Below are 48,372 nucleotides of genomic sequence, written 5' to 3' on the forward strand. Positions count from 1 at the left end.
CGTGGCCGGGGCGCTGCGACTGCTCCTGCGGCAGGTGGGCCGGGGCGAGCAGCTTGCCGGAGAACTCGTCGGGCGAGCGGACGTCGACGAGGTTCTGCGCGCCGATCGCGGCGACGACGTCGTCACGGAAGGCACGGATCGAGGTGTCCTGCGGCTTGGCCTGGTAGGAGGTGGCCGGGCGGGCGGGGACCTCGTCGCCGGGGACCAGCTCGCGGGCGTCCAGCTCCCACTTCTTGCGGCCGCCGTCGAGGAGCTTCACGTTCTCGTGGCCGTACAGCTTGAAGTACCAGTAGGCGTAGGACGCGAACCAGTTGTTGTTGCCGCCGTACAGGATGACCAGGGTGTCGTTGCCGATGCCCTTCGCCGACAGGAGCTTCTCGAAGCCCTCCTGGTCGATGAAGTCGCGGCGGACCGGGTCCTGGAGGTCCTTGGTCCAGTCGATCCGGATCGCGTTGCGGATGTGGTTCTTCTCGTAGGCCGACGTGTCCTCGTCCACCTCGACGACGGCGATGTTCTCGTCGTCCAGGTGGTCCTGAAGCCAGTCGGCGCCGACCAGGACGTCGTTGCGGCTCATGCTTGTTCTCCTCCGGGGCAGTTACGGCGGGGTGTGCGAAGCGTGCAAGAGAGAGGTTCGCGCGCGACCGGGTGTCACCGGCGGCCGACGCACGGGAGCCCTCGGTAAAGGGCACGGGAGGGGCGGGAGGGCCGGGGGCCGCTTCCGCGTCAGACAGGTCGACAGAGCATGGCGGCGACGCGGCACAGGTCTACTGCCCGCCGCTTCGTGAGATCCGCCTGTCGCTGCATGGTGTCGATCGTAGGGACGGACAGGCGGACGTGTCACCGCCGTGTCGCATGATGAGACGCGATCGTCCGGATGGTGGAACGAGAAGAGCGTCCGGGCCGTTCCCGCACGGCCTCGGACGCTCTGCTGTGGTGATGCTTCTGCGGTACGGACGGAGGCGTCTCGCCTGTCGGACACCAGCCGTCCAGGACGCTCCCCGTACGCCGCCCTGGACGCCGACCTGTACGGCGACCCGTGCGCCGACCTGGACCGTCCGGGGCTCCCGCCCGGCCGTTCCTACCCGGCCAGGCGGACCGACGAACCCTTCACGCTGATCCGGACGCCGTCCGGGGCCGCCTCGACCTTGTCCAGCTTGATCCCGCCCGGCAGGTCCTCGATCCGCTGCTCGAAGTCGGTGATCGTGCGGACCTCGTCCTCGGGGGCGCGCAGCCCGCGGAAGGTGGGCAGCGTGTCGGCCCGCACCCGCACCTTGTCGCCCTCGACGGTCACGGTGCTCAGCACGGACAGCGGCTCGGGCAGCTTGGTGCCGAGGACGGTCGCCTCGACCGTCACCTTGATCTTGCCGTCGCCGCCGTCGGAGAGGCCCACGACCTTCGCGGTCACGCCGGGCATGACGTCGGCGGGCTCGCCCTGGGCCGTCTTCAGCAGCTCCGCGTAGGAGATGTCCGCGCTGCCGGTGGCGGTGGCGGCGGTGGCCGAGCTGTAGTCGCCGGAGAAGGCGACGCCCTTCATGTTCGCCTTGAGGTCGTCGATCCGGATCTTCTGGCCGTCGGTGCCGGTGGCCGCCTCGTACCCGGAGATGCCGACCTCGACGTCGTCCAGCTCGCCGCCGACGACCTGGGTGAGGAAGGGGAAGCCCTTGATGGACACGTCCGGCGTGGTCGCCAGGTTCTCCGAGGTGCGCAGCTTGTCGGCGACCTCGTCCTCGGCGAAGTTGAGGGCGAGCCGGTCCGCGATCGCGAACAGCGCGCCGAGCACCACGACGACGATCAGCAGTATTCGAAGCGCACGCATGCGGTTGATCCCCCACCCGGGTGGTCCGACGGTCAGTGAGCGTTCACGGTAACCCTCGGACGCCGGAGGTCAGCGAACTGTCGACCAGCTGTGACACACCCGGCCCGCCCGGTCACCCGACCCGTCGGGTGACCGGGCCGCGCGCTCAGACCAGCGCCCGGCCCAGCACGTGGACGACGGGCGCCGCCGCGGCGAGGGGCAGGGCCACACCCGCGGTGAAGTGGACGAAGCGGGACGGGTAGTCGTAGCTCGCCACCCGGTGGCCGATCAGGGCGCAGGCCGCCGCGCCCGCGCCGAGCGCCGCGCCCCCGGCGCCCACGCCGGTCATCCCGCCGACCGCGATGCCCGCGCCCGCCGCGGCGAGCAGGGCGACGACCACGGAGGCGGGCGTCGGCAGCGGCAGCGCGCGGGCCAGGACGGCGACCGCGACGGCGGCGGCGCCCACGGTCACCGCATCCGGGTCGGCGCCGAGGTAGCCGGTGGCCAGGATCGCCAGGGCCGCCGAGGTGACGGTCGCCATCAGGCCGTACATGCGCTCGTCGGGGTCGGCGTGCGAGCGGAGCTGGAGGACGAGGCAGAGCAGGACCCAGACGCCGAGGGTGCCGAGGATCGCGGCGGGGGCGTGCTCGCGGCCCGCGACGAGGAGGGCCGCGTCGGAGACCAGCGCGCCGAGGAAGGCCAGCGCGATGCCCTGCCGGGCGGGCCACATGCCGTTCAGCCGGAACCAGCCCGCCGCGGTGACGGCCTGGAGCGCGACGAGCGGCACGAGCAGCGCGTACGTGCCGACGGCCGCCGAGCCGGACAGCAGCAGGCCGAGCAGCGCGGTGAGCGCGGCGGGCTGCATGCCGGGCTCGATGACCGGCGAGCGCCCTTCGAGGCGGGCCCGCTGGGCGTCGGTGACACGGGCGTTCCCGGCGAGGGTGGCGGGGCCGTACCCGGCGGAGGGGTCGGCGGGGGCGGGCTCGGGGGCCGGGGCCGGGGCCAGCGCGGGTGCCGGGGCCGCGGCAGGGGGCGGGGTCGGGGTGGGGGCCGGGGGGACGCCCTGGCCGTAGCTCTGGGCGCCGTAGCCCTGATCCTGGCCGCCATAGCCCTGGTCCTGGCCGCCGTAGCTCTGGGCGCCGTAGCCCTGCTGCTGACCGCCGTAGGGCTGGTCCTGACCGCCGTAGCTCTGATCGCCGTAGGACCGGCCGCCGTAGCTCTCGGGGGCGTGACCGTACGACTGCGGGTGCGCTTGCGGCTGCTGGGGCGGGTACGGCTGCTGCTGCTGTTGCTGCTGCCAGTCCTGGTGGGCGGCGGTGGGCCGGGCCGGGTGGACTGGGGTCTCGCCGGTCTGCGGGGGCAGGTAGGCGGTCTCCGCCGCGTCCACGGCCGTCACCGGCTGGTGCAGGCCGGTCTCCCAGGTGGAGCCCTGCCACTGCTGGGTGTGCTGGAGAGGGTCCTGCGGGTCCTCGTACCCCGGCTGCGCGGGCTGCCGCTCGGGCCAGCCCTGCGGCTGCTGCCGCCGCTGCCGCGGGTCCTGCGGATACGGGTCGTAGCCCTGCTGCGGGTACGGGCCGTCGTACGGCTGGTCGGTCATCCTCATCCTCCTGCGAACGGCGGGAGGACCTCGACCGTCCCGCCGTCGGCCAGCCGTACCGTCTCATGCCCGCGGATGCCCACGGGGTCACCGTCGACCAGGAACGAGCATCGGCGCAGGACACGCGGGAGTTCCCCGGGGTGTCGCTCGCGCGCGGCCCGCAGGGCGTCGGCGAGGGTGGCCGCCTCGTGCGGCTCCTCGGCGACCCCGGCCGCGGCCTTGGCGGCCGCCCAGTAGCGCACCGTCACCTGTGCCATCTCGTCCCTCGGTCGGTGGTAGTCGGGGGTGGTCGGTCGTCGTGTGCCGTCGTCTGTTCTTCCGGCGTCGTTCGTCGTTCGCCGTGCTTCGTCGTGCGTCGTTCTCGGTCCGTCGTGCGTCGTTCCCGGATCAGGCTAGCCCGCCCGTGCGACGGCCCAGTCACCCATCCGGGCCAGCAGGCCCGCGTCGGCGGCGTGCTCGGCGTGGCCCATGCCCGGCTCCACCCAGAGTTCGCCGTGGTCACCGGCGGCCGCGGCCAGCATCCGGGGGTGGTCGAGGGGGAAGTAGCCGTCGCGGTCGCCGTGCACGATCAGCAGCGGCGTCGGCGCGATCGCCGGGACCGCCTCCACCGGGGAGAGCGGCACCGGGTCCCAGTCGCGGGAGTGGATACGGGTGCGGAAGCCGTAGCGGCCCACGAGGCGGCCCTCGGGGCGGGTGACCATCCAGTGCAGGCGGCGCATGGGCGCGGTGCCCCGGTAGTACCAGCGGGCGGGCGCGCTGACCGAGATCACCGCGTCGGCGGCGCCCGGGTGCAGGGCCGCGTGCCGCAGCACCACCGAGCCGCCCATCGAGAAGCCGACGGTCACCAGCCGGGTGTGGCCGAGGCCGCGCGCCCAGTCGACGGCGGCGGCCAGGTCGAGGACCTCGCGGTCGCCGACGGTGGAACGGCCCCCGGAGCGGCCGTGACCCCGGAAGGAGAAGGTGACGACGGCCCCGTGCCGGGCGAGCGCGGCGGCCACCCGGCGGATGTGCGGCCGGTCCACGTCACCCGTGAACCCGTGCGCGACGACGAACACCAGGTCACGGGAGGACGACCGGGAGACGTCATCCGTACGGCTGTTCACCGGGTCGTATACAACTGGTCCGGGATTGTATACGGAATCCACGGAAACCCCGTCGGACGTGGGCAGAAACGTCCGCAAAGGGGTGCCGATGCCCGTCTCAGGGTGCGGACGAACGGCGTATCCCGCCTCATGACCTGCCGGGCCGTTGCTCATGTGGGCTATTCTCCTCGGCAGAGGACTCGGGCAGTGAAGCCCCCGGGTCCTTTCGTGCTTTCGGAAGCGTTGTATACGACGCGGGCAACCGCGGGTGTACGGGCCCCGGGACGCGCAGGGCAGTGCCTGGGCACTGCCGCCGTGCCGCACAACGTCCTCGCAGGGACCGAGGAGGAACCAGACGTATGAGTTCGCTGCTGCTCCTGACCAACGCCCTCCAGCCGTCGACGGAGGTGCTCCCCGCGCTCGGCCTGCTGCTGCACAACGTGCGGGTCGCCCCGGCGGAGGGACCCGCCCTCGTCGACACCCCGGGTGCCGACGTCATCCTGATCGACGGCCGCCGTGACCTGCCGCAGGTCCGCAGCCTGTGCCAGCTGCTGCGCTCGACCGGGCCCGGCTGTCCGCTCGTCCTGGTCGTCACCGAGGGCGGGCTCGCCGCCGTCACCGCCGACTGGGGCATCGACGACGTACTGCTCGACACCGCCGGACCGGCGGAGGTCGAGGCACGGCTGCGGCTGGCCATGGGCCGCCAGCAGATCGTCAACGACGACTCCCCCATGGAGATCCGCAACGGCGACCTGTCGGTCGACGAGGCGACCTACTCCGCGAAGCTCAAGGGCCGGGTCCTCGACCTGACCTTCAAGGAGTTCGAGCTGCTGAAGTACCTGGCCCAGCACCCGGGCCGCGTCTTCACCCGCGCCCAGCTCCTCCAGGAGGTCTGGGGCTACGACTACTTCGGCGGCACCCGCACGGTCGACGTCCACGTACGGCGGCTGCGCGCCAAGCTCGGCCCCGAGCACGAGTCGCTGATCGGCACCGTCCGCAACGTCGGCTACCGCTTCGTGACCCCGGAGAAGCCGGAGCGCGGGGACCGCGAGCGGGCCGCCGAGGAGACCCGCGGCAAGGCCGACCGGGCCGGTGACCGGAGCCAGGACCGCACCGGCGGCGCGGCAAAGCAGGACGAGTCGGACAATGCGGTGAGCGTGGGCGCGGACGGGGTCACGGCGGAGGCATAGCCGCCGCTCAGGAGGGCGTCCCTCCCGCACAGGGAAGCCCTCCGACGCCCTGCCCGCGGCGGATCAATCCGCGTAGACTCCGCGCGTGGCCAAGGTAACCAGGGACGATGTGGCACGGCTGGCGGGCACGTCCACCGCCGTCGTCAGCTACGTCATCAACAACGGACCCCGGCCGGTCGCCCCGGCCACCCGCGAGCGCGTCCTCGCCGCCATCAAGGAGCTGGGGTACCGCCCGGACCGCGTCGCGCAGGCGATGGCGTCCCGGCGCACGGACCTCATAGGCCTGATCGTGCCCGACGCCCGCCAGCCCTTCTTCGGCGAGATGGCGCACGCGGTCGAACAGGCCGCCTCCGAGCGCGGCAAGATGGTCCTGGTCGGCAACTCCGACTACATCGGCGAGCGCGAGGTCCACTACCTGCGCGCCTTCCTCGGGATGCGGGTCTCCGGCCTGATCCTCGTCAGCCACGCCCTCAACGACAACGCCGCCGCCGAGATCGACGCGTGGGACGCCCGCGTCGTCCTGCTGCACGAGCGGCCCGAGGCCATCGACGACGTCGCCGTCGTCACCGACGACCTCGGCGGCGCCCAGCTCGCCGTCCGCCACCTGCTGGAGCACGGCTACGCCTACGTCGCCTGCCTCGGCGGCACCGCCGACACCCCGTCCGTCGGCGACCCCGTCTCCGACCACGTCGAGGGCTGGCGCCGGGCCATGGCCGAGGCGGGCGTCCCCACCGAGGGCCGCCTCTTCGAGGCCCCCTACAACCGCTACGACGCCTACAAGGTCGCCCTGGAACTGCTCGCGGGCCCTGACCGGCCGCCGGCCGTGTTCTGCTCCACCGACGACCAGGCGATCGGCCTGCTGCGGGCCGCGCGCGAACTCCGCATCGACGTGCCGGGCGAGCTGGGGGTGGCGGGCTTCGACGACATCAAGGAGGCCGCGCTCGCCGACCCGCCGCTGACCACGGTCGCCTCCGACCGCTCGGCGATGGCCCGCGAGGCCGTCGACCTGGTCCTCGACGACGGCCTGCGCGTGGCGGGCTCCCGCCGCGAACGCCACAAGGTCTTCCCGTCCCGCCTGGTCCCCCGGAGATCCTGCGGCTGCGGAGGGTGAGAGCGGGTACGCCTCCGGGGCGCGGGGTGGCTACGCCTCCGGGGTCCGGGGTGCCGGGGCGGCTTCGCCCGGCGGGGTCCGACCAGGCTCTATGAGACCTGGCTGAGAGGGCCGGCGCCGCCGCCGGGTGCGGCTTTATATCGGGCGTACGCGGTTCTGCCGGGCTTCTCAGGGAGCGCTCAGCAAGCTCTCATGGTCGCGCGGGAGGCTCAATGCCATGAGCGAGAGCATCCGCCGCAGCGGCGAGTACGAGAACCCCGAGAACCCGTACGAGAGCGGCACCGCGCAGCCCGCGCCCGCGCCGGTGAACCCGGAGTGGCCGCCCCCGCCGTCGTACGAGCCGATGGCCGGGCAGTCGACGGCCGGGCGGTCGACGGCCGAGCAGCCGATGGCCGGGCACCCGCAGCCCGAGGCGGCCTTCGCCGTCGGCGGGGCGGGCGGTGACGGCGGGACCGGCGGCGGGACCCCGCACGCCGCCCACGCGGCGGGCGGACGGCGCCGCCCCCGCGGCCCGGTCGCCCTGCTCGCCGCCGTGGCGATCGTCGCCGCGGCGATCGGCGGCGGCACCGCGTACGGCATCCAGGAGCTGACCGGCGGCAACCAGACCGTCGCCGCCGCCCCCACCTCCGTCGTCCCCGCCGCCAAGTCCGGCGACGTCGCCAGCATCGCGGCCGCCGTCAGCCCCAGCGTGGTCGAGATCAACGCCACCCTCGCGGGCGGCTCCTCCACCGGCTCCGGTGTGATCATCACCGGGGACGGCGAGATCCTCACCAACAACCACGTCATCGCGGGCGCCTCCTCGATCAAGGTGCGGACCAGCGACGGCAAGGAGTACACCGCCCAGGTCGTCGGCACCGACAGCGCGAAGGACCTGGCCCTGATCAAGCTGGACGGCGCCTCCGGCCTCAAGGCCGCCACCCTCGGCGACTCCAGCAACGTCAAGGTCGGCGACACCGTCGTGGCGATCGGCTCCCCCGAGGGCCTCACCGGCACCGTGACCAGCGGCATCGTCTCCGCCCTGGACCGGGACGTCACCGTCTCCACCGACGAGAGCCAGGGACAGCAGCAACAGCAGCAGGGCGGCGGCGGCTGGCCCTTCGAGTTCGGCGGCCAGCAGTTCAACGGCGACACCGGCTCCTCCACCACCACCTACAAGGCGATCCAGACCGACGCCTCCCTCAACCCCGGCAACTCCGGCGGCGCCCTGATCGACGCGAGCGGACACATCATCGGCATCAACTCGGCGATGTACTCCGCCGCGCAGGCCGCCTCGTCCTCCGACGCGGGCAGCGTCGGCCTCGGCTTCGCCATCCCCGTCAACACCGTCAAGGCCGACCTGCCGACCCTGCGCGCGGGCGGCGCCGACAGCAACTGACCCCGGACGACCGAGGCCCCCCTCGGCAGCCTCGCGGTATCCCACCCTCAGGGAGCACGACATGATCCAGCAGGAGATCCAGCAGGTCACCCACCGCCTCCCGGCGACCGGCACACCGGGCAGGCCCGGCCCGACCGGCCCCGGCGACGTCACCCTGGCCCTCGCCGTGGCGTCCGCGCTGCACGAGCCGGTGCGCCGTCCGGCCCTCCCCGCCGGTACCGTCGAGAACAGGGCACCGGAGGTGTCCGCCCCGCAGCTGATGGGCCTGCGCACCAGCGCCGCCCGCCCGCACCGACGCAAGGTGCCGCTGAACCGGCTCACTACGATGCGGGGCTGACGCGCTCCCGCGCCCGGCCCCCGCCGCCGTCCCCACCGCACCCGAGGAACCCACGCCCATGAGCCCCGCCGAAGGCGACCGTGACCCGCAGCGCATCCTCATCGTCGACGACGAGCCCGCCGTCCGCGAGGCCCTCCAGCGCAGCCTCGCCTTCGAGGGCTACGGCACCGAGGTCGCCGTCGACGGCGCGGACGCCCTGGAGAAGGCCGCCGCCTACCGGCCCGACCTGGTCGTCCTCGACATCCAGATGCCCCGCATGGACGGCCTCACCGCGGCCCGCCGCATCCGCGGCTCCGGCGACACCACCCCGATCCTCATGCTGACCGCCCGCGACACCGTCGGCGACCGCGTCACCGGCCTCGACGCGGGCGCCGACGACTACCTGGTCAAGCCGTTCGAGCTGGACGAGCTGTTCGCCCGCGTCCGCGCGCTGCTGCGGCGCAGCTCCTACCGGGTGGCGGCCGGCGCGGAGGACACCGCGGCCGACGAGGCCCTCGCCTTCGCCGACCTGCGCATGAACCTCGCGACCCGCGAGGTGACCCGCGGCACGCGCCACGTCGAGCTGACCCGCACCGAGTTCACCCTGCTGGAGATGTTCATGGCGCACCCGCGCCAGGTCCTCACCCGCGAACAGATCCTGAAGGCGGTCTGGGGCTTCGACTTCGAACCGTCGTCCAACTCCCTCGACGTGTACGTCATGTACCTGCGCCGCAAGACGGAAGCCGGCGGCGAGCCCCGCCTCGTGCACACGGTGCGGGGCGTGGGGTACGTGCTGCGGCAGGGCGGGGCGGAGTGAATCCCCTCCGCCGGCTCGTCCGCGGGTTCACGGCCCTGCCGATCCGGGCCCGGCTGTCGATCCTGGTCGCCGCCGCGGTCGCCTTCGCGGTGGCGGCGGTCTCGGTGACCTGCTGGTTCATCGTGCAGGGCAAGCTCTACGGCCAGCTCGACGCCGACCTCAAGGCCGGGATGCGGGCGTCGCCCGTCGAACTGCGGTCCGCGATCAACAACTGCATCGACACCCCCGAGGGCGTCCCCCAGTTCGGCAACAACTACATCCAGGTGTCGCTGGACGACGGCACCGCCTGTCTGCTGCGGGGCTCCATCGGCAAGATCAAGGTGGACCGGACCGACCGGGAGCGGATCGAGCACGCCGACACGAACGCGTTCTACTTCCGCGACGGCACCGACAGCGAGGGCAAAGCCGTACGGATCATGCTCGTCCCGCTCGGCGGCACCACCACGGGCGACGGGCAGCCCGGCCCCTACGTCGGTCTCCAGGTCGCGGTCTCCCTCAAGAGCACCCACAACACCCTCAACGACCTCGCCCTCATCCTCCTCCTCGTCTCCGGGGTCGGGGTCGTCGGGGCCGGGGCCGCGGGGCTCGCCGTGGCGCGGGCGGGGCTGCGGCCGGTGGACCGGCTGACCGAGGCCGTCGAGGAGGTGGCCCGTACCGACGATCTCGGCATCCGTATCCCCGTCGAGGACGACAGCGACGACGAGGTGGCCCGGCTGTCGCGGTCGTTCAACTCGATGACCGCGTCCCTCGCCAGCTCCCGCGAACTCCAGCAGCAGCTGATCGCGGACGCCGGGCACGAGCTGCGCACCCCGCTGACCTCGCTGCGCACCAACATCGAGCTGCTGACCCGCAGCGAGGAGACCGGCCGCCCGCTGCCGGAGGCCGACCGCAAGGCGCTGATGGCGTCGGTGAAGGCGCAGATGACGGAGCTGGCCGCGCTGATCGGGGACCTCCAGGAGCTGTCCCGCGCGCAGGGCCAGCGCGGGGAGCGGGTGCAGGTGGTGTCGCTGCGGGACACCGTGGAGGCGGCGCTGCGCCGGGCGCGGCTGCGCGGCCCCGAGCTGACCATCACGGACTCCCTCGACCCCTGGTACACGCGGGCGGAGCCCGCCGCGCTGGAGCGGGCGGTGGTCAACATCCTCGACAACGCGGTCAAGTTCAGCCCCGAGGGCGGCACGGTCGAGGTGCGGCTCGGCGAGGGCGTGCTGACCGTCCGCGACCACGGTCCGGGCATCCCCGAGGACGAACTGCCGTACGTCTTCGACCGGTTCTGGCGGTCGCCGAGCGCCCGCGCGCTGCCCGGCTCCGGGCTGGGCCTGTCGATCGTGGTCCGTACGGTGCAGGAGGCGGGCGGCGAGGTCACGCTGGCCCGCGCCCAGGACGGCGACGGCGGCACGGTGGCGACCGTACGGCTGCCGGGGGCACCGACCCCGCCGCCCGAACTGCCGTAGCCGAGGTTCCGGCTCCCGGAAAGCGGCGAGGCGGCCAGGTCCTGGACCCGGCCGCCTCGCTCCCGTGGGGGGAGTACCGGCTGTTACTGGACGATCGTGATCCGGTTGGGGACCGGGGGCGCGATCGGGGAGGCGGCCGAGGAGTTGGCCGTCAGGTACTGCTCCAGGGCGGCCAGGTCGTCGAGGCCGACCAGGTCGTTCGTGCCCTGACCGAGGGTGGTGAAGCCGTCGCCGCCGCCCGCGAGGAAGCTGTTGGTGGCGACACGGTAGGTGGCGGCCGGGTCGATCGGGGCGCCGTTCAGGCGGATGGTGTCGGTGACGACCCGGTCCGCGCCCGTCTTCGTCAGGTCCAGCGTGTACGTCAGGTTGGCGGACGGCTGGAGGATCTTCGTCGCGGTCGCGTTCGGGCCGCTGACCTGCTCCTTGAGCGCCTGGACGACCTGGGCGCCGGTGAAGTTCTGGAGGTTGACGGTGTTGGCGAACGGCTGGACGGTGAAGCCCTCCGCGTAGGTGACGACGCCGTCGCCCTCACCGGCCTTGGCCGCGTAGGTCAGACCGGCGCGCACGCCGCCCGGGTTCATCAGCGCGAGGTCGGTGTCGGCGTCGAGCTTCTTGCCGTACCAGAGCTGCGCGTCGGCGATCAGGTCGCCCATCGGGGACTCGGTGCCCGTGTTGGGGACGTCGCCGGAGATGTGGCCGATGGCGCGGTTGCCGATGGGCGCCGCGAGGGTGTTCCACTTGCTGATCAGGCTGGTCATGTCCGGCGCCTTGGGCACGGTGCGGGTGACCACGTGGTTCGCGGACTTGACCGCGGTGCGGGCGATGTCACCGGTGAAGCGGTCGTACGTCAGCGTGGTGTCCGTGTAGAGACGGCCGAAGGAGGCCGCCGAGGTCACCGTGCGGGGCTTGCCCGACGGGTCGTCGATCGTGCACGCGTACGCGGCGTGCGTGTGGCCGGTGACCAGCGCGTCCACGGACGGCGACACGTTCTTGGCGATGTCGACGATCGGGCCGGAGATGCCGTCCCCGCCGCCCGGCGAGTCGCAGTCGTAGTTGTAGGACTGCGAGGCGGGCAGGCCGCCCTCGTGGATCAGCGCGACGATCGACTTGACGCCCTTGCGCTGCAATTCGCGGGCGTACTTGTTGATCGTCTGGACCTCGTCCTTGAACGTGAGGCCCTTGACGCCCTCGGCGGAGACGACGCCCGGGGTGTCCTCCAGGGTCACCCCGATGAAGCCGATCTTGACGTCCTTCTTCTTCCAGATCCAGTACGGCTTCAGCAGCGGCTTGCCGGTCTTCTCCTTCAGCACGTTGGCCGCGAGGTAGGGGAAGTCGGCGCCCTTGAACTTCTTGTCCGTGTAGCAGCCGTCGGTGGGGTGGCAGCCGCCGTTCTGGAGGCGGCGCAGCTCCTTGGCGCCCTCGTCGAACTCGTGGTTGCCGACCGAGGTGACGTCCAGGTCCAGCTTGTTGAGCGCCTCGATGGTGGGCTCGTCGTGGAAGAGGCCCGAGATCAGCGGGGACGCGCCGACCATGTCGCCGCCCGCCGCGGTGATCGAGTACTTGTTGCCCTCGCGGGCCTGGCGCAGGTGCGTCGCCAGGTACTCGACGCCGCCCGCGTCGATCGTCTTGGTGGTGCCGTCGGCCTGGAGTTCGGTGACACGGCCGGAGGAACCGGCCGGGGGCTCCAGGTTGCCGTGCAGGTCGTTGAAGGAGAGCAGCTGCACGTCCTGGTAGCGGTTCGGCAGCGGCTTGCCGTGCCGGGAGTCGTGCGCGCCGGCGGGCAGCGCGGCGAGCATCGCGCCGACGGTGGCCAGTCCGGCGGCTGCGGCGAGCATCCCGTACGTACGGCGTCTGCGGCTCTGATTCGGCTGGGCAGTGGCTGGCATGCGCCCCCCTGTGGTGTCTGCTGTGGTGTCGACGTCCTCGATGCCGGGGCGGCCCGTGAGGCGTCCGGGGCTGTGGCCCCGCCGGGCCGCAGCCTAGAGTCAACGCGCGTAGCGCGACAGGGGGTTCATGGTTACATCCTGGTTTCCCTTTCCCCGTCCCCGGTGGACGGACGGGTGACGGACCTGCGCGTTTCGCCGTACCGCCGCATTGCCCGGCCGCTCCCGCGCGCCCGTAATACCCTCGTACGCATGACCAGCGACGACCCCGCACGGACCCACGGCGCCCGCTCCCTCGACACCCTCGCCGCGCTCTCCCCCGCACAGACCGAGGCCGTCCTCGGCCTGCTCTCGCAGGCGGCCGCCGCCGACGGGCAGCAGGCCGTGTCCGAGCAGGGCCGTCTGCAACTGCGCGGCGGCGCCCGCGACGGCGTCTCCCATCTTCTGCTGAGCGTGGACGGCGAACTCGTCGGCTACGCCCAGCTGGAGGACACCGACCCCGTCGAGGCCCCGGCCGCCGAACTGGTCGTGCACCCCGCCCACCGCGGGCACGGGCACGGCCGGGCGCTCGGCTCCGCCCTGCTCGCCGCGTCCGGGAAGCGGCTGCGGGTGTGGGCCCACGGCGGTCACGCGGCCGCCCGGCATCTCGCCCAGGTGCTGGGGCTGACCCTGTTCCGCGAACTGCGGCAGATGCGGCGGTCGTTGACCGACCTCGACCTGCCCGACCCGGTGCTGCCCGAGGGTGTCACCGTGCGGGCCTTCGAGCCGGGCCGGGACGAGGACGCCTGGCTGGCCGTCAACTCCGCCGCCTTCGCCCACCATCCCGAGCAGGGGTCGCTCACCCGCCGTGACCTCGACGACCGGGCGGGCGAGGCCTGGTTCGACCCGGCCGGGTTCTTCCTCGCCTTCCGCGGGGAGCGGCTGGTCGGCTTCCACTGGACCAAGGTCCACGCGGAGGAAGGGCTGGGCGAGGTGTACGTCCTCGGGGTCGCGCCCGGTGCGCAGGGGGGTGGGCTCGGGAAGTCCCTCACCACGATCGGGCTGCGGCATCTCGCGGGGCAGGGCCTGCCTACGGCGATGCTGTATGTCGATGCCGACAACACGGCGGCGGTGTCGGTGTATGAGCGGTTGGGGTTTGTCACGTATGAGACGGATCTGATGTATCGGACGGAGACGTAAGTCTCCGACGGTTGGGCGGGGGGGCTCGTGGTGGGTCGGGCTCGTGGGTGGGTGCGGGTGGGTGGGGGCTGGTTGCGCAGTTCCCCGCGGACCCTCTGGGGGGTCGGCAGGAGGCGGGTTCTCACGGCGCCGTGAGGACGGGTGCTGTGCGCGGTTCCCCGCGCCCCTGGAGGTTGGGGGTGGGCCCTCTTTGGAGGGTGAGGTGGGGTGTGTGCTGTGCGCGGTTCCCCGCGCCCCTAGGTGAGGGATGCGCTGCGTCTCTTCAGGAGAGGGGCCAGGGGTTCGGGGATGGACAGGGTGGTGGCGAGGGTGGCTGTGGCGAGGGTCAGGGACCAGTGGGTGTGGGTGGTGGTCCACCAGGGGTTCTGGGGGTCGGTCAGGAGGCCCCAGCGGGCGGGGAGGAGGAGGGCGGCGAGGGCGGCGACGCCCAGGTGGGTCGCCGCTCGTCTGCCCACCTCCGCGCGGTCGGTGAAGCGGACGGCCGTGGCGGCCAGGGCGAGGGCCGCGGCGGCCATGCCCAGTGCCTCCAGGGTGAGGGCGGGCCACGGTGGTCTGGTGGGGGCGGGGACGAGGAGCAGGGCCGCCGTCCACCACAGGGCCGCCATCGGGACCGCCGACGCCAGCCGCAGTCCGGCCCGCAGGGGGCGTCCCAGGGGGGAGGTCACGGTGGTGTGGCGGGCGGGGTCGTCCAGCAGGAAGGCCAAGCCGATCGCTCCGGAGAGGGCGGTCAGCCGCAGGACGAGGAGGCCGAGGTCCGCGTCGGGGCCATGGTCCGGGAGACGGGTGCTCGCGGCGAGCAGGAGTCCGAGGGCTCCCGCGGTGATCGGGGCGCGGCGGGGCAGGGATCGCCACAGGGGCGGAAGCAGCGCCCTGAGCAGGGACCTGGTCAGCGGGGGCGGGGTGCCGGGGCGGTGGCGCTGCCACCAGCCGGGGGTGCTGCTCGGGGTGGCTTCCGGCGTGCGGGGCTCTACTTCTCGCACGGTTCGACTCCCTTCGGCAGGGTGACGCCGAGGAGTGCGGCGGCCTCGGTGACCGGGGTCCGTGCCGAGGTCAGTGCGGACCAGTGGGCCTTGACCTGCCGGGTCGTCTCGGCGCGGGGGCGGTCCAGCAGGGCGCGGACGAGGGCGGTCTGTTCGGCGCTCAGGGACAGTCCGTCGGTGGGGGTGAGGACCAGGCCGGAGCCGGTGACGCTGTCGTCCAGGCGGACGGTGCCGAAGGTGTTCAGCGGGTCCCGGTCGGTGCTCAGCACCAGCCACATGATCGTCGCCGGGCGGACGTCGCACATCGTCATGGCCGCCTCGTCCTCCGTGCCCGCGACCAGGACGGTCGCGGCGCCGACGGCGAACTCCGGGACGCGGGTGCCGCCCCAGCGGGTGCCGACGGTGACGACTCCGGGGACGGTCGACGAGGGCAGTGCCGTGTCCGCCTCGACCCCGCCGGTGGCGTCGATGCGCTGGCGGACCGTCAGCGGGGCGTGCGCGGCGCTGCCGCCCGCGGCGGTGCGCAGCCGGTCGACGACCTCGGCCCACGCGTCGCGGGTGCCGTTCCACTCGGGGAACGAGCAGTACCGCGATCCGCGGAGGTCGGTGCACGTCTGGACTTTCTCCGGTGTCCTGGAGGCCGTGGTCCGGGCGGTCTCCAACGCGTCGGTGCCGTGCGGGAACTGGCCGACGGCGCCGGTCACGGTGACGGCCAGGGCGAGGGCGGTGGCCGCCTGCACCGAGCGGACCCGGGTGCCGCCCGCGCGCAGCAGGGCCGCGCAGGTGACGAGGGCGCAGAGGCCGAGCACGTAGAGGGCGTGCCAGCCGGCGGGGCGGCCGAGGAGGTCGGAGGGGACGGGGTCGCCGCCGCCGTCGGTGGAGAGGCGGATCGGGGAGAGCCAGCCCACGCGGTCGCTGTCCGCGTGGGTGGCCGAGGTGACGGCGAGGACGAGGACGTAGAAGCCGATCACGAACAGTATGGGCGCGAAGGGGGTGGGGACGAGGCGGGCCAGGAGGACGCCGGTGACCCCGGCCAGGAGGACGGTGAGCGGTCCGGTGGCGAGTTCGCCGAACGAGCCGTGTCCGATCGCGCCGGGCTTGACCGCCTCCCAGCCGTAGGCGACGCCGACGACGAGCGCGGTGAGCGCTCCGTACGGCACGGCGGAGAGGGCGTGGGCCAGGGTGCGGCGCCAGGGTTCCATCGCGAGGACGTCGAACTGCTGGAGCGTGTGGTGGCGGCGGGCGCGCAGGGCGGCCGCGTTGGTGCAGACGAGCAGGGCGATCGCGGGCAGGAACGCGGCGCCCTGGCCTTCGCGGTCGGTGGTGTGGAGGACGGGGAAGTCGTCCATGCCGTCGAGCGTCACGATCCGGACGACCGTGTAGGCGATCAGGACGAGGAAGAAGACCAGCACCGGGACCTGGAACAGCAGCTCGCGGGCTTCGAAGCGGGCCAGGGCGAGGACCGGTCCGGCCCGGTGGTGGCGGTGCGGGGGCTGCTCGGGGCGGTCGGCGGGGCCGGTGGGACCGGCCGGGCCGGTCGGGGTCAGGGTCGGGGTGCTCATGCCGTCACCGTCCGGCTGTCGCTGTCCAGGGCGAGCAGATAGCCGTCCTCCAGGGTGGGTTCGAGAAGGTCGGCGCCCTCGGGGGGATCTCCGACGTTGCGGAAGGTGCCGGTGCCGGTGCGCCAGCCCGCCAGCGCGGCCGGGTCCCGTCCGGCGCTGCTCCAGACGCGGCCGGCCGCGCGGGCGGTCAGTTCGGCGGGGGCGCCCGCGAACCGCACCCGGCCGCGGGCGAGGACCACGACGTGGTGGCAGAGCATCGCCACGTCCTCCGTCTGGTGGGTGGAGAGCACGACGGTGCGGTCCTCGCCCGCCTCGGCGATCAGCTCCCGGAACCGCATGCGCTGCTCGGGGTCGAGGCCGACGGTGGGTTCGTCCAGCACCAGCAGGCCGGGGTCGCCGACGAGCGCGGCGGCCAGGGCGACCCGCTGCCGCATCCCGCCGGAGAGCCGCTTGATCCGGGTGCCGCGCACGTCCGCGAGGTCGACGTCGGCCAGGACGCGCCGCACCTCGCGGTGGCGGGCGGCGCGGTCGGTGAGTTCCTTGAGGATCGCCACGTAGTCGACGAACTCGAAGGCCGTGAAGTCGGGGTGGAAGCCGGGGGTCTGCGGGAGGTAGCCGAGGGTGCGGCGCAGGGCGAGGCGGCCCGCGGCGGTGCCCGGGTCGTGGCCGAGGGCGGTGAAGTCGCCCCGGTCCGGCGGCAGGGCGGTGGCCAGCACCCGCAACAGGGTGGTCTTGCCCGCCCCGTTGGGCCCGAGCAGGCCGGTCACGCCCCGGCTCAGCCGCAGCGAGACACCGTCGAGGGCGGGGGTGCCGCCGTAGCGCAGGGAGAGGCCGGTGGCCGTGAGCGTGGTCGGCGGGGCGGGCGGGGTGGTCATGGGGGACTCCTGGGGGTCGGGGCGGCGGGCCGGGGCGGGCGGCGGGGTCACAGGGCACCCGTGTCCGGGAAGCCGCCGACGGGCCGGGCGTCGAAACGGTCGCGGCCGCGGTAGAGCAGCAGGGCGGAGAGGACCGCGACGCACGCCGTCACGGACTGTCCGGTGGCGCTGAACGGCGCGAGGCCGGTCGAGGGCTGGGTGTGCGCCACCAGGAGCACCGCCACCCAGGCGGCGCCCACCAGGACGGGCGCGAGGACCGGCCCGAGCCGGGGCGCCAGGGCCAGGCCGGTCGCGGTCAGGGCGAGCGCGGGCAGCAGCCAGGCCAGGGCCAGCAGTCCGTACCCCGGAAGGGCGAGGGTCGCCAGGCCGTTGAAGACCAGGCCCGCGGTGAGGACCGCGACCGTGCGGATCATCAGCAGCCGGAAGCCGTGCACCGGCGCCACCACGGCCATCTCGTACGACGGGTCGAGCGTCGGGCCGTACGACACGGCGACGCCCGCCAGGGGGAGCAGCGGGGCCAGGGCGAGGAACAGGGCGGGTCCGCTCACCAGATGCACCACCAGCACCGTCATGACCAGCACGGAGACCACCGCCAGCAGCCAGGAACGGCGCAGCACCGGGGTCGCCGTGAGGAGCCGCGCGGTGTGGTCGGCCACGCCGGTCCGGGTCAGCAGCCGCTCGACGGCGCCGGGCCGGGGCGCGTCCAGCTCGGCGTCGAGCCGCTCCCAGGCGAGGTCCAGCGCGACCGGGTCGACCGCGTCCGCGAGCCGGGACCGGCACGGGGCGCACGCGGTGAGATGCGTGTCCGCGGACCACAGCCGGGGCGGGTCCAGTTCGCCGCGCGCATAGGCGCGCAGGTCGTCCTCGGCCAGATGCCATGCCGTCATGCCAGCGCCTCCCGCAGCTGCTTGCGGGCCCGCTGGGCCCGTGTCTTGACCGTGCCCGGCGGGATGCCGAGCAGGGTGGCGGCCTCCCGTGTGGTGAGCCCGTCGACCACGGTGGCCTGGAGGACCGCCCGCAGCTCCGGCGAGAGCCGGGTCAGGGCTCCGGCGAGGTCCCCGTGCTCCACCCCCGCGAGCACGCGGTCCTCTGCGGACGACTCGTGCCGGTGGCGCAGCCGGGCCAGGGTCTGGCGCAGCCGCCCCCGGGCACCGTCGCCGCGCACCGCGTCGACCAGCCGTCGGGACCCGATCCGCCACAGCCAGCCCGCGGCGTCGGCGCCCGCGTCGGCGTCCTGCCGGAAGCGGGCCGTGCCCCGCCACACCGCGAGGAACGTCTCCTGCACGACGTCGTCGACTATCGCCGCGTCGGCGCAGCGGCCGCGCATCCGTGCGGTCAGCCAGGGCGCGTACCGGCGGTACAACTCCTCGAAGGCATGGCGGTCGCGGTCCGCCGCGATGGCCCGCAGCAGCTCCCCGTCGCTTCTCGTTTCGCTCACACCCCCTCATCGGACGAGCCCCGCCGATCGGTTCACGATCCGGCCCACGAATTTCCGGAACCCGCGTCCGACGCCGAACGCCCAGGTCACAGACGTCCGTCCGCGCAGGCCAGGAGCGACCGCACCGGGCCCCGCGGCGGGCCCCGCGCCGGCCTCCGCGGCGGGCCCCGAAGCCCCCCGAGTCTCCCCCGGCACTCCCGCCGCCCGGACACGCACCCCGAACTGACTTGACATGCACCCCACCCCTCCACCACCTTTTCACTACTCAATTAGTGAAAGGGTGGTGGAAGTGCTCGCCTACCGCATCGACCGGCACAGCGGCGTCGCCACCTACATGCAGATCGTCCAGCAGACCCGGCAGGCCCTGCGCCTCGGCCTGCTGCGCCCCGGCGACCAGCTGCCGACGGCCCGCGAGGTCGTCGAAGCGACGGCCATCAACCCCAACACCGTGCTGAAGGCCTACCGCGAACTGGAGCGCGAGGGCCTCGTCGAGGCCCGCCGCGGTCTGGGCACCTTCGTCCGCCGGGGACTCGGCGCCGCGCCCGCGGACTCGCCCCTGCGCACCGAGCTGGACGACTGGGCCGACCGGGCCCGCGCGGCGGGGCTCGACCGTGAGGACGTGGCCGCGCTCTTCACGGCCGTACTGGACCAGTACGGCGCGACGGCGACGGCGCGGACCGCCCCGCCGGACGCCACGGCTCCATCGAACGCCACGTCCCCGCCGACCGCGGCCACCACGCAGGCCGGGACGACCGACTCGGGCCGCACGGCCCACGACCACCACCGCCACTCCCAGGGGGACCCCTCATGACCGACATCGCCATAGCGGCGACCGGGCTCGGCAGACGCTTCGGCCGCCGTGGCGGCTGGGCGCTGCGCGACTGCGCGTTCCGGCTGCCCGCCGGGCGGGTCTGCGCCGTCGTAGGCCCCAACGGCGCGGGCAAGTCCACGCTCCTCGACCTCGTCGCGGGCCTGCTGCCGCCCACCGAGGGCTCCGTCACCGTCCTCGGCACGGACCCGGCGACGGCCCGCGCGCGCGTCGCGCACGTCGGCCAGGACAAGCCGCTGTACCCGCACCTGAGCATCGCCGAGACCCTGCGCGTGGGCGCCGCGCTCGCTCCGGACCGCTGGGACGCGGCGACCGCCGAGGGGATCGTCGCCGCGGGCGGGCTGGACCCGGCGTCCCGCGTCCGGACGCTCTCCGGCGGCCAGCGCACCCGCGTGGCCCTCGCGCTGGCGCTCGGCAGGCGGCCGGACCTGCTCCTGCTGGACGAGCCGACGGCCGACCTCGACCCGCTCGCCCGGCACGAACTGCTGGGCACCCTGATGGCGACGGCCGCGCGCGACGGCACCACCATCGTGATGTCCTCTCATGTGGTGGCCGAGCTGGAGAACTCCTGCGACCACCTGCTCCTCCTAGGCGGCGGCCGGATACGGCTGGCGGGCGAGCTGGACGAGCTGCTGGCGGCCCACGCGCGCGTGAGCACGTCCACGCAGGCCGCCAAGCTGCTCGGCGGCTCCGGGCACACGGTCGTCGACTCCGCCATCACGGGCCGCCAGCTCACCGCGCTGCTCCGCCCCGCCGAGCCGCTCCCCGACCACTGGCACGCCACTCCGCCGTCCCTGGAGGAACTGGTCCTGGCCTACCTGCGCAGCCCCCGCGCGGCGTCCCTCACACCCGACACGGCTCCCGCCCCGGTCGGCTCCCTTCACTCCCAGGAGGCTTCCGCATGACCACCGTGGCCTCTCTCCCGCCGTCGGGCGCCCCTTCCCGCGCGCGCCGCCCGCACCCGGCGCCCCGGCCGCCCCGCGCCGTGTCCTGGATGTGGACGGTGCACCGGCCCGCCCTGTGGATCTGGGCCGTGTCCGTCGTTCTGATGGCGGTCGCCCTCCTGGTGCTGTGGGGACCCATGGGCGACGCGGCGGCCGACGCGATGCGCCGGTTCCGGGCCTGCGGGCCCAGCGCGCCCTGCGTCTTCGACGAGGACGCGGCCTTGCGCTACGACGAGGTCTACGCCTGGGCGAACCTGGCCATGATCGCCGTCCCCTTCCTGGTCGCCGCCTGGGCGGGCGCCGCCCTCGTCGGCCGGGAGCTGGAGTCGGGCACGGCCCGTCTCGCGTGGACGCTCGGAATCTCCCCGACCCGCTGGCTCACCGCCAAGCTGGCCGTCCCCGCCGCGCTGATCACGGCGGGCCTCGGCCTGTTGGTGCTGCTGCACCGGTTCCTGTGGACGGCGCGGCAGGGGCGTACGGGAGCGAGCGACCAGTGGTCGGAAGGCCCCACCCTCTACACCAACGGCCCGGCCCTGCCCGCCTTCGCCCTGGCCGCGCTCGCCGTGGGCGCCCTGGCGGGCGTGGTCTGCCGCCGCACGCTGCCCGCGCTGGGTCTCGGCCTCGGCGTCACACTCGCCCTCGGCCTCGCCACCGACCGGGTCCTGCCGTACCTGTGGCCGAGGGTCACCCGGGTCCGCGCCCTGGACGAGCCGTACACGTACATCGACGGGATACCGGTCGTCAGAGGGCTGATCACCGAGTCCGGCGCCCGTATCGCCGACCCCGGCTGCGGGCCCTCCTGGCAGGACCCGCAGTGCGTCGCTCTCTTCGACCGCATGGACGTCACCGGCTTCTACGACACCTTCCACCCCCGGTCCCACTTCTGGCCGCTCCACCTCATGGCCGCCGCGCTCCTCCTCGCCGTGGCCGCCGCCTGCGTCGTCACCGCGTACGCCCTGATCCGGCGGTCCACCGCGACCCCGCCCCGCCGCCGCGAGACACCCGCCGCGTCCGGCTCGCCCACCACGCCGATCCCGACGGCCACCTGAACGGCGTACCTACGCCCCGGCCTCCTACGCCCCGGCCTCCTACGCCCCGACGCGGGGGACGGGACGTACGGGGCCGGAACCACTCCTCACCCCCACCACCCCCGCGATCCGCCCCCCGATATCCCGCACGCCATGTCGCCGTAACCATCGGTTCAGACGGCCTTGCGACGCTCAGCCAATGAACCGAGCCGTGCCCGAGCCCGCGCCGCGTCCCGACGGGGAAGCCCCCGAGGGTGCGCCCCGCCACGGGAACGCCGCGGGTGCCGGGGGCGCCGAAGGCACCGGGACCGCCGGGCGGAGCGGGCCCGGCGGGCGCGCCGCGCACGCCGCCGTGCTCCCACCCGCCCGTTCCGACGCGCCTGCAACGCCCCCGGCGCGGAACAATGGGGGCATGAGTCAGCACGAGGCCAAGGTCCAGCACGCGCAGCCCTCCGTGGGCTCCATAGCCGCGCACCGCCCGCACACGGTGGCGGCGGTCGTCTCCGACCTCGAACCAGACATCGACGCCGACCTCGACGCCTACGAGGAGTCACCGGTCGACGGCCCGCAGCTCCCGCAGGGCCGCTTCCTGGACCGGGAGCGCAGCTGGCTCGCGTTCAACGAGCGGGTCCTGGAGCTGGCCGAGGACCCGAACACGCCGCTGCTGGAGCGGGCGAACTTCCTCGCGATCTTCGCCAGCAACCTGGACGAGTTCTTCATGGTCCGGGTGGCCGGTCTCAAGCGGCGCATCGCCACCGGCGTCGCGACCCGCTCCGCGTCCGGGCTCCAGCCGCGCGAGGTGCTGGAGATGATCTGGGCCCGCTCGCGCGAACTGATGGCCCGGCACGCCGCCTGCTACCACGAGGACGTCGCCCCCGCGCTCGCGGAGGAGGGCGTCCACCTGGTCCGCTGGAGCGAGCTGACGGAGAAGGAGCAGGCCCGCCTCTTCACCCTGTTCCGGCACCAGATCTTCCCCGTGCTGACCCCCCTCGCGGTCGACCCCGCGCACCCCTTCCCGTACATCTCGGGTCTCTCGCTGAACCTCGCGGTCGTCGTCCGCAACCCGGTCAGCGGGCACAAGCACTTCGCGCGCGTCAAGGTCCCGCCGCTGCTCTCCCGCTTCCTCGAATGCTCCCCCGGCCGGTACGTGCCCATCGAGGACGTCATCGCCGCCCACCTGGAGGAGCTGTTCCCCGGGATGGAGGTGCTGGAGAGCCACGCCTTCCGCCTCACCCGCAACGAGGACCTGGAGGTCGAGGAGGACGACGCCGAGAACCTGCTCCAGGCCCTGGAGAAGGAGCTGATGCGGCGCCGCTTCGGACCGCCGGTGCGGCTGGAGGTCGAGGAGTCCATCGACCGCGAGGTCCTCGACCTGCTGGTGCGCGAGCTGAAGATCAGCGAGGCCGAGGTCTATCCGCTGCCCGGCCCGCTCGACCTGACCGGCCTGTTCCGCATCCACGGCCTGGACCGGCCCGAGCTGAAGTACCGCAAGTTCATCGCGGGCGTGCACCGCGACCTCGCCGAGGTGGAGTCCGCCTCCGAGCCCGACATCTTCGCCGCGCTGCGCAACCGCGACGTGCTGCTGCACCACCCGTACGACTCGTTCTCCACCTCCGTGCAGGCGTTCCTCCAGCAGGCCGCCGACGACCCGGACGTCCTCGCGATCAAGCAGACCCTGTACCGGACCTCGGGCGACTCGCCGATAGTGGACGCGCTGATCGACGCCGCCGAGTCCGGCAAGCAGGTCCTCGTGCTGGTCGAGATCAAGGCCCGCTTCGACGAGCACGCGAACATCAAGTGGGCGCGCAAGCTGGAGGAGGCGGGCTGCCACGTCGTGTACGGCCTGGTCGGCCTCAAGACGCACTGCAAGCTGTCGCTGGTGGTCCGTCAGGAGGGCGAGACCCTGCGCCGCTACAGCCACGTCGGCACCGGCAACTACCACCCGAAGACGGCCCGCCTCTACGAGGACCTCGGCCTGCTCACCGCCGACCCGCAGGTCGGCGCGGACCTCTCCGACCTCTTCAACCGGCTCTCCGGGTACTCCCGCCGCGAGACCTACCGCCGACTCCTGGTCGCCCCCAAGTCGCTGCGCGACGGCCTGATATCGCGCATCAACAAGGAGGTCCAGCACCACCGCGCGGGACGCCCCGCCTCCGTCCGCATCAAGGTCAACTCGATGGTGGACGAGGCGATCATCGACGCGATGTACCGGGCCTCGCAGGCAGGGGTGGCGTGCGACGTCTGGGTGCGCGGCATCTGCGCGGTACGGCCGGGCGTGCCGGGCCTGTCGGAGAACATCCGGGTCCGCTCGATCCTCGGCCGCTTCCTGGAGCACTCCCGGGTCTTCGCCTTCGGCAACGGCGGCGAGCCCGAGGTGTGGATCGGCAGCGCCGACATGATGCACCGCAACCTCGACCGCCGTATCGAGGCCCTGGTCAGGGTCACCGACCCGGCCCACCGCGCGGCCCTGAACCGGCTGCTGGAGACCGGCATGTCCGACACCACCGCCTCCTGGCACCTCGGCCCGGACGGCGAGTGGACCCGGCACGCCACCGACGCGGACGGCCAACCCCTGCGCAACGTCCAGGAGATGCTCATAGACGCCCGGAGGCGCCGGCGTGGCACAGCGACACCATGACCTGACGGACCACACGGCGGGGCCGGACGCCCCGACCGTGACCGGGGAGGCCCTGGCGGGCTATCTCCGGTCCCAGGCCACCGAGTTCCTCCGCGCGCTGCGCCTGCACCGGGAGACCGGTGGCGGGTCGCCGAACGGCGCGGCGGCCGGTGGCCCGGGACAGTCCGTCGACGCGGCTCGGGCGCTGCGCCGCTCGGCCCGCCGGATCAGCGGCAGCCTGCACACCTTCCGGCCGCTGCTCGACCCCGGCTGGTCGGAGGAGATCCGCCCGGAGCTGGCCTGGCTGTCGGGCACCCTGGCGCTCGAACACTCCTGCGAGGCGCGGCTGGAGCGGCTCCTGCTGGCCCTGCACCGCCTCTCCGGCGCGCCCCCGGCCGTCCCCGCCGCCCCGCTCGAAGTGCCGGTCCGCACGCCGGTACCGGCCCAGGCGGGCGGGGCGGCAGCCGCGATGGGGACACCGGGATCGGTGGACCCGGCCGACCCGGCGGGGACCGGCGCGGCGGCCCGGTCCAGGACCACCACGGCCACCGACCCGCGCACCGGCACCGCCACCCGCACCGGCCCCGACCCGCGCGACGCCACCGCGGCGGCGGTTCCCGCCCCTTCCGGCGCCCCCGCGCGCCTCCCCGTCACCCCCCGCGCGGCATCGGCCGGTTCCGGCCAGCACCCGGCCGTCCCCGACCGCGGCAACCTGACCGTGGGCGCCGCGAAGGCGGGCGCGCTGCTGGACCGGCAGCTGACCCTCGCCCGGACCCGGGCCCACTCCACCGCCCTCCAGGCCCTCGGGTCGAGCCGCTTCCACGCGGTCGCCGACAAGGTCGCCGTGCTCGCCAGCGAGGTCCCGCTCGCCCCGCACGCCGCCGCCACCGACCCGCGCCCCCTCGCCGCCGCGGCCGAGGACCGCCTCACGGACGCGGTGGCCGCCCTGCCGCTGCTCACCGCGGGCCACCCGTACAACGCGGAGGCCCTCGTCCACGGCCTGTCCCCGGAACCCACCCCGCACCCGCAGGACGCGCCCTGGCACCAGGTCCGCCTCCTGCTGCGGCTGCACCGCTACGCCCTGGAGGTCGTCCTCGGCGCCGACACACCGCCGGACGTACGACTGCTCGCCGCGGGCGAGGCCCTGGACCGGCACCGGGACGCCTCGGAGGCCGCCGCCGCGGCGGCGCACGCGGCGCGCACGCCCCGGATCGCGCCCGCGACGGCGTACGCCCTCGGTGTCCTGCACGCCGACCAGCGGCACGAGGTGGAGGCGGCCCGGTACGCCTTCCAGCGGGCGTGGCAGAGACAGACCGGCTGACCGTGGCCGGGCCCGCGCGGGCGGCCCCGGCCCGCCCCCGTCCGGCACGTGCGGATCGACCCCGAGGAGGCGGTGCCCGGTGAGTGAGCCAGTGGATCGGCCTGCGCGTCGGCCGGTGAGCGGGCCCGTCGGCGCGTTCGCGGGCGGGCCCGGGGCACGGCCCGTGCGGGCGGCGGGGTGCGTCCTGTGGCGGCGCTCGCCGATCGGCGGTGAGCTGGAGGTGTGTCTGGTGCACCGACCGAAGTACGACGACTGGTCCCACCCGAAGGGCAAGCTGAAGCGGGGCGAGGACTGGCTGGTGTGCGCCCTGCGCGAGGTCGCCGAGGAGACGGGGTACGCGGCCCGGCCCGGTGTGCCGCTGCCCACGGTGCGGTATCTCGCCCAGGGCCGGCCCAAGGAGGTCCGCTACTGGGCGGCCGAGGCCGGATTCGGCGGCTTCACCCCCAACGACGAGGTGGACCGCCTGCTCTGGCTGCCCCCGGCCGACGCCCGCCTCCGCCTCACCCAGCCCCGCGACCGCACCCTCGTGGACGCGCTGCTCGCCGCCCTGGGCGGCCGGACCGGGCCCGCCCCCGCCCGCCCGCCGTACGACCACGACGGCCCCCGCCCGCACCGCACCTGACCACCCGGACCGCCTGGACCGGGCGCATCGCCTGGACCGGGCGCATCGGGCACACCGCTCGCATCGAGCGCACCGGACGCGACCGCACGGGACCGCACCGCACCGAGGCGTGCCGGACCACACCGGACCTGCGCCGATCCGCACCTGACCGCCCACGGACCGGCTCCGCTCACCTCGCCCCCGCCGGAATCACCCCGTGTCCTCGGCGTGAGCGTTCCGTGACCTAACCGCACCGCCGCCAGGGGTTCACCCCCCGTTCATTTGTGCCCATAGGCGGCTTCACCTGTTCTGCCTAATTTCGGCCTTACCCGGTGCGGAGCGCGGCCTCAGGGACGCGGACGCATCACCCCGTCTTCGCACGCCGCCGGAATTCAGGACGGCGGCTCCTGGAAGGATCTCCCTCAAGTGAAGCTTCAGCGCATGAACCGGCGGGCCCTCACCCTCGGTGCTCTCGCCGTCTCCGGCGCCCTGGCCCTCACGGCGTGCGGTTCCGACGACACCGGCTCCAGCAGCAGTGACGGCGGCAGCTCGGCGGCCAGCGCCCCGGCGGCCGGCGACATCAAGTGCGACGACGCGAAGGGGCAGCTCCTCGCGGACGGCTCCTCCGCCCAGAAGAACGCCATCGACGCCTGGGTCAAGAACTTCACCCAGGCCTGCAACGGCGTCCAGGTCAACTACAAGGGCTCCGGCTCCGGCGCGGGCATCACCGCCTTCACGCAGGGCACGGTCGCCTTCGCGGGCTCCGACTCCGCGCTCAAGCCCGAAGAGGTCGAGGCCTCCAAGAAGGTCTGCTCCGGCGGCCAGGGCATCGACCTGCCGATGGTGGCCGGCCCGATCGCCGTCGCCTACAACCTGTCCGGCGTGGACGACCTCGTCCTGGACGCGCCCACCCTGGCGAAGATCTTCGACGGCAAGATCTCCAACTGGAACGACGCCGCCATCGCGAAGCTCAACCCCGACGCGAAGCTTCCCGACCTCAAGATCCAGGCGTACCACCGCTCGGACGAGTCCGGCACCACGGACAACTTCACCAAGTACCTGATCGCCGCCGCCCCGAGCGACTGGAAGTACGAGGGCGGCAAGGCCTGGCAGGCCAAGGGCGGCCAGTCCGCCGCCGGTTCCTCCGGTGTCGCCCAGGGCGTCAAGCAGACCAACGGCGCCATCGGCTACATGGAGCTGTCGTACGCGAAGGACGGCGTCGGCACGGTCGCCCTCGACACGGGCGCCTCCGCCCCGGTCAAGGCCTCCTCCGACGGCGCCACCAAGGCCGTCGCCGCCGCCAAGGTCGTCGGCACCGGCAGCGACCTCGCGCTGAAGCTGGACTACACCAGCAAGGCCGAGGGCGCCTACCCGATCACCCTCGTCACCTACGAGATCGCCTGCGACAAGGGCAACAAGGCCGACACCCTGCCGGCCACCAAGGCCTTCCTGCGCTACATCGCCAGCGAGCAGGGCCAGGGCATCCTCTCGGGCATCGACTACGCGCCGATCCCCGACGCCATCATCACCAAGGTCCGCAGCACCATCGAGGGCCTGAGCTGATCTGAAGGCGCGGTCCGGTCCGGGGGAGCCCCGGTCCGGACCGCGCCGTCCGGTGCACCGCCGCCAGGGGCCGACCGCACATCCGGCCCCGCCCGAGCCGCTCGTCCCCGCGCGGCTCCGCAGACCGGAGATCCCATGGACATATCCACGCACACAGACCACGCACCTCCCCCCACCCCACCGAACCCGGCCGAGCAGAAGCGCGCGGCCCGTGGCGCCACCCGGCCCGGTGACCGGATCTTCCTCGGTCTCTCCCGCGGGTCGGGCATCCTGCTGCTGGTGATCATGGCCGCGATCGCGGGCTTCCTCACCTACCGCGCCACCCTCGCCATCAGCAAGGACGAGGCGAACTTCCTCACCGCCTTCGAGTGGAACACCGGCCTGATCCCGCCGAAGTTCGGCATCGCCGTCCTCGCGTTCGGCACGGTCGTCTCCTCGGTGATCGCCATGGCCCTCGCGGTCCCGATCGCGGTCGCCATCGCCCTGTTCCTCACGCACTACGCCCCGCGCCGCCTGCGCGGCCCCATCTCGTACGTGATCGACCTCCTCGCCGCCGTCCCGTCCATCGTGTACGGCCTGTGGGGCGCCCTGATCCTCGTCCCGCACATGGACGGCCTGTTCGGCTGGCTCGACGACTACCTGGGCTGGACCGGGATCTTCTCCTGGGACGAGGGCGCGCCGCGCTCGATGCTCACCGTCGGCATCCTCCTCGCGATCATGATCCTGCCGATCATCACGAACGTCAGCCGCGAGGTGTTCCGCCAGGTCCCGCAGATGCACGAGGAGGCGGCCCTGGCCCTCGGCGCGACCCGCTGGGAGGTCGTGCGGATGGCCGTCATCCCGTTCGGCCGCTCCGGTGTGATCTCCGCGTCGATGCTCGGCCTCGGCCGCGCGCTCGGGGAGACGATGGCCGTGGCCACCGTGCTCTCCCCCGACTTCGACATCCACGCCAGCCTGCTCAACCCGGGCGGCGGCACCTTCGCCCAGAACATCGCCAGCAAGTTCAACGAGGCGAACGAGTTCGGCCGGGACGCCCTGATCGCGTCCGGTCTCGTGCTGTTCGTCATCACGCTGCTGGTCAACGGCGCGGCCCGCGCGATCATCGCCCGCCGCAAGGAGTACTCGGGGGCCAACGCATGAGCCACGCAGCCGTCACCGACAAGCGCCCCAGCACGCTGCGCGGCGCCACCCTCCCGAAGTGGACCCCCTGGGCCACCGCGGCCGGGTCGCTGGCCGTCGCGATCGGGCTCGGCCTCGCCACCGGCATCGACAGCCGCATCCAGTGGGGCCTGATCGCCGGTCTCCTCTTCCTCCTGGGCACCTACGTCGTCGCGGCCCGCGTCGAGGGCCGCCGCCAGGCGAAGGACCGGATCGCCACCGCGCTGGTCTGGGTCGCGTTCCTGATCGCCGTCGTCCCGCTCGCCTCGCTGATCTGGGCGACCGTGCAGCGCGGCACCAAGGTCCTGGACGTCTACTTCCTGACCCACTCCATGGGCGTCGTCGCCGACTCCGAGCCCGGCGGCGGCATCTACCACGCCATCCTCGGCAGCCTGGAGCAGGTCGGCCTCGCCACCCTGATCGGCGCGCCGATCGGCATCCTCACCGCGATCTACCTGGTCGAGTACGGGCGCGGCAACCTCGCGCGCGCCGTCACCTTCTTCGTGGACGTCATGACGGGCATCCCGTCGATCGTCGCGGGCCTGTTCATCCTGAGCCTGATGCTGATGTTCGAGATGGAGCCGTTCGGCTTCGCGGGCTCGCTGGCCCTGGCGATCCTGATGATGCCGGTGGTCGTCCGCTCCACGGAGGAGATGCTCAAGCTCGTCCCGAACGAGCTGCGCGAGGCCTCCCTCGCGCTGGGCGTCCCGAAGTGGCGCACGATCATCAAGGTGGTCGTCCCGACCTCCATCGGCGGCATCATCACGGGCGTCATGCTCTCCGTGGCCCGGATCGCGGGCGAGACCGCGCCGGTCCTGCTGCTGGTCTTCGGCAACCCGTTCATCAACGCCAACCCCTTCGAGGGCGCGCAGGCGTCGCTGCCGCTGTACATCTACCAGCAGTACTCGCAGAGCGCCGGCTCGCAGGCGGCGTACGACCGGGCCTGGGCGGCGTCGCTCACGCTGATCGCCTTCGTGATGATCCTCAACCTGGTGGCCCGCGGCATCGCCCGCTGGAAGGCCCCGAAGACCAGTCGCTGAGCGGCACCGCGTCCCCGGGCGGGACGGATGGCGACCCCCAGACTTTGGAAGTGAAGTAGAAGACATGGCCAAGCGAATCGACGTGAGCGGACTGACCGCTTACTACGGCACCCACAAGGCGATCGAAGACATCTCGATGACCGTCGAGCCGCGCTCGGTGACGGCGTTCATCGGCCCCTCGGGCTGCGGCAAGTCCACCTTCCTGCGCACCCTGAACCGGATGCACGAGGTCACCTCGGGCGGCCGCGTCGAGGGCAAGGTCCTGCTGGACGACGAGGACCTGTACGGGCAGGGCGTCGACCCGGTGTCGGTGCGCCGCGAGATCGGCATGGTGTTCCAGCGCCCGAACCCGTTCCCCACCATGTCGATCTTCGACAACGTGGCGGCGGGCCTGCGCCTCAACGGCAACGTCAAGAAGAGCGAACTCCAGGACGTCGTCGAGAAGTCCCTCAAGGGCGCGAACCTCTGGAACGAGGTCAAGGACCGCCTGAACAAGCCGGGCTCGGGTCTCTCCGGCGGTCAGCAGCAGCGGCTGTGCATCGCCCGCGCGATCGCCGTCGAGCCGAAGGTCCTGCTGATGGACGAGCCCTGCTCGGCCCTGGACCCGATCTCCACGCTGGCGATCGAGGACCTCATCGGCGAGCTGAAGGAACGCTTCACGATCGTCATCGTGACGCACAACATGCAGCAGGCGGCGCGCGTCTCGGACCGCACGGCCTTCTTCAACCTCGCCGCCGTCGGCCAGCCCGGCCGCCTCATCGAGATCGACGACACGGAGCGGATCTTCTCCAACCCGTCGGTCCAGGCCACCGAGGACTACATCTCGGGCCGCTTCGGCTGAGCCGCCCCCCGGACCCCTCGCGGTGCTGCATGGCGGTGCCACCGCGAGGCCACAGAAGAGCCCGCCCCCTGGCTCCCGGGGGGCGGGCTCGTCTGTCTGTACCGGCGGGGGAGGCCCCCCCGGGTGTCTACAGGAACGCCAGGTTCACGATCCAGAAGGCCAGCCCCGCGACGAGCGCGGCGGCCGGCATGGTGATGAACCAGCCGAGGACGATGTTCTTGGCCACGCCCCACCGCACCGCGTTGATGCGCTTGGTGGCGCCCACGCCCATGATCGCCGAGGTGATCACGTGGGTCGTCGAGATCGGGGCCTTGAACAGGAACGCCGTGGTGAACATGATCGACGCGCCCGTGGTCTCCGCCGCGAACCCCTGCGGCGGGTCCAGCTCGATGATCTTCCGGCCGAGGGTCCGCATGATCCGCCAGCCACCGGCGTACGTCCCGAGCGACAGCATGATCGCGCAGGCGAGCTTGACCCACACCGGGATGGGATCGCCGTAGTCCTCGACGTCGGCGATGACCAGCGCCATCACCACGATGCCCATCGTCTTCTGGGCGTCCTGGAGGCCGTGCCCGAGCGCCATTCCGGCCGCGGACACGGTCTGGGCTATGCGGAAGCCGCGCTTGGCCTTGTGCGGGTTGGCGCGGCGGAAGAGCCAGAGGATCGCCGTCATCACCAGGTAGCCGACGACCAGGCCGACCAGCGGCGAGATGAACATCGGGATGACGATCTTCTCCAGCACCCCGTCCCAGTAGACGGTGGTGCCCCCGGCGAGCGCGGCGCCCACCAGCCCGCCGAACAGGGCGTGCGAGGAGGACGAGGGCAGGCCGAAGTACCAGGTGACGAGGTTCCAGGTGATCGCCCCGACGAGCGCGGCGAAGAGGATGCCCATCCCCGTCGACCCCTTGGGCGTCTCGATCAGCCCCTCGCTGACGGTCTTGGCGATCCCGGAGCCGAGGAAGGCGCCGACGAGGTTCATCACCGCGGCCATCGCCAGCGCGGCCCGCGGGGTCAGGGCGCGCGTCGACACGGACGTCGCGATCGCGTTCGCCGAGTCGTGGAAACCGTTGGTGTACGTGAAGAAGAGCGCGACCAGGATGGTCACGACCAGAGCGAAGGTGTCCATCGACGGTTCAGGACTCCTTGACGGCGATGGTCTCCACCGTGTTCGCCACGTGCTCGAACGCGTCCGCCGCCTCCTCCAGGACGTCCACGATCTGCTTGAGCTTGAGCACCTCGATCGCGTCGTACTTGCCGTTGAAGAGGTGCGCGAGCAGCTTGCGGTGGATCTGGTCGGCCTGGTTCTCCAGCCGGTTGACCTCGATCCAGTACTCGGTGAGGTTCTCCATGGTCCGCAGGTTCGGCATGGCCTCGGCGGTCAGCTCCGCCGCCCGCGCGAGGACCTCGATCTGCTGCTCGACACCCTTGGGCAGTTCTTCGACGTTGTAGAGGACGACGAGGTCGACGGCCTCCTCCATGAAGTCCATGATGTCGTCGAGCGACGAGGCGAGGGCGTAGATGTCCTCGCGGTCGAACGGCGTGATGAAGGAGGAGTTCAACTGGTGGAAGATCGCGTGCGTGGCGTCGTCACCGGCGTGTTCAGCGGCCCGCATACGCTCTGCGATCTCGGCCCGGCCGGCGGTGTCCGCCCCGAGCAGTTCCATGAGGAGCTTCGAGCCCGTGACGATGTTGTCCGCGGACGCGGCGAACATGTCGTAGAAGCTCGTCTCCCTCGGGGTCAGACGAAAGCGCACGTGGGGTCCTCAAGATGCATCGGTTTCGGTCAGGCTGATGCTAGGCGCATCATCCGGCCACGGCTAATGGGCCGCCCACCAGTGTCACCCATCGGGCCAGACGACCCGCGGCGGGGCCGACGGACGGTCTGGACCACAGGCGTCGCACGGCGGCCGCCACAGGCTCCATACCCAGCGAAGTTCGGTACGATATACCCAGTAGGGGTATATGTCTGGAGGGCACGATGACGACCACCGAGGCCGGGACGACCACCGGGGACGCGACCGGCACCGAGGCCGGGACGCCCGAGCAGGCCGGGGCGGGCGGGGCCGCCGGGGAGATCGTGACCGACCACGACCGCGGCATCCACGGCTACCACCACCGCAAGGACGAGCACCTCAAACGCCTGCGCCGCATCGAGGGCCAGATCCGCGGCCTCCAGCGCATGGTCGACGAGGACGTCTACTGCATCGACATACTCACCCAGGTCTCCGCCTCCACCAAGGCGCTCCAGTCGTTCGCGCTGCAACTGCTGGAGGAGCACCTGCGGCACTGCGTCGCGGACGCGGCCGTCAAGGGCGGCGACGAGATCGACGCGAAGGTGGCGGAGGCCACGAAGGCCATCGGCCGTCTGCTGCGCACCTGACCGCGGCCCGCGCGCGGGCCCGCCGCGGAGGCCCGGACCTCAGCGCGGCCCGGTGTCGCACTCCTCGCCGACCCGCAGCACGGCGTCGATGCTCTCCAGGCTGAGCCGGTCCTCGGCCGCCGAGGCCGCGATGATCAGCTCCCCGCACAACTCGATCTCGGCGAGGGCCACGTGGTCCTGAACCGCCGTACCGCCGACCGGAGCCACGCGCATCACCTCGTTCCTGCCGTCACCGACTTCCTAGAGTAGGGAGCGGCTACACACAGCGCATGGCACGGACGGGCTAGTCCTCCCGGCGCGCCGATGGCCGAAACCCGCCCATTCCTCACGCGTTCCCCCGCCCCACCAGCCACGCCGTCCGCCGGGCCCGCTCGGCCCGCCCGGCCCGACGTGGCGGACGTCACCCTCCCGCCGGGTCGGGTCAGCCCTCCGCGATCCGCCCGGCGTAGATGTCCGCGGCCTCCGGCAGCCGTACGGCGACGGGGGTGCCGAAGTCGAACAGCAGCGTCTCCGAGGCCACCGCGACGGCCTTCTCCTGCCGCCCGTTGACGAAGCTGAACCGGTGCCGGACCTTGCGGACGCGCCCCGCGTCGTCGAGGTAGACGTCGAAGGGGACCCGCGCCGTGGCGAAGCCCTTCGCCGCCGCGCCCAGCGGCCCCCGCCCCGCTTCCGAGGCCCCCCGAGCGGCGACCGCGAGGTCGGCCGTCCCCCGGTAGTGCCGCACCGTGGTCCCCGCCAGCTCCACCCGGCCCACGTACCGCGCCGTGCGCGTCCCGCGGAGCACCTCGGCGGCGGCGAACGGGTCGGTGGCGCCGCCGGTCACCAGGTTCCCGTCGGACAGGGTGGCGGTGTCCACCCGCACCCACTTGTCGGCGGGCACCCCGGCGCCGCGGTTCTTCATGAACAGCGCGCCCGGCGCGAGGAGTTCGGTGATCGGCCGGTGCTCGCTGGTCCCCGCCGGGGCCTGCGGGAGCACCACCTCGAGGCGCCCGAGCTGCCGCCGGTAGTCGTAGACGCCCTCGCCGCGGATGGTGACCCGGGTGCCGCCGGTGGCCATCTCCATCGACGTCCGCGCCTTCGAGGTGCCCGCCGCGACCAGCACGTCGGCGGCGCCGCGCAGCGTCTCCACCGGGTCGGCGGCGTGCGCGTCCTCGGCGGCGGCCCCGCTGCCCGCGCAGCCGCCCGCGCCCGCGCACACCCCGGCCACCAGCCCCGCGACGACCGCCGTCCCCCACCGTCGCTGCCGCTGCTCCACCACCGGTGTCCACCTCCAGGCCGGCCGTCCGTCTCGGGCTGTCCGTCGCCTCCCCTAACGACGGCCGGGCGCGACCCGTCACGCGCGGAACACGGGTCGCCCCCGGCGGACGCTTCTTCCCTCCGGGCTCGGTACCGTGGTGGGCGTGACCCAGCAGGACCGTTCGGCCCCTCCCCCCGCCGCCGGAGACCCCCACACCACGTCGACCGTCGAACACGGTCCCTTCTGCGTGGCCCGCTGCACCTGCGGGTGGCGCGGCCCCGCCCGCAGAGCGCGCAGCCTGGCCCGCACCGACGCCGAGAACCACCGCTCCGCCTGAGCCGCCCGATCCGTACGGCCCGATTCCGTACCGCCTGATTCCGTACGCCCGATCCGTCCCGCCCCTTGCCGGAACCCCGGAGGCCGTGGTGCCGTCTCGCTCCATGGAGCGGGCAGACGACACGGAGACGACGGACCACAGCGGTCCGGGCCACGGCGGTCCGGACACGGGGACGGGGACGGACGACGACATGCAACGGCGTACCTTCATCGCGGGCGGCACGGCCGCCGTGGCGGCGGTCGCCGCCGGCTGCCGCGCCGGCGTCGGCGCGGACGGCGACAGCGGCGGCGACGCGGCGGGCGGCGACACCCGCCCGCCGATGCGGACCACGAGCGCGGCGGCCGCCGCGGACTGGGCGGCGCTCGCCCGCGACCTGGACGGCCCGCTGGTCCGCCCCGGCGACGCCTCCTGGACCGACGCCCGCCGGCTCTACAACACCCGTTTCGACGGCCTCAAGCCCGCCGCGGTCGCCTACGCCGCGCATCCCGACGACGTCCGCACCGTCCTGGCGTACGCCCGCGCACACCGCACGAAGGTCGCCATCCGCAACGGCGGCCACTCCTACGGCGGCTGGTCCTCGGGCGACGGCCGCCTGATCCTCGACGTGTCGCCGATGAACCGGGTCCGCGCGAGCGGCTCCTCGGCGGTGGTCGGCGCGGGCGCCAAGCTGATCGACGTCTACCGCGCGCTCGCCGCGAAGGGCGTCACGATCCCGGCGGGCTCCTGCCCCACGGTGGGCGTCTCCGGCCTGGTCCTCGGCGGCGGCCACGGCGTGGTCTCGCGGGCGTACGGGCTGACCTGCGACAGCCTCACCGGCGCGATGGTCGTCACCGCCGACGGCAAACAGCTCGCCGTGGACGCCACCCACCACCCCGACCTGTTCTGGGCCCTGCGCGGCGCGGGCAACGGCACCTTCGGCGTCGTCACCGAACTCCGCTTCCGCACCCACGCCGCCCCGCAGGCGGTGACCGGCTACCTGTCCTGGCCGTGGTCGCGGGCCGCGGCCGTGGTGAAGGCCTGGCAGGAGTGGGGCCCGTCCCAGCCGGACGAGATCTGGTCCGCGCTCCACCTCGCCGCCACCCCCGACGGCACCCCCCGCGTCTCCGTCTCGGCGTTCAGCATCGGCACCTACGGCGGCCTCCAGAACGCGGTGGACCGGCTCGCCGACCGGGTGGGCGCCCCGGCCACCTCGGTCTCCCTGCGCCGCCGCTCCTACGAGGAGGCCATGGAGGTGTACGCGGGCTGCTCGTCCTTCGCCACCGACGCCCAGTGCCACCTGCCCGGTTCGACGCCGGGCCGCTCCCCGCAGGGCCGCCTCGGCCGGGAGACGTACGCGGCGGGCTCGGACTTCTTCGACCGCTCGCTGTCGGCGGCGGGCGTCCAGGCGCTGCTGAAGCAGCTGGGGACGGTGCGCGGCGGGTCGGGCAGCATCGCGCTCACCGCGCTCGGCGGCGCCGTCAACCGGGTCTCGCCGACGGCGACGGCGTTCGTCCACCGCCGCTCACGGATGCTGGCCCAGTACCTGGTGTCCTGGCGGGCGGGCACCAGCGGGAGCGCGGCCCGCTCCTGGCTGTCCTCGGCCCACCGCGCGATGACCCCGTACGCCTCGGGGGCCGCCTACCAGAACTACGCCGACCCGACCCTGACGGACTGGCGGAAGGCGTACTACGGGGCGGCCCTGCCGCGGCTGACCCAGCTGAAAAAGCAGTACGACCCGGCGGGCTTCTTCACCTACCCGCAGGGACTCTGACGCGGGACGGCCTCCGTGCCGGCGTCAGGCGGCGAGGTCGCGTTCCTCGCTGGGCGCCTCGGTGCGGGCCCCAGGGAGGACGGCGTCGTGGGCCGCCGTGCGGGCGGCCCGGCCGCGCACCAGCCCGCCCACCCGGGGCGAACGCTCGACGGCGGCGACCAGCGGGGTGAGCAGCATCGACGCGATCGGCGAGAGCAGCAGCGCCACGGCCGTACCGAGCGCGAAGCCGCCGACGACGTCGGTCGGGTAGTGGACGCCCATGTAGACCCGGCAGAAGCCCTCCAGCAGGCCGAGGCCGATGCCGACGAGCCCGAACCTGCGGTTGGCGACGAAGAGCGCGACGCCCATCGCCATGGTGAGCGTGGCGTGGTCGCTGACGAAGGAGAAGTCGGTCTTGCCGGAGACCAGCACCTCCAGACCGTCGTGGTCGAGGAAGGGCCGGGGCCGTTCCACGAAACCGCGTATCGGCACATTCACCAGGACGGCGACGGCGGCGGCCAGCGGCGCCCACACCAGCGCGGCGACGGCGGAGGCGGCCTCCTCGCCCGAACCGGCCCGGCGGCGCACCCCCCACCAGCACCACAGCAGCAGCAGTCCCATCGCCGCGAGCAGCCCGAACTCGCCGACGAACCCCACGATCCGGTCCAGCCAGTGCGGAGCGTCCTTGGCCAGACCGTTGATGTCGTAGAGCAGGCCGACGTCGGGGTTCGACCCGGATGCGGCGAGTCCAGCCATGGTGCTACGGCCCTTCGTCGTGTGCTGCCCGGCGCGTCTCACGCACGCCGCTCGTACCCACCCCCGTGGTGCGTAGATCCGCGTCCGCCGGTCCGTCACTTCCGTACACAGGCATTGCTCGGCTACGTGAACAGGAACGCATGACGCCTTCCCCAGCGTTCCGCTCTCCACTGAATGATCACGCAGACGTTATCGAAGAGAGACCCATCTCCGCAGCTCAGGGCGTTGGTTACCGTCCGGTTCAGACACGGGTGGGGAGCGCTTTCGCGCCATCCTGGGTCACGCGGGTGGCGCCGAAGTAGTCGGGGGTGTCGATGGGGTCGAAGCGGATGACGGCGCCCGTGCGGGGCGCGTCGATCATGTAGCCGCCGCCGACGTAGATGCCCACGTGCCGGATGGCCCGCGAGTTGGTCAGGTCGTCGGAGAAGAACACCAGGTCCCCCGGCCGCAGTTCGGCCCGCGAGGGGTGCGGACCGGCGTTGTACTGGTCGTTGGCGACGCGGGGCAGGGTGATGCCGACACTCTCGTACGCGGCCTTCGTCAGACCCGAGCAGTCGAAGCGTCCGCCCTGGTCAGGGGTGCCGTTGCCGCCCCAGAGATAGAGCTTGCCGAGCTGCTTCTGGGCGAAGTAGATGGCCCCGGCGGCCTGTTCGGACGGCTCGACGCGGGAGACCGGCGCGGCGAAGCTCTTGGCGAGCGTGGTGATCGTCTTGACGTAGTTCTGGGTCTCCCGGTACGGGGGGACGCCGCCGTACTTGATGACCGCGTACGCGCCCGCGTTGTAGGACGCGAGCATGTTGTGCGTGGCGTCGCCGGGGACGTCCTTGACGTACTTGGCGAGCGAGCAGTCGTACTTCGCGGCCGACGGAATCGCGTCATTCGGGTCCCAGACGTCGCGGTCGCCGTCGCCGTCGCCGTCGATGCCGTGCGCGGCCCAGGTGCCGGGGATGAACTGCGCTATCCCCTGCGCCGCCGCGGGGCTCTGCGCCCTCGGGTTGAACCCGCTCTCCTGGTACAGCTGGGCGGCGAGCAGCGCCGGGTTGATGGCGGGGCAGAGGGTGCCCCACTTCTCGACGAGGGTGCGGTAGGCGGCCGGGACGGCGCCCTTGGCCAGTCCGACGCCGCCGCCCGCGGCACCGGTGACGTTCCCGGCGATGACGTACACCCCGACGACGAGCAGCATCACGAAGCTGAGCCCCGCCGCCGCCACGGCACCCGCCACGATCCATGGCCTACGCACCGTCAACCTCCCCTCGCCCGCCGGGATTCCGCCCGCGCCAGTGTATGAGCTTCCCTCCCCGATCCGGCCGCAACCGGCACGTTCCCGGTGGGCCGCCCGCACCGTGCCGCCCCGGCCCCGCCGAGCCGCCCCTACCTCACCGCCCACCCCGCGAGGTCAACTCCAGCCCTGCCGCACGTCAAGAGGACCCCATGGTTCCCTCCGTGAACCCCCATCCCCTCCCATGATTCGGTAACCGCCGCGCCCCTCCCGTCACTCGGGCATACGTTCGGCGCCGTGAACGACGACACCCCCCTCATACCCGGCCGGCCCGCGCCCGCCCGCCGCTCCCTGCTGCGCGGCGGCCTCGCCGGAGCCGTCGCCCTCAGCGGCGCGGCCGCGGCCCTCGCCACGAGCCCCGCCTCGGCCGCCCCCGCCCCCGCCCCCGGCGGCACGCCGCGCCCCGCCCGCACCCGCCCGGCCACCGCCACGCAGGCGCTGCGCGAGCTGGAAGCGGGCAACCGGCGCTGGCGGACCTTCCGCGAGCGCCACCCGGACGAGACGCCCGCGGTCCGCGAGAGCCTGACGTCCGGTCAGCACCCCTTCGCCCTCGTCCTCGGCTGCGTCGACTCCCGCGTCCCGCCGGAGCTGGTCTTCGACCAGGGTCTCGGCGACCTGCTGACCGTCCGCACGGCCGGCGAGGTCCTCGACGAGGCCGTCCTCGGCAGCGTCGCCTACGGCGTCCTCGAACTCGGCATCCCGCTGGTCGTCGTCCTCGGCCACCAGTCCTGCGGCGCGGTCCGCGCGGCCGTCGAGGCCGACCTGTCCGGCGAGCGGCTCCCGGCGCACATCCAGTACCTCGCCGACCGCATCAGCCCGGTCATCGACCGCACCCGCCAGGGCGACGCCCGCGTCGACGCCACCATCGACGCCCAGGTCCGCGCCGTCCGCGCCCACCTCGCCGCCGAACCCGACCTGGCCGCCAAGATCGGCACGGGCGCCCTGACGATCGTCGGCTCCCGCTACGAACTGACGACCGGTCACGTCCACCGCCTCGCCTGACCCCTCCCGGTCCGGCCGGTCTCCACGGCCCGCGGCCGGGGCGTACGCGCCCCGGCCGCGGGCCGTCGCGCTCCCCTCACCCGCCGGGAGGGGGGTGAGCCGGGCCCGGAATCCCACTAGGGTCCCCCGTGCAGGCCCGGCCCCACCCGGAAGGAAGCGCCCGTGAGCGACGTCCCCGCAGACCCGACCCCCGGGCAGTCCCCCGGAGTGTCCCCCGGCATCCCCGCGGACCTCACCTGGATACGCGCCGCCCCGCCCGGGGCGACCGGCCCCGGCCCCTGGATCGAGATCGCCTTCGGCGCGGATGAGGGCGTGGCTGAGGGCGAGGAGGACGGCGAGGCCCCCGTCTACCTCCGCGAGACCAGCGCGCCCGAGAACGTCGTCACGACCAACCGCCGCAAGTGGGAGGCGTTCGCCCTCGGCGTCCGGGCGGGCGAGTTCGACCACTTCGTCCAGGACGTCGACCTGAACCCCTGAGGACCTGGCCCGGCGCCCCGAGGTCACCGACGGTCACCGCGGCCCCCGACGCCCCGTAGGGCAACGGCGTCCCGTACACGGCCCGTTCACCGCCGACCGTGAGACCATCGGAAGCGGCACTCACCCGACCGGCCGTCAGAAACGGCCCAGGGACGTGAAGTGGGTCAACGACGGAACCACACGACAGGTTCCGCATCCACCTCATTGCCCGGCGTGACCTGCCGTGATACACAGAGTGACGAGTTCGAACCATTCATACGAATTCCCGCCCATGAATGACGCCAAGTCGACATACGGCAGCGGCATCGTCGGCGAGAATGAGACCTGACCCCCGCACCCGGCAGGGGCCACGGAACTACCCACCAGGGGCGGTGACTTACATGCTCTTTGCGGCCGACGAGGGAGACATCAACACCATCATCGGGGGGATCGCTCCGGACTGGGGGCCCTTCGGCAGCCTGGGCAACGAGGCGAAGGTGATGATCGAGGTGGTGATGGCGGTCGCCATCCTGCTCTGCCTCGGGATCGCGATCTGGGGCGCCGCCAAGCAGCGCATCGGCGCGACCGCCCTGCGGGACACGTTCAGCGCGGAACAGGGCAAGGGCCTCATCATCGCCGGGCTCACCGGCGTCTTCATCATCGGCTCCCTCGGCACCCTGTTCACGATCGTGTACGGCATGGCCGTATAGCCACCCGGCCGCAGCGCCGCGCGGCCGCACAGCGGACGACGACCCCTGCCGTCCCCCGGCTCCCCGCAGCCCCGCCCGTCACCGCCGTCCCCTCCGTCCGGGCACGCCCGGCGCCCTCCACCCCACCCGTCCGTCGTGCCCACCGGCTGAGGTTGCGTCTCCCTGATGTCGAGTCACCCCACCGCGCCCGCGCGGGAACCAGCACGGCTACCGTCGTACTCCTACGCGTTCCGGTACGGCGCTGAGGGGGCCTGCGCGGCATGAGCCACGGCGACGAACACGACTACGGCGAGCCGACGGGCACCCGCGTCCGCCTGCCCGAGGGCGACCCCTACGGCGGCGCCCGCCGCCCCGCCCGCTCCTCCTCCCGCAGCCTGGTCACGGTGGTCGGCGTCGTCGTCCTCCTCATCGCGGCCATCGCCTTCGCGAACCGGGGCGGCGACGACACCCCCACCGGCACCGCCACCGACGGCACCGGCAACCGCCCCAAGACCTCCACCACCGCCGCCACAGGCACCAAGCCGGTGGACGGCAAGAGCGCGGGAATCCCCACGGGGTACGCACGGACGGAGCAGGGGGCGCAGAGCGCCGCCGCGAACTTCGCCGTGGTCCTCAGCTCGGCGGAGATGTTCGACACGTCGCGTCGGCGGCAGATCATCGAGGCCGTCTACGCACCGGACGTCGCCGCTGCGCGCCGGTCCGCCCTGGATGCCGCCTACTCCGACGAGGCGTTCCTCGGCAACATCGGTCTGGAGAAGGACGGGACCGCCCCGAACGGCCAGACCTTCGTCTCACGGGCCGTCCCCGTCGGGACCAAGGCCACCTCCTACAGCGCGACCGCGGCCGTGGTCGAGGTCTGGTACACGTCGCTCTTCGGGCTCTCCGGCGAGGCGTCCACCAACCCCGTCTCCGAGAGCTGGTACACCACGACCTACCAACTGGTGTGGGTCGGCGGCGACTGGAAGATCTCCGACTTCCAGCAGAAGGACGGACCGGTCCCGGTCGGACGCGACCAGCGGGCCTCCACCGCCGACGACATGACGAAGGCCGTCGAGGAGTTCGGAGGGTTCACCTATGCGCGCTAAGCACCTCCCCCTGAAGCTGACGGCGGCGCTGGCCGCCGTTCAGACGGCCGCGGTGCTGCTGGCGACCAGAGCCGTCGCCGCGCCGACCCCGACCCCCGACCCCAGCCCGACCGGCTCGCCCTCGGTCTCCCCCTCACCGAGCGACAGCACCTGCGACCTCATCCGCGGCCCCGCCAAGGAGTTCTGCGGCGACGGTGACCCGTCCGGCGCCGGCACCCCCGGAGTGGGCGACACCGCCGACCCCCTCTCCTCCCTGGCCAAAGGCTGTGCCGACGCCGCCGCCTGGACCGTGGACAAGCTGAGCGACGCCGTGCAGGACACCGCGAACGTCGACTTCACGAACTCCCGGTTCCTCCAGCAGTACGCGGTCGTCTTCGCCGCCTCCACCGTCCTCACCCTCCTGCTGTGGCTGCTGGCCGTCGCCAAGCGGGCCGTCCGCGGCGTGCCGATCGCCACCGCGATCGGCGAGGCCGTCGGCTTCCTCTGGCTCACCGTGCTGGCCTCGGCCTTCACCCCCCTGATCCTCTACACCGTCGTCTCCGCCACCGACGGCCTCACCGACGTCCTCGCCAAGACCACCGGCGACCAGACCGACACCTTCTTCGGCACGTTCTCCGCCGCCCTCGCCAAGGGCGAGGACATCGGCGGCGGACCGATCATGCTGATCGTCGTCTCCCTGGTCTCCGTCCTCGCCGCGGGCGTCCTCTGGCTGGAGCTGGTGATCCGCGCCGCCCTGCTGTACGTCGGCGCCCTCCTCGGCACCGTCGTCTACGCCGGTCTCGTCGACAAGAACCTGTGGAGCCACGTCCGCCGCTGGGCCGGCATCATGATCGCCGTCATCCTGGTCAAACCGGTCATCGTGATCGTCCTCGGCCTGGCCGGCGCGCTCTCCGCCGACGACGGCCCGGACGCCTTCGGCGCCGTCGTCTCCGGCCTCTCCATCATCCTGCTCGCCATCTTCGCCAGCGCGATGATCTACCGCTTCGTCCCCGGCTTCGGCGACGAGATCGCGGGCTCCCGCAACAACCGCATCATGCAGGGCGCCGAGGGCAAGGCCGCCGCCGTCATCAGCTCCCCCGCGACCCTCGTCGCCCAGGGCATCAAGACCCACAGCACCCGCGCCGACAGCAACGGCGGCGGGTCCAGCAGCCCCCGCCCGGCCCACCAGGCGTCGGGCGGCATGGCCGCGCACAGCTCGCGCGGCGCGAACGGGGGCGGCGGATCTGTCCCCTCCGCCGCACCCCCGCCCCGCGCGGGCAGCCCGGTCAACACCCCGCACGCAGGCAACACCCGCAACAGCAGTACCAACCGCACGGGAGGTGAAGGGCGTTGACGACCGAGTCCCACGTGTCCCACGCGGTCTCGCCCCGCCGTACATATCTGATCGGCCGCGCCCGGCCGAACGCGATCGTCGGCCGCAACCGCGAGACCGGCGAGATCGCGCTCATCGTGGTCGGCGCGTTCCTCGGCATGATGTGCGGCCTCCTCGTCCCGCTCCTCGCGCTGCGCATCGTGCTGCTCGCCGGGTTCCCGATCCTGGCGATCGCCGTGGTGTACCTGCCGTACAAGCACCGCACGTTCTACAAGTGGTTCGAGATCAACCGGAGTTACAAGCGCACCCTGCGCCGCGGCACGACCTACCGTTCCTCCGCCATGGAGGCCGGCACCCGCCTCGACGGGCAGGAGACCGAGGTCGGCCCGCCGCCCGGCATCGGCCGCATCAGCTGGCTCGCCGCCCCGTTCGGCCCGGACGAGATCGCCGTCCTGCTGCACGCGGACCGCCGTACCGTCACCGCCGCCATCGAGATCGAGGGCCCCGGTGTCGGCCTGCGCGACAGCGAGGACCAGGAGGCCCTCGTCGACCGCTTCGGCACCCTCCTCAAGCACGTGGCGAACGGCGACGGCTTCGTCACCCGCATCCAGATGCTCGCCCGCACCCTCCCCGCGGACCCCGACGCGCACGCCAAGGACGTCGCCCAGCGCGGCGACACCACGTCCCTGCCCTGGCTCCAGTCGTCCTACGACCAGCTCCAGTCGATGGTGTCCACGAGCAGCGAGCAGCACCGCGCCTATCTCGTCGCCTGCATGCACTACTCGCGCGAACTGGCCGCCGAGGCCCACGCGATGGCGCGTGCCGCCCGCCCGCAGAGCGGCCGCAAGCTCGACCGTGACGCGGGCCTCGCCGTCGTCATGGCCCGCGAGCTGACCGACATCTGCTCCCGCCTCCAGGAGGCGGACATCCGCGTACGCCAGCCTCTCGGTCAGGGCCGTCTCGCCTCCCTCGTGCACTCCATGTACGACCCGGACCACCCCATCGACCACATCCAGGCGATGACCCGCCGCAACGCCTGGCCCGCCGAACTCGACGCCGTGGAACCGACGTTCCTCAAGGCGAAGACCCGCGAGTCCTCGACCCGCGCCCCCTGGTGCCATGCCACCGCCTGGGTCAAGGAGTGGCCGATGACCCCGGTCGGCGTGAACTTCCTCGCGCCGCTGCTGGTCCACACCCCGGACGTCATCCGTACCGTCGCCGTCACGATGGACCTCGAACCGACCGAGATCGCCATCGAGCGCATGCTGACGGAGAAGACCAACGACGACGCCGAGGCGAGCCGCGCCGCGAAGATGAACCGTACGGTCGACCCGCGGGACGTCGCCGCCCACTCCCGCCTGGACCAGCGCGGCGAGGACCTCGCCAGCGGCGCCGCCGGAGTGAACCTGGTCGGCTACATCACCGTCTCGTCCCGCAATCCGGAGGCCCTGGCCCGCGACAAGCGCACGATAAGGGCGTCGGCCGGAAAGTCGTACCTCAAGCTCGAATGGTGCGACCGCGAGCACCACCGCGCCTTCGTCAACACACTCCCCTTCGCCACCGGCATCCGGAGGTAGGACCTCATGCGGGACCCGCTGTCCGTCCTCACCGACGCCTTCACGTCCTTCCTCTTCGGCAAGGTCGAGACCACCCGCCTGCCCGTGCGCACCTCCACCGGCCAGGCCCAGGCCGTCTACCTCCCGACCGCGGCCCCCGGCCTCGGCGACTCGGGCGTGATCATCGGCCGCGAGGTCTACTCCGGCAAGGGCTACATCTACGACCCGTTCCAGCTGTACGGCCAGCAGCTCCCGGCCCCGCACTGGCTGGTCCTCGGCGAGTCCGGCAACGGCAAGTCGGCGCTGGAGAAGACGTACGTGCTGCGGCAGCTGCGCTTCCGCGACCGGCAGGTCGTCGTCCTGGACGCGCAGGGCGAGGACGGCGTCGGCGAGTGGAACCTCATCGCGCAGGCGCTCGGCATAACCCCCATCCGCCTGGACCCGACGGCCGCCCTGGACCACGGCATCCGCCTCAACCCGCTCGACCCGGCGATCACGACGACGGGCCAGCTCGCGCTGCTGCGCACCATCGTCGAGGTCGCGATGGGCCACGGCCTGGACGAGCGGTCCGGCTTCGCCCTGAAGGTCGCGCACGCCTATGTGAACGAGACGATCGTGGAGCGCCAGCCGGTGCTCAGCGACATCGTCGAGCGGCTCCGCCACCCCGAGCCGGAGTCGGCGGAGGCGATGAACGTCGCCCTCGACGACGTACGGGCCTGGGGTCTGGACGTGGCGCTCGTCCTGGACCGGCTGGTCGACGGTGACCTGCGCGGCATGTTCGACGGTCCGACGACGGTCGGCATCGACCTGGACGCCCCGCTGATCGTCTTCGACCTCTCGCACATCGACCGCAACTCCATCGCGATGCCGATCCTGATGGCGATCGTCGGTGTCTGGCTGGAGCACACCTGGATCCGCCCCGACCGGAAGAAGCGCATCTTCCTGGTCGAGGAGGCCTGGCACATCATCAACAGCCCGTTCGTGGCGCAGTTGTTCCAGCGGCTGCTGAAGTTCGGCCGCCGGCTGGGCCTGTCGTTCGTCGCGGTCGTCCACCACCTCTCCGACGTCGTCGACGGGGCGGCGGCGAAGGAGGCCGCGGCCATCCTCAAGATGGCCTCGACCAGGACGATCTACGCCCAGAAGGCCGACGAGGCGCGGGCCACCGGCCGGGTCCTCGGCCTGCCCCGCTGGGCGGTGGAGATCATCCCCTCCCTCACGCCGGGCATCGCCGTCTGGGACGTCAACGGCAACGTCCAGGTCGTGAAGCACCTGATCACGGAGACGGAACGGCCGCTGGTCTTCACCGACCGCGCGATGACCGAGTCGTCCGCCGACCATCTGGCCGCCGACGACGCCCTGCGCGCCGCCGAGCTGGAGCAGGAACAGCGGGCGGCGGCCTACATGGAACAGCATCTGGCCGACTTGGACGGCTCGTCCGAGTCGACGGTGGCGTAGACGCGAGGGGTGCCATGAGACCGGGTGACGACCGCCACCGGAATCAGGGAGCGCCGGGAGGGGTCCCCGACGGCCTGATCGTCGGGCTCCTCGCGTTCCTGCTCGGCATGACGGTGCTGGTGTGGACGGGGACGGGCCTGGCGGCCCTCTTCGCCCACGGCGCCTGGCCGTCCGGCGTGACGTTCTCCGCCACGCCCCTGGCCATACGTCACCTCGCGGCGCAACCGCACGACATCCCGGGCGCCTGGCCGGACACGGACCCCGGCGCCCTCTCCGGGTACGGGCTCTTCTGGGGCCTGCTCATCAGCCAGCTGATGGTGCTGATCGTCCTGACGGTCTTCGTGATGGGCACCCTGGCCCGCTGGCGCGGCGTCCGCGCCGCACGACGCGCACAGCGCACCCAGCAGCCCTCCGAGGCCCCCACGGCCCCCACCACCCCCCACGAGGTCCCCACCCCGCGCACGGAAGCCCTCGCCCCCCGCCCGGAGACACCAGCACCGGCACCGGAGCCTCTTCCGGCCCCCGCCGCCGTGCCTCCCGCCACTCCCGCTCTCACCAAAGCCGAGCCGCTGGAACCGCAGGAGCCCACCCCCACGTTCACGCCCGCGGCTACGGTCGTCACCACCCCGCCCCCGACGGTGGTCTACGCCGCTCCCGCGACCCGTGTCGCCGCCGCCACCCAGGCCGTCCAGGACGCGGAGGGCGCCGTGCTGGTGGTCACCTCCGCCCCGGCCCTGTGGCAGGCGACCAAGGACGCCCGCGCCAAGCTGGGCCCGGTCCTGCTCTACGATCCCACCCACCTGTGCGACACCCCGGCGCGTCTCCACTGGTCCCCGGTCGCGGGGTGCGAGGACCGGCCGACGGCGGCGGCCCGCGCGACCGCGCTCCTCGCCCCTGTCCGGCCGACCGCTCGCCTCGACCAAGCGGTGGGCGACACGGCGGAGACTCTGCTGCGCAGCTATCTGCACGCCGCGGCCGTCGACGGACGCACCGTCAGGCACGTGCACCGCTGGTCGCAGGGTTCCGGTGTGCAGGACGCCGTCCGCGTCCTGCGGACGCATCCGAAGGCGGCGCCGGGCTCGGCGGGCGAACTGGAAGCGGCCTTGACGGCGCATCCCGAACGCCGGGACATCGCGCAGGAACTGACGACGCGTGCGCTGGCGGCGCTCTCCATGGTGAACATCCGCGAGGCGTGCACTCCGCACCGAACCGACACACTCACCTTGGATTCCTTTGTGAACGAGGGGGGAACGCTCTATGTGGTCGGCGCATCCATCGAGGACCCGAGGACCGAGCCCGGCGCGATGCCGCTCCTCACGGCCCTCGTCTCCAGCGTGGTCGAGCGCGGCCGGGGCGTGGCCGAACGGTCATCCTCCGGTCGGCTCGACCCACCACTCACCCTGATCCTGGACGACGTCGCGGCCGTGGCCCCGCTGCCCCAGCTCCCGGACCTGGTGTCCGACGGCGCCGCCCGGGGCCTGCCCACCCTGGCGCTCCTGCGCTCCCGCGAACAGGCCCGCTCCCGCTGGCCCGACCACAACCTCCCGGCCTGACCGCCAGAACCGTCTACCTGGGCCGCGGGATCACGAACTCCTGCTCGTACGCCCCTTCGTGGCCCTCCAGCTTCACGGTGACGCCGGTGGGCCGGTAGCCGGCCTTGCGGTAGGCGGCCTGTGCCCGCAGGTTCTCCTCGTGCACGATGAGCCGCACCCGCTCCACCTCGGGCTCCAGCCCCCAGGCCCACTCCTGCCCGGCCGCGAGCAGCGCCCGTATGACCCCGGCCCCACGCCCTTCGGGCCGTACGTAGACGCCTACGACGTGTCCCTGTCGCCGCTCGACGACGTGACCGGCCCAGTCGGGGACGCCCGCCTCCTCCACGAGGACGGTGAGCGTCCCGATCCACCGGCCCGCCCCGGTCTCGGCGACGAACTGCCGCACGGTGTCGGCTCCTTCGGCCCGTTCCCGCCAGAAGGAGTCGGGCCGGGCGACGGCGGCCTCGTAGGTGTCCAGATAGGCGAGGTGGGCGACGGGGTCGCGCAGGGCGAGCAACCGCAGTTCCTTCACCGCGGCCCACTCGTCCCCACGTACCGCCCGCACCACGTACTCGTTCACGTCACTCATGACGAACACGGTAGTGAACGAGGAACACGGCCGTAAACGCAGAAAACCCCGCACCATACGGTGCGGGGTCTCCCACAATGATTGTTCGGCGGCGTCCTACTCTCCCACAGGGTCCCCCCTGCAGTACCATCGGCGCTGTAAGGCTTAGCTTCCGGGTTCGGAATGTAACCGGGCGTTTCCCTCACGCTATAACCACCGAAACACTATGAAACTATCCAGCCGCACCACGCCTCTGTGGGAAACGTGGGGCTGTTCGTGGTTTCAGAACCAACACAGTGGACGCGAGCAACTGAGGACAAGCCCTCGGCCTATTAGTACCGGTCACCTCCACACGTTACCGTGCTTCCAGATCCGGCCTATCAAC

Annotated in this window: 47 protein-coding genes and 2 rRNA genes (1 of these 49 only partly in view); 28 read left to right on the forward strand and 21 right to left on the reverse strand. The window is 72.9% G+C overall.

The window, feature by feature from the left end:
* From ACIQPQ_RS14395 to ACIQPQ_RS14420, 6 genes are all read right to left on the reverse strand, one after another.
* Positions 1 to 574: the 5' portion of a sulfurtransferase gene (locus ACIQPQ_RS14395; protein ID WP_401303480.1), read on the reverse strand. 272 nt of this gene lie to the left of the window's left edge; 574 of the gene's 846 nt are visible here — the first part of the coding sequence; it begins with the start codon at positions 572 to 574; the stop codon falls past the left edge of the window.
* A 149-nt stretch (positions 575 to 723) separates the two neighbouring features.
* Positions 724 to 804: an Ms5788A family Cys-rich leader peptide gene (locus tag ACIQPQ_RS14400; RefSeq protein ID WP_359001348.1), complete on the reverse strand. Its 81-nt coding sequence runs from the start codon at positions 802 to 804 to the stop codon at positions 724 to 726.
* Between the two features lie 274 nt (positions 805 to 1,078).
* The gene (locus ACIQPQ_RS14405; RefSeq protein WP_401303482.1) at positions 1,079 to 1,816 is read right to left on the reverse strand and encodes a DUF2993 domain-containing protein; all 738 of its coding nucleotides are present in this window, start codon (positions 1,814 to 1,816) and stop codon (positions 1,079 to 1,081) included.
* 145 nt (positions 1,817 to 1,961) lie between these two features.
* Complete coding sequence (locus ACIQPQ_RS14410; RefSeq protein WP_401303484.1) at positions 1,962 to 3,392, reverse strand: hypothetical protein; 1,431 nt, start codon at positions 3,390 to 3,392, stop codon at positions 1,962 to 1,964.
* A 2-nt stretch (positions 3,393 to 3,394) separates the two neighbouring features.
* The gene (locus ACIQPQ_RS14415) at positions 3,395 to 3,649 is read right to left on the reverse strand and encodes a MoaD/ThiS family protein (protein ID WP_401303486.1); all 255 of its coding nucleotides are present in this window, start codon (positions 3,647 to 3,649) and stop codon (positions 3,395 to 3,397) included.
* Positions 3,650 to 3,784: 135 nt separating this feature from the next.
* Positions 3,785 to 4,648: an alpha/beta hydrolase gene (locus ACIQPQ_RS14420; protein WP_401303488.1), complete on the reverse strand. Its 864-nt coding sequence runs from the start codon at positions 4,646 to 4,648 to the stop codon at positions 3,785 to 3,787.
* A gap of 185 nt (positions 4,649 to 4,833) precedes the next feature.
* On the opposite strand from ACIQPQ_RS14420, the gene ACIQPQ_RS14425 reads away from it, so the two are divergent.
* From ACIQPQ_RS14425 to ACIQPQ_RS14450, 6 genes are all read left to right on the forward strand, one after another.
* The gene (locus ACIQPQ_RS14425) at positions 4,834 to 5,664 is read left to right on the forward strand and encodes a winged-helix domain-containing protein (RefSeq protein WP_401303490.1); all 831 of its coding nucleotides are present in this window, start codon (positions 4,834 to 4,836) and stop codon (positions 5,662 to 5,664) included.
* An 85-nt stretch (positions 5,665 to 5,749) separates the two neighbouring features.
* On the forward strand, positions 5,750 to 6,775 hold the full coding sequence (locus ACIQPQ_RS14430) for a LacI family DNA-binding transcriptional regulator (RefSeq protein ID WP_383768913.1): 1,026 nt from the start codon (positions 5,750 to 5,752) through the stop codon (positions 6,773 to 6,775).
* A 217-nt stretch (positions 6,776 to 6,992) separates the two neighbouring features.
* Positions 6,993 to 8,150 carry a S1C family serine protease gene (locus ACIQPQ_RS14435; RefSeq protein ID WP_401303491.1) on the forward strand — a complete coding sequence of 386 codons (1,158 nt, stop codon included), beginning with the start codon at positions 6,993 to 6,995 and terminating at the stop codon, positions 8,148 to 8,150.
* A gap of 61 nt (positions 8,151 to 8,211) precedes the next feature.
* The gene (locus ACIQPQ_RS14440; protein ID WP_401303493.1) at positions 8,212 to 8,487 is read left to right on the forward strand and encodes a hypothetical protein; all 276 of its coding nucleotides are present in this window, start codon (positions 8,212 to 8,214) and stop codon (positions 8,485 to 8,487) included.
* 58 nt (positions 8,488 to 8,545) lie between these two features.
* Entirely contained in the window at positions 8,546 to 9,283 is a 738-nt protein-coding gene (locus ACIQPQ_RS14445; protein WP_401303495.1) for a response regulator transcription factor, read from the forward strand.
* Positions 9,280 to 10,734 (forward strand): ATP-binding protein, encoded by a 1,455-nt coding sequence (locus tag ACIQPQ_RS14450; RefSeq protein WP_401303497.1) that lies wholly within the window; start codon positions 9,280 to 9,282, stop codon positions 10,732 to 10,734. Before ACIQPQ_RS14445 ends, ACIQPQ_RS14450 begins: the two co-directional genes overlap by 4 nt.
* Before the next feature lie 83 nt (positions 10,735 to 10,817).
* Here the strand turns inward: ACIQPQ_RS14450 and ACIQPQ_RS14455 are convergent, their stop codons facing one another.
* Complete coding sequence (locus ACIQPQ_RS14455) at positions 10,818 to 12,620, reverse strand: bifunctional metallophosphatase/5'-nucleotidase (RefSeq protein ID WP_401303499.1); 1,803 nt, start codon at positions 12,618 to 12,620, stop codon at positions 10,818 to 10,820.
* Between the two features lie 249 nt (positions 12,621 to 12,869).
* Between ACIQPQ_RS14455 and mshD the strand changes: the two genes are divergently transcribed.
* Complete coding sequence (mshD, locus tag ACIQPQ_RS14460; protein WP_401303501.1) at positions 12,870 to 13,796, forward strand: mycothiol synthase; 927 nt, start codon at positions 12,870 to 12,872, stop codon at positions 13,794 to 13,796.
* 236 nt (positions 13,797 to 14,032) lie between these two features.
* Here the strand turns inward: mshD and ACIQPQ_RS14465 are convergent, their stop codons facing one another.
* The 5 genes from ACIQPQ_RS14465 to ACIQPQ_RS14485 are packed head-to-tail and all read right to left on the reverse strand — an operon-like array spanning position 14,033 to position 18,651.
* Positions 14,033 to 14,776, reverse strand: coding sequence for an ABC transporter (locus ACIQPQ_RS14465; protein ID WP_401303503.1), 744 nt, complete (start codon positions 14,774 to 14,776; stop codon positions 14,033 to 14,035).
* Positions 14,764 to 16,338 carry an ABC transporter permease gene (locus ACIQPQ_RS14470; protein WP_401303504.1) on the reverse strand — a complete coding sequence of 525 codons (1,575 nt, stop codon included), beginning with the start codon at positions 16,336 to 16,338 and terminating at the stop codon, positions 14,764 to 14,766. Before ACIQPQ_RS14470 ends, ACIQPQ_RS14465 begins: the two co-directional genes overlap by 13 nt.
* Positions 16,335 to 17,213: an ABC transporter ATP-binding protein gene (locus ACIQPQ_RS14475; RefSeq protein ID WP_401303506.1), complete on the reverse strand. Its 879-nt coding sequence runs from the start codon at positions 17,211 to 17,213 to the stop codon at positions 16,335 to 16,337. The genes ACIQPQ_RS14470 and ACIQPQ_RS14475 overlap by 4 nt, the downstream gene beginning before the upstream one ends.
* 47 nt (positions 17,214 to 17,260) lie before the next feature.
* Positions 17,261 to 18,100 (reverse strand): zf-HC2 domain-containing protein, encoded by an 840-nt coding sequence (locus ACIQPQ_RS14480; RefSeq protein ID WP_401303508.1) that lies wholly within the window; start codon positions 18,098 to 18,100, stop codon positions 17,261 to 17,263.
* Positions 18,097 to 18,651, reverse strand: coding sequence for an RNA polymerase sigma factor (locus ACIQPQ_RS14485; RefSeq protein ID WP_383768884.1), 555 nt, complete (start codon positions 18,649 to 18,651; stop codon positions 18,097 to 18,099). Before ACIQPQ_RS14485 ends, ACIQPQ_RS14480 begins: the two co-directional genes overlap by 4 nt.
* A gap of 289 nt (positions 18,652 to 18,940) precedes the next feature.
* On the opposite strand from ACIQPQ_RS14485, the gene ACIQPQ_RS14490 reads away from it, so the two are divergent.
* From ACIQPQ_RS14490 to pstB, 10 genes are all read left to right on the forward strand, one after another.
* Positions 18,941 to 19,462: a GntR family transcriptional regulator gene (locus ACIQPQ_RS14490; RefSeq protein ID WP_401303612.1), complete on the forward strand. Its 522-nt coding sequence runs from the start codon at positions 18,941 to 18,943 to the stop codon at positions 19,460 to 19,462.
* Positions 19,459 to 20,385, forward strand: coding sequence for an ABC transporter ATP-binding protein (locus tag ACIQPQ_RS14495; protein ID WP_401303510.1), 927 nt, complete (start codon positions 19,459 to 19,461; stop codon positions 20,383 to 20,385). The genes ACIQPQ_RS14490 and ACIQPQ_RS14495 overlap by 4 nt, the downstream gene beginning before the upstream one ends.
* Positions 20,382 to 21,473 carry an ABC transporter permease gene (locus ACIQPQ_RS14500; RefSeq protein ID WP_401303511.1) on the forward strand — a complete coding sequence of 364 codons (1,092 nt, stop codon included), beginning with the start codon at positions 20,382 to 20,384 and terminating at the stop codon, positions 21,471 to 21,473. Before ACIQPQ_RS14495 ends, ACIQPQ_RS14500 begins: the two co-directional genes overlap by 4 nt.
* A 391-nt stretch (positions 21,474 to 21,864) precedes the next feature.
* Complete coding sequence (locus ACIQPQ_RS14505; RefSeq protein ID WP_383768873.1) at positions 21,865 to 24,090, forward strand: RNA degradosome polyphosphate kinase; 2,226 nt, start codon at positions 21,865 to 21,867, stop codon at positions 24,088 to 24,090.
* Complete coding sequence (locus tag ACIQPQ_RS14510; RefSeq protein WP_401303513.1) at positions 24,071 to 25,390, forward strand: CHAD domain-containing protein; 1,320 nt, start codon at positions 24,071 to 24,073, stop codon at positions 25,388 to 25,390. The genes ACIQPQ_RS14505 and ACIQPQ_RS14510 overlap by 20 nt, the downstream gene beginning before the upstream one ends.
* Before the next feature lie 115 nt (positions 25,391 to 25,505).
* A complete protein-coding gene (locus ACIQPQ_RS14515) occupies positions 25,506 to 26,012 on the forward strand; it encodes an NUDIX hydrolase (protein ID WP_401303514.1) in 507 nt (168 codons plus the stop codon).
* Between the two features lie 405 nt (positions 26,013 to 26,417).
* Positions 26,418 to 27,554 (forward strand): phosphate ABC transporter substrate-binding protein PstS, encoded by a 1,137-nt coding sequence (gene pstS, locus ACIQPQ_RS14520; RefSeq protein WP_401303516.1) that lies wholly within the window; start codon positions 26,418 to 26,420, stop codon positions 27,552 to 27,554.
* Positions 27,555 to 27,689: 135 nt separating this feature from the next.
* Positions 27,690 to 28,694, forward strand: coding sequence for a phosphate ABC transporter permease subunit PstC (pstC, locus tag ACIQPQ_RS14525; protein ID WP_401303518.1), 1,005 nt, complete (start codon positions 27,690 to 27,692; stop codon positions 28,692 to 28,694).
* Complete coding sequence (gene pstA, locus ACIQPQ_RS14530; protein WP_401303520.1) at positions 28,691 to 29,752, forward strand: phosphate ABC transporter permease PstA; 1,062 nt, start codon at positions 28,691 to 28,693, stop codon at positions 29,750 to 29,752. The genes pstC and pstA overlap by 4 nt, the downstream gene beginning before the upstream one ends.
* Positions 29,753 to 29,816: 64 nt before the next feature.
* Positions 29,817 to 30,593: a phosphate ABC transporter ATP-binding protein PstB gene (gene pstB, locus ACIQPQ_RS14535; protein WP_401303522.1), complete on the forward strand. Its 777-nt coding sequence runs from the start codon at positions 29,817 to 29,819 to the stop codon at positions 30,591 to 30,593.
* 127 nt (positions 30,594 to 30,720) lie between these two features.
* Here the strand turns inward: pstB and ACIQPQ_RS14540 are convergent, their stop codons facing one another.
* Both ACIQPQ_RS14540 and ACIQPQ_RS14545 read right to left on the reverse strand, forming a co-directional pair.
* On the reverse strand, positions 30,721 to 31,719 hold the full coding sequence (locus tag ACIQPQ_RS14540) for an anion permease (RefSeq protein ID WP_401303523.1): 999 nt from the start codon (positions 31,717 to 31,719) through the stop codon (positions 30,721 to 30,723).
* A 7-nt stretch (positions 31,720 to 31,726) separates the two neighbouring features.
* The gene (locus ACIQPQ_RS14545) at positions 31,727 to 32,347 is read right to left on the reverse strand and encodes a DUF47 family protein (RefSeq protein WP_355884573.1); all 621 of its coding nucleotides are present in this window, start codon (positions 32,345 to 32,347) and stop codon (positions 31,727 to 31,729) included.
* A 224-nt stretch (positions 32,348 to 32,571) separates the two neighbouring features.
* Between ACIQPQ_RS14545 and ACIQPQ_RS14550 the strand changes: the two genes are divergently transcribed.
* A complete protein-coding gene (locus ACIQPQ_RS14550; RefSeq protein WP_383768853.1) occupies positions 32,572 to 32,973 on the forward strand; it encodes a metal-sensitive transcriptional regulator in 402 nt (133 codons plus the stop codon).
* A gap of 39 nt (positions 32,974 to 33,012) precedes the next feature.
* Here ACIQPQ_RS14550 and ACIQPQ_RS14555 read toward each other — a convergent pair whose 3' ends face one another.
* Positions 33,013 to 33,186, reverse strand: a complete 174-nt coding sequence (locus ACIQPQ_RS14555; RefSeq protein ID WP_401303525.1) for a hypothetical protein — start codon at positions 33,184 to 33,186, stop codon at positions 33,013 to 33,015.
* Between the two features lie 208 nt (positions 33,187 to 33,394).
* Positions 33,395 to 34,231 (reverse strand): hypothetical protein, encoded by an 837-nt coding sequence (locus tag ACIQPQ_RS14560; RefSeq protein WP_401303527.1) that lies wholly within the window; start codon positions 34,229 to 34,231, stop codon positions 33,395 to 33,397.
* Positions 34,232 to 34,373: 142 nt separating this feature from the next.
* Between ACIQPQ_RS14560 and ACIQPQ_RS14565 the strand changes: the two genes are divergently transcribed.
* On the forward strand, positions 34,374 to 34,547 hold the full coding sequence (locus tag ACIQPQ_RS14565; protein ID WP_383768844.1) for a hypothetical protein: 174 nt from the start codon (positions 34,374 to 34,376) through the stop codon (positions 34,545 to 34,547).
* Positions 34,548 to 34,737: 190 nt separating this feature from the next.
* A complete protein-coding gene (locus tag ACIQPQ_RS14570) occupies positions 34,738 to 36,297 on the forward strand; it encodes an FAD-binding oxidoreductase (RefSeq protein WP_401303529.1) in 1,560 nt (519 codons plus the stop codon).
* A 24-nt stretch (positions 36,298 to 36,321) separates the two neighbouring features.
* On the opposite strand, the gene ACIQPQ_RS14575 is transcribed toward ACIQPQ_RS14570, so the two are convergent.
* Together ACIQPQ_RS14575 and ACIQPQ_RS14580 are read right to left on the reverse strand one after the other, a co-directional pair.
* A complete protein-coding gene (locus tag ACIQPQ_RS14575; protein ID WP_401303531.1) occupies positions 36,322 to 37,032 on the reverse strand; it encodes a phosphatase PAP2 family protein in 711 nt (236 codons plus the stop codon).
* A gap of 241 nt (positions 37,033 to 37,273) precedes the next feature.
* Positions 37,274 to 38,278 carry an NlpC/P60 family protein gene (locus ACIQPQ_RS14580; RefSeq protein ID WP_383768835.1) on the reverse strand — a complete coding sequence of 335 codons (1,005 nt, stop codon included), beginning with the start codon at positions 38,276 to 38,278 and terminating at the stop codon, positions 37,274 to 37,276.
* 270 nt (positions 38,279 to 38,548) lie between these two features.
* On the opposite strand from ACIQPQ_RS14580, the gene ACIQPQ_RS14585 reads away from it, so the two are divergent.
* From ACIQPQ_RS14585 to ACIQPQ_RS14620, 8 genes are all read left to right on the forward strand, one after another.
* A complete protein-coding gene (locus ACIQPQ_RS14585) occupies positions 38,549 to 39,313 on the forward strand; it encodes a carbonic anhydrase (RefSeq protein ID WP_401303533.1) in 765 nt (254 codons plus the stop codon).
* Positions 39,314 to 39,475: 162 nt separating this feature from the next.
* A complete protein-coding gene (locus ACIQPQ_RS14590; protein ID WP_401303534.1) occupies positions 39,476 to 39,790 on the forward strand; it encodes a DUF397 domain-containing protein in 315 nt (104 codons plus the stop codon).
* Positions 39,791 to 40,170: 380 nt separating this feature from the next.
* Positions 40,171 to 40,479 (forward strand): hypothetical protein, encoded by a 309-nt coding sequence (locus ACIQPQ_RS14595; protein WP_019526682.1) that lies wholly within the window; start codon positions 40,171 to 40,173, stop codon positions 40,477 to 40,479.
* A 260-nt stretch (positions 40,480 to 40,739) separates the two neighbouring features.
* Positions 40,740 to 41,564 (forward strand): hypothetical protein, encoded by an 825-nt coding sequence (locus ACIQPQ_RS14600; protein ID WP_401303536.1) that lies wholly within the window; start codon positions 40,740 to 40,742, stop codon positions 41,562 to 41,564.
* On the forward strand, positions 41,554 to 42,897 hold the full coding sequence (locus ACIQPQ_RS14605; protein WP_401303538.1) for a hypothetical protein: 1,344 nt from the start codon (positions 41,554 to 41,556) through the stop codon (positions 42,895 to 42,897). The genes ACIQPQ_RS14600 and ACIQPQ_RS14605 overlap by 11 nt, the downstream gene beginning before the upstream one ends.
* Positions 42,894 to 44,453 (forward strand): SCO6880 family protein, encoded by a 1,560-nt coding sequence (locus tag ACIQPQ_RS14610; RefSeq protein ID WP_383782345.1) that lies wholly within the window; start codon positions 42,894 to 42,896, stop codon positions 44,451 to 44,453. The genes ACIQPQ_RS14605 and ACIQPQ_RS14610 overlap by 4 nt, the downstream gene beginning before the upstream one ends.
* A 6-nt stretch (positions 44,454 to 44,459) precedes the next feature.
* Positions 44,460 to 45,887: an ATP-binding protein gene (locus ACIQPQ_RS14615; protein WP_383782343.1), complete on the forward strand. Its 1,428-nt coding sequence runs from the start codon at positions 44,460 to 44,462 to the stop codon at positions 45,885 to 45,887.
* A gap of 14 nt (positions 45,888 to 45,901) precedes the next feature.
* On the forward strand, positions 45,902 to 47,440 hold the full coding sequence (locus ACIQPQ_RS14620; RefSeq protein ID WP_401303540.1) for a type VI secretion protein: 1,539 nt from the start codon (positions 45,902 to 45,904) through the stop codon (positions 47,438 to 47,440).
* 13 nt (positions 47,441 to 47,453) lie between these two features.
* Here ACIQPQ_RS14620 and ACIQPQ_RS14625 read toward each other — a convergent pair whose 3' ends face one another.
* The 3 genes from ACIQPQ_RS14625 to ACIQPQ_RS14635 form a co-directional block, all read right to left on the reverse strand.
* A complete protein-coding gene (locus ACIQPQ_RS14625; RefSeq protein WP_401303542.1) occupies positions 47,454 to 48,008 on the reverse strand; it encodes a GNAT family N-acetyltransferase in 555 nt (184 codons plus the stop codon).
* An 83-nt stretch (positions 48,009 to 48,091) separates the two neighbouring features.
* Positions 48,092 to 48,208, reverse strand: a 5S ribosomal RNA gene (gene rrf / locus ACIQPQ_RS14630).
* 91 nt (positions 48,209 to 48,299) lie between these two features.
* Positions 48,300 to 48,372: ribosomal RNA gene (locus ACIQPQ_RS14635) — 23S ribosomal RNA — on the reverse strand; the annotation flags it as partial.

The sequence above is a fragment of the Streptomyces sp. NPDC091281 genome (genome assembly GCF_044757425.1).
In the GTDB taxonomy this organism is placed as follows: domain Bacteria; phylum Actinomycetota; class Actinomycetes; order Streptomycetales; family Streptomycetaceae; genus Streptomyces.

What these genes read in the sequence shown, in the direction of transcription:
- ACIQPQ_RS14570 (WP_401303529.1), top strand. Translation starts at nt 34,738, where the DNA reads ATGCAACGGCGTACCTTCATCGCGGGCGGCACGGCCGCCGTGGCGGCG.
- ACIQPQ_RS14505 (WP_383768873.1), top strand. Translation starts at nt 21,865, where the DNA reads ATGAGTCAGCACGAGGCCAAGGTCCAGCACGCGCAGCCCTCCGTGGGC.
- ACIQPQ_RS14415 (WP_401303486.1), bottom strand. Translation starts at nt 3,649, where the DNA reads ATGGCACAGGTGACGGTGCGCTACTGGGCGGCCGCCAAGGCCGCGGCC.
- ACIQPQ_RS14605 (WP_401303538.1), top strand. Translation starts at nt 41,554, where the DNA reads ATGCGCGCTAAGCACCTCCCCCTGAAGCTGACGGCGGCGCTGGCCGCC.
- ACIQPQ_RS14475 (WP_401303506.1), bottom strand. Translation starts at nt 17,213, where the DNA reads ATGACCACCCCGCCCGCCCCGCCGACCACGCTCACGGCCACCGGCCTC.
- ACIQPQ_RS14595 (WP_019526682.1), top strand. Translation starts at nt 40,171, where the DNA reads ATGCTCTTTGCGGCCGACGAGGGAGACATCAACACCATCATCGGGGGG.
- ACIQPQ_RS14445 (WP_401303495.1), top strand. Translation starts at nt 8,546, where the DNA reads ATGAGCCCCGCCGAAGGCGACCGTGACCCGCAGCGCATCCTCATCGTC.
- ACIQPQ_RS14500 (WP_401303511.1), top strand. Translation starts at nt 20,382, where the DNA reads ATGACCACCGTGGCCTCTCTCCCGCCGTCGGGCGCCCCTTCCCGCGCG.
- ACIQPQ_RS14480 (WP_401303508.1), bottom strand. Translation starts at nt 18,100, where the DNA reads ATGACGGCATGGCATCTGGCCGAGGACGACCTGCGCGCCTATGCGCGC.
- ACIQPQ_RS14600 (WP_401303536.1), top strand. Translation starts at nt 40,740, where the DNA reads ATGAGCCACGGCGACGAACACGACTACGGCGAGCCGACGGGCACCCGC.
- ACIQPQ_RS14435 (WP_401303491.1), top strand. Translation starts at nt 6,993, where the DNA reads ATGAGCGAGAGCATCCGCCGCAGCGGCGAGTACGAGAACCCCGAGAAC.
- ACIQPQ_RS14410 (WP_401303484.1), bottom strand. Translation starts at nt 3,392, where the DNA reads ATGACCGACCAGCCGTACGACGGCCCGTACCCGCAGCAGGGCTACGAC.
- ACIQPQ_RS14615 (WP_383782343.1), top strand. Translation starts at nt 44,460, where the DNA reads ATGCGGGACCCGCTGTCCGTCCTCACCGACGCCTTCACGTCCTTCCTC.
- ACIQPQ_RS14555 (WP_401303525.1), bottom strand. Translation starts at nt 33,186, where the DNA reads ATGCGCGTGGCTCCGGTCGGCGGTACGGCGGTTCAGGACCACGTGGCC.
- ACIQPQ_RS14540 (WP_401303523.1), bottom strand. Translation starts at nt 31,719, where the DNA reads ATGGACACCTTCGCTCTGGTCGTGACCATCCTGGTCGCGCTCTTCTTC.
- ACIQPQ_RS14420 (WP_401303488.1), bottom strand. Translation starts at nt 4,648, where the DNA reads ATGAGCAACGGCCCGGCAGGTCATGAGGCGGGATACGCCGTTCGTCCG.
- pstA (WP_401303520.1), top strand. Translation starts at nt 28,691, where the DNA reads ATGAGCCACGCAGCCGTCACCGACAAGCGCCCCAGCACGCTGCGCGGC.
- ACIQPQ_RS14405 (WP_401303482.1), bottom strand. Translation starts at nt 1,816, where the DNA reads ATGCGTGCGCTTCGAATACTGCTGATCGTCGTCGTGGTGCTCGGCGCG.
- ACIQPQ_RS14455 (WP_401303499.1), bottom strand. Translation starts at nt 12,620, where the DNA reads ATGCCAGCCACTGCCCAGCCGAATCAGAGCCGCAGACGCCGTACGTAC.
- ACIQPQ_RS14495 (WP_401303510.1), top strand. Translation starts at nt 19,459, where the DNA reads ATGACCGACATCGCCATAGCGGCGACCGGGCTCGGCAGACGCTTCGGC.
- ACIQPQ_RS14550 (WP_383768853.1), top strand. Translation starts at nt 32,572, where the DNA reads ATGACGACCACCGAGGCCGGGACGACCACCGGGGACGCGACCGGCACC.
- ACIQPQ_RS14400 (WP_359001348.1), bottom strand. Translation starts at nt 804, where the DNA reads ATGCAGCGACAGGCGGATCTCACGAAGCGGCGGGCAGTAGACCTGTGC.
- ACIQPQ_RS14625 (WP_401303542.1), bottom strand. Translation starts at nt 48,008, where the DNA reads ATGAGTGACGTGAACGAGTACGTGGTGCGGGCGGTACGTGGGGACGAG.
- ACIQPQ_RS14425 (WP_401303490.1), top strand. Translation starts at nt 4,834, where the DNA reads ATGAGTTCGCTGCTGCTCCTGACCAACGCCCTCCAGCCGTCGACGGAG.
- mshD (WP_401303501.1), top strand. Translation starts at nt 12,870, where the DNA reads ATGACCAGCGACGACCCCGCACGGACCCACGGCGCCCGCTCCCTCGAC.
- ACIQPQ_RS14440 (WP_401303493.1), top strand. Translation starts at nt 8,212, where the DNA reads ATGATCCAGCAGGAGATCCAGCAGGTCACCCACCGCCTCCCGGCGACC.
- ACIQPQ_RS14575 (WP_401303531.1), bottom strand. Translation starts at nt 37,032, where the DNA reads ATGGCTGGACTCGCCGCATCCGGGTCGAACCCCGACGTCGGCCTGCTC.
- pstB (WP_401303522.1), top strand. Translation starts at nt 29,817, where the DNA reads ATGGCCAAGCGAATCGACGTGAGCGGACTGACCGCTTACTACGGCACC.
- ACIQPQ_RS14620 (WP_401303540.1), top strand. Translation starts at nt 45,902, where the DNA reads ATGAGACCGGGTGACGACCGCCACCGGAATCAGGGAGCGCCGGGAGGG.
- ACIQPQ_RS14470 (WP_401303504.1), bottom strand. Translation starts at nt 16,338, where the DNA reads ATGAGCACCCCGACCCTGACCCCGACCGGCCCGGCCGGTCCCACCGGC.
- pstC (WP_401303518.1), top strand. Translation starts at nt 27,690, where the DNA reads ATGGACATATCCACGCACACAGACCACGCACCTCCCCCCACCCCACCG.